This is a genomic window from Salmonella sp. FC25216, assembly GCF_057751355.1.
This window is the reverse complement of record NZ_JBDGON010000012.1, coordinates 1-57,671: the sequence shown is the minus strand read 5'-3', so window position 1 is coordinate 57,671 and position 57,671 is coordinate 1. Positions and strand designations below refer to the sequence as shown.

Sequence of the window (57,671 nt, the reverse complement as noted above, 5' to 3'; positions counted from 1 at the left end):
GCCGCTCAGAATGATTTCGCTGCGTGATTTACCCCCGTTCATGAAGTTGATGACCTCAACATCATCTTCACGGCCAAAACGTCTGGACAGATACCAGATTGTTCTTGCTGTATCATTTTGAGCCTTACCGTCAACGAGCGTAAAGCCTCTTCCCCAACAAAGAGGGTTGATGATCCATGAAAAGATAGTTTCTGTTTTACCGCCGCCTGTAGCGGCAAAAAACATGACGTGGCGGGTAAGATCGTCAATGTTCAGCCATAATTCTCTGCCGATATCCCGGATTCGCTGGTAGCCCACATAGAATATCCCGTTGGCCGGAAACTCTTTGATGGTTTCGTACTGGAACAGGGTTGGCCAGAACTCAAATAGACTTCGCTTGATCATCCTGTCCTGAGAGGGATCTGCGCACCTGAGCGTCATGGGCATACGAAGGGGACAGCGCCACCGTTGCAGGCTGAATATCAGAACAGTTATCAGCGTGAACAGCAGGCAGGCCGGTAATGCAAGCGGCCAGATAAAGCTGACTACCAGGCTTCCTGCAAGACACATTCCATATATGTTGAGGTTCTGAAGCGCGTTCCAGAGCGGGTTTCCCCATGCTGTGCGATGTATGAGGTCAGGATTAACGCGATGTTCACTCATGGCCAGACTCGCTGTCAGTGGTTTTCAGGAATAACTTTACAGTGCCGGACTCCTGAAGAAGTCCTGTCGGCAGGTGCCAGCCTGTATCGGACAGCACCCATGGTGTGCCGGCAAAGCCAAACTGGCGGAAAGCCAGATTGTTGACGTCGATGGCTGCCCTGGCGGCTTTCAGGCATGTTTCATCAGGGATTGCTTCGGTACTTCCCGGTAACATCATGCCGGCATCCGCCGAATACAGATGGTGCCATCCTTCTGCGCGCTTCTGCGGGTCCTTTTCACACAGCAACGGTGCCATGTGGGAGGCTGATTTATCGCCTCCTATGACAGATACCGGATAGACCACCACATTAAAGTCGGCAGAGAGTCGTTTCAGTGCCGGCTCCAGTGCCCGGCAGTTCGGACAGCGGGGATCGAGAAAGGCATACAGTGTCCTTTCATGACCTGACGATAAGTTGACAGTGAACATTCCCCGGTCGGCATTACGTTTCAGCACCGTAGCCAGATTTTGTCGGGCTTTCGTGGCCTCCGGCGTCTCTTTTTTTGTTGCCTCTGGCTGTAAAACCGTTTTTCCGGACTTGTTATTTACTCGTGGAATGCTCTCCAGAGTAACCGGCAGCGGCCTGCTTGACGCAGAAACAGACGCCTGAATATCATCATCCACGGGATTCTGTGCCGGTAGCACCTGGCTGGTTGCAGAAGCCGGCGGTTGATTAAACGGAACAGGGACTCTTGTCAGGAAAACACAGGACGCGATGAGGGCTCCAAGGGCCAGGCTGACAGCACAGTAAGCAATACCGCGTAGTTTTTTCTTACGACGTCTGGTGTCGTTTACAAGGCAGTCCGCGACAGCGCCGAGAATATCACTGACATTGTGGCCTGAACACGCGAACAGGGATGTCTCTGTATCCCGATACGAATATTCCGGAGATACCAGCAAAAGTTTTTCCTTGTCAGAAACCATACTGACGCCATCCTTAATTTGCAGGATGGCCAGAACTTCCTGACGTCCATCTTCATGATGCGCATATACGATGATATTTTTAGCTGTACGGGTTGCACTGTAACGGGGTGTCATAGTCAGTCTCCGGGGAATTAAAATTCGTTATCTGTTGCAGGTGTACGGGGCAGTATGTCGTCGGTGAGGGACCAGTTGGTCAGGATACGGCGTCTTCTGTCGCGGTCGGGCTGTGGCTCATCCCAGATAAGGCCGAGACCGAGCATGTCCCGTCGCAGACCTTCCACTGCCTCATCAACGCAGGGCTCAGGGCAGGGAAGACCAAAACGCATGGCTTCATTTTCTGAACGGGCAACCGCCACCACACCGGCACCCTCAATAAAACCTTTCGTGGTATTGGCGCGGTGTAATGCGTAAAACAACGTCCGATCCACACCTTTCAGCCACAGCCAGTTGGGCGGCGTAAGCCGCAGATCATGTGCGTAAAGCCAGACCAGACCGCTCCGGACGTAGCGATGTTGTTTCAGCCACTTTTGTGCGCCCTCGCTTTTGATCACTTTGCTGAATGCTGTTCTGGCCAGCGAATAAACGGGAGTACTGAATCTTCCGTTATCCCGTTTGCTTTTGAGACGGCAGGAGCGGTTGAGGGCATCCATGAGACTTAATGCCGCTTTGCGGTCATCCAGAAAATACTGAAGTCCAAATATGGCAAAGAGGGCTTTTTCGTGTGGTGCCATGTCCCTCCATGACGTCAGAGGGTGACCCAGTTGTGCCATGAAACATTGTCTTGTCGCCGCAACATTGAGCTGCATACTGGTGATTAAGCTATGTTGTTCGACAAAAGCTTCTGGTGTAAGCGCGACTCTCCGTTCAGGTCGCTTTCCACCGTGGAGGAGCTTTCGGGGATCACCATCAGTCATAACCGGAGTAATCGCCGGGGACAGGGGGGCAAAGATATGCGGTAATCTGGTGATATCGACAGGCCTGCGGGTGAAACGGCTTTGTCCCGGATGCTGATACCATTCCCACAGTGACCATGCTGTTAACGGAAGCAGAAAGATCCACAGAATACTGATGGTCTGATCCATAACATTAAGCCACTGACTGAAACTGATGTTGGTGGCGTTGTTACCTGTTATGGCCAAAAGGTTGTATCGGGGTGCTGCGTATTCGTGAAATGGTCCCCAGTCAATAAATCCCCATAAGGTGTGGAGTATCAGGCAGGTGGCGTATACCACCTCGGGTAAAAACAACCATACAACAACAAGGAAAAGGATAAACAGGGCTCCAACAGCCCCCCAGACTTGCAAGGGGTCTTCCCCTATGGGCTGACGAACGTAAGACACAGTAAAGCCTCCATTACTGGAATTTAAATCAAACGGGAAAGTTAAGATTTGTTTTTTGATCAGGCTGATAAAGCATCAGCAAAAACAGATGTTGAGTCTGTGTGACGATTCTGTGTTTTTTCTGGATGGTAAGGGATTCGCTTTGCGGGCTCCGGCTCCAGCAGGGAGACACAGTGCTTGTGGCAACGTTAGCCTACGAAGTTAAACGTTAACGGGCAACACGGCGGCAGGTTCTCTGCCGCCGATTTGTTGCGAAGGCTGACCTCATTGCGCCTTTTCTTCTTCTCTGAAGCCGATTAGCTCCAGCCGAATGCCTTTGTATTAGACGCCAACTAGTTTTGTACGGATGTAAATCTGATTTTTTGTATAGAATTTGTTACCTTCCGGAGGAACCATGCAAACTACAATCCGCAAACCTGTGCGTAATAAACAAATAAATATACGGGCTACTGATGAGGAGCGTGCTGCCAATGAAATCCATGATGTTGTTTGGGTAAATTCTGGTATATAACATCGTGCCTTTTATGAATAACTATTATATATCGAAGTTAAACAAGAAGGCATAATGCTGAAGCTCCGGCGTGTATTAGGAATGCTTGTCTCTGTTAATTCGGTTTTACCGAAAAGATAACTCGGTATAATTTTATTTAAACTGGAAATTTATCTTTTCCATAAAGAACACCATTAAGAATAATACCAATTTATTTAAAATATCTTGATCTCCCAATTGAAGGATGAATAATAACGAGCCCTGCCAGGGCAGGGCATAAATAACTAACGAGAAACAGGTAGGAACAATGAAAAAGACCGCTCCGGGTAAGATCATTTTTATCGTCGGCACCGCTTTGCTGCTTGGTGGCTGTAGTGGCATGGCTATGCCAACTTATGCCACCTACGGTACGCCGGTTGACATCATCGCGCCGGCGGGAAGCTATAGCGAGTGGCACACGGACAGCAGCAACCGCACCACAGGAGAAAGTCACAGCCTGTCACAGGGAAACTGTACCCAAAGTGAAGATAGCCAGCTCAGCAAAAATGGTCTCACACGGACACATCAAAGTAACTGTAACACCCGTAGTCAAACCCACAGCCGCAGTACCAGCAAAATCCGCTCCAGCAGCGTTGGTTTCAGCGTAGGGGGACCTGTTGGCGCCAGCCTGGGGTTGATCAAGCAGATGGAGTCGATGAACCGTGCGCCTGCCAACGATATGAATAGCAATGAGATGTTCAAAAAGTTCGGTTTCTAAGCACGTAACGTTATCTGGTACCGTTGTGGTGTCCAGCCCGCCGGCTTTCTGTAACAACCCGCAATTCGCGTAAAATTTAGCTCACAATAACTGCAAATGGATTTGCATTTATCCTGCCCGGCTCGCAAAAAAACTTTCTGGACTCACGCTAAGTGAAAACGAAATTTGTTCCAGTACACATGCTATCCATCTGAATTGGGTTTTCCTAAAACAGACAGGGTAATAAGACATTAGCGCCGTCTCATAAGGGGGTAAATCCGTTTGGCTGATGGCGACATTGCATTATTTAAACAGTAGGCGGCAGGTTAAATCTTTCTGTTAAACAAACAGCCGGTTCAGATAAACCGGCTGATGGGTGATTGTTCATGGAGGCTGATTGATTGTATCAAAATACTTCTGCAACGGGTATGCCAGCCACCTTCTCCCACTCTTTACGCTTTTCCTGAATCATCCGGGGGAAGTCTACCGGGTAATCATAACTTCTTTCGGCCATAGCATGCATAGTGTTCGCAGCGCTGCTGGGTGAAGTACACCATGACGTTACAGGTATCATAGGCATGTTCACATACTTTGTGTATATCTTCAGTTCCTTGTCTTCAGTGACTGTTCGGGTGAAGTTATGTATATCAAGGCCAATGACATCCATGATATTGTTTGGATAAATCCTGATATATAATATAGTGCCCTTTCTGATATCAATGCCGAAATATGTGCTATTGATTAATGAAAGCCCCTCAAAGCCTTTTTCCGGGGAAAAATAACCAGTATCTTTTATTTTTTGTACAACATAATGGATAGTGTTTTTTTTCCTTTTGGCTTTAGTGTATAGCCATAGACAAGGAGCAATTAACAGAAATAGACAAACGTAAGTGTAAATGTAATCTGCTTGCGTGACATATTTAGATGAAGTGATTGATAACATACCAAAGATAATAAAAAGTAACAAAAATGGTATGCCTAAACAAAAATATGCAATCCTGAGTAGGTAATATAATGGCCACCATCCCGGAAATCTGTCTTTTGTTTTTACCATTTGCATAATAAACCCTCCATAAACACCCATTAACAGTTTAATGTTTTTGAGTGTTTATGGCAAGGTTATTTTTGAATATTTATCCTTTTATTCCATCTTTGCTATTATCTCCCTGAGTGACATTTTTTAGCCTGTCCTCTTTAACTCCAGGGGTATGCCTAATATTCCTGTTGGAACCTGCAAAAATATCTTTCACGGATGATGTAAGGTTTCCAAGAGTATTTGCACCATCCCGCCCCCCCAGAAAATTGATTACATGGTCAGGAAGGTATGCCTGTAACGCAAATATAGCTGCAACAATTGTTGTGCAAATCCGTGCGTAAATTAGTAAAAAACCAGCAAGACTAAATACGCCCGTAAAGGAGTTTACTTGAACATTAACTAGGGCTGCGCCAAATAAGGCATTTAATATAGTCCCTGACGCAACAACTGCTACTGATGCAAAGAAAAACCCAAACACCATTAATGGTGGCCTTATCATGCTATCAATCAGGTAAATATAACCATAGGCAGCACGACTTCCTCTGTCTTGAGATGTGCCGAGGTGAGTAGCCCCCCAAAGAGGTCCTGCGGTACATCCGATTAATACGCTGATAATCCAGTTACCTATTCCGGTCATCCAGAAAATAAAAGGTATAAAGGGCAGATAGATTGATAACGAAAAACCCGCACAAAACAACAGGAACAACAGGAAATATACTGGAGGTGCTGAAGCATCCAGTAGGGCCACTAACCCTTTTGGTAACCCAGTGAAAAAATTAGCGGCTTTACCGAAAACTGAGTTATCCCCCATTGTTGCGAGAACTCTGACTGTTGTATATCCGGCCCAGAGAACCTCTGTTGTTCCTAGGGTATAATCACCGATATTCTTCATCTTAATTAATGGATTAACCTGGTCGCTGGTTGTTCCTGTTCCTGACCATTCAGTAGCAACTTGGTTCGTCCATTTTAATATAGTAGGCGCAATACTTTTCATTATTACGCTCTGAGGATCAATGCTATTGGCAGCATTACTTTCATTTTGAGTGGTTATAGTTCCTATTGTTGGAGTAAATGTGGAGTTTTGTAACTGTGCCCGGTACCCTCCCATCACTGCAGCAAAAAAATCAGTATCACCAACTTCACCAATCGATGACATTGAGGTTACTGCTGGCGCCCTGTCGGCCAGTTCGGCAAGGCGCTGATTGGCTGTCGCAAACGTCTGGTACCAGGCACCTAAAGCCACCCACCCGTAAGTGGTCAGATATGATTTCAGAGCCTCCTTCCTGGATTGTTCGTTGTTATCTGCAGGCAGGGCTTTTTGTACTGCCCGCTCGTAATCGTCAGCTGCCCGCTGTATGCGGGTTTCGATATCGGGCAACGTACCGTTTCCGGTGTTGCGTTTTTCCAGGAAAGTCGTCACAAACTCGTTAGCGGTACTGTCCATGTCACGAATCATGTTATCCATGGCTGTACGTTGAGCAGCGATAACGCTGTTATATTCGGTACTGCTGAAGGGGTTGAAAAACTTACTGATGGATGACTGATTAGTTGTACCGTTGCCTTCAACAGACAGGCTGGCAGTACCACAAATGCCACTGCCATTGGATACCGTAACGGTGTAATTTCCACCGACCGTTTTACTTGATTCGGTCATAAGCGAAGTGGAGGACCTGGCCGTTTGGTTAAAGTCATTCAGCCCGGAATTAATGGCATACTTACACAATTCCATTTCAAAGATGCCGCGTGCGGCGGTGCGTGTTGAGACCTGGACTGGTTGCACGGTCATAGAGTAACCGTTTGCAATATTATCTGCGGCCAGCTGCACCATGATATTGGCGGAACCAACACCCATAATTGATGCACCCCACAGCATGATAAGCTGGGCGAGACTCCAGCCATTTCCTGTAGGTACGATCATCAGAAATCCACTGACGACACTGAGAGTGCCAACGATGTCACGTCCTGTATCAAAGACCTGGCCCTGATGTCCGGATCTGACAACATGCCGTATGCCGATGAAAGCAAACCAGACTACGGCAAGTACGGAAATAATGCCGTTAAATACACCGAACATATTGCCGATCAGGGTAGGACTGCTGGTCGATAGGGGGTTCGTGACCACATCACCAAATATTGTGACCAGCGCCTGACGCGACAGATCGTCAGAGTTAGTGGCTGCGGACACAATATCCTGATAGGTCACTGAAGCCATTGCCGGGACTGCAGATACGGCGAGGCCTGCACTGAGTGCGCGAAGTATAATTTTCACAGTAACTCCGGAATAGGATAAGAAGCATGGGCAGCTCGACGCCCTGCATGGGATTTAATTCGAAGGGATACGGTGGCCAGCCAGAACCAGTCTGCTTGTCAGTATTTTTTACTGGTAATTGCCAGCCATGAAGCGTTGCACCATCCATTTCGATCATTCAGAAAGTCCAGGAAAGTCCCTTTTTCTGCCTCACTGACTTTACGCTCATGCAACTGCCACAGACGGTATGAGGTGATGAGTGCTTTTGAAGCGCAAAGCGCTGCGCCTGTAATTATCAGTACGATCGTTGTGATTAACCGTAGTAGTGTAATTAAGGGGAGCGTTGAAGCTGCAAACGCCATACCGCACAAGAAAACGGCAGGAATCAGTAATAACCAGAAAAGCGCCCGCCAGAATAATCTGCGCCGACGGAAACAGCGATTCAGTTCAGTAACTGGCAGACCGCTTGTCTGTACAGCTTCTTCCCAGCTCAGGTTACTGAAGGTCTCCTCGTGTGTTCTCCGGATTAATTCTTTAATCCGCCGTATTTGCTGACTCAACATGTGGCGACATGAGCGAGCAATCCAGCGGGTTTCAATTACCGGAACGAAAATATTAACCACGCCACGCGTAGCCAGGCGTGCTATAGACGGTGATTTTTTTACAGTTGCTTCTTGTTCTGTATCGCCGGGTAATTTACTCATTTCTGATGCCTTTCCGGGTTTTGAAGTGAAAGAAAATAAACTGTCCGAATCGCAGAATCAGGCAAAGCAGGGAAAGCACCATCCAGTTTCGTAATCCTGCCATATCGTGTAGGGTGAGTATCAATACAAACAGGAAGAGGCCGGCGATTGTAGCCGGCATCCTGATACCGATGATCCATAACTCATGCATGATGTGTTTTGCGTTCTGCAGGGACGTTGTGTGGTTTTTAATTTTTGCTGTCATCTGGCATTTCCCTGGTTAACGGACATTTCCAGACTACTCAGCCGCTGTTCATAATACTGGCGCGCCGTAAGTGCCAGTTGCTGACCGGCGATCACATTCCCCTGGCGAATCTGCTCTTTCAAATCGTTCAGCTGCCAGTTGATTTGAGATGTGGTTCGTACCAGTTCGCGTAACAGGTTATCCCCCTGCATTTCCTGCAGGTCAGTAAGGTACGCGGTATTTGCGTAGCGGCGACCAGCTTCAAAGGATTCAAACTCCCTGGTGCTCATATATCCCCGCGATTTTGCTTCCTTTGATGCTATCTGGTCGAAATAAGCTGCCGCAGAATCTGACTGAAGGGTTTCTGCCAGCGCTTTCCGGGTTGCCTCATTCGGTGCGCTGTCAGCAATCAGCGACAGTTGGGGGTTCGATGCCGCATCTATGATGCCGTTATATTCATTCTGGAGACCAACGTAAGTGCGGCCGCTTTGGGTATTTACTTCTCCTTTCCCCAACGCCCGGCCAGCTGACGGTCGGGCAGTATTTTTCATGTAAGCAGTGGCAGCGTCGATCTGCTTCTGATCCCATGTAAGGGCTGCCGGCGTGTCTGCCGTTCCTGCCCCGTAATAGACCGAGCGAACCTGGCTGTCGCCACCGGGGAGTTCGCCAACAGAAGGACAAACCGCAGTACCACCAAAACGGGCATATTCTGCTTCAGTGCAGTAACCGGCGTGTATGGATGCACCGTCATAAGCTTCGCGCGCAGGGGAGGCAGCAGCAACAGCCAGGCGCTCTCGAATGTTACGATTACTGATACCGCCGCCCTTACTTAGCTTTGACGCCGTGGACATGGAGGCGTTTTTACTCTCTGTTGCTATCCCGGATGCAGATTCACTGCAGATAGAGTCCGGTACGGAATAGCTTTGTCTGGCGTCCTCAAGACGCTGTGTTTCATTACCAAATATCATCTGTTGGCGGGTTGCCTGTCCATCCTGCGCTATAACCGTTGCGAGCTTTTCAGAGTTCTGATTTATGGCGGTTCCTGTGGCTGTCTGCATGGCCAGTATTTCCCCCAGAACTCCCTGAATAGCAGCCATTTCTGGCAAAATTTGTGTGGTTACCGGGCGACTTTCCACTACTGTGACCGTGTAGGCCTGTGCCTGAATTGTGGCGCCGCTTATGGCTGCGATAAGCGCGGCAAGTAAATGTTTTCTGTGCATCTTGTTTTCTCCTGTCCTGGATCGATAACAAAATCAGGAATGATGTCGTAGTTTCCTTCCGGAGGAAGGGGGGCGAGAGGGAAACACTGGAACCGTCGGGTGATGTAGCCCCTCCTGTTTCTGGTATCGATAACGCTGAATGAGCGACGTCTGACCCGTCTCAGGGTTGACGGATCGGTATCCATTACGGGCCAGTCTCCGGCGCTCAGAGCCGGGGCACCAGGTATGGCTGGCCATAGCCAGGTGTTATCAGACATCAGTGGGGCCAGTGGGGACGGTAGTATCCACTGAATGACATGCAGAGCGTCAAACTCGGGAATATCCGGGATAGTGACCTGCCAGATGGCCGTTGTGATCAGACGTTCTGTTTTCCCGGGCAGAACAAGGCGGATTCCGGATGCCTTTTCCTGCGCCTGCGCTCTTGCATCAGTGGCATACATCACCCTGGGACTGGGGGCTGGATTTAACCTGAAGTGCCGGGATGGCAGGGAGAATGAAAAGCTGTCACCATCCACTTTGAGCTTTTTCAGGAATATCTGTCCTCTTGCTGGTCGACGGCAGCGGGGCGTGATATGGATTGTACACATCAGAGGTTGTATCCCTGTTGTCTGATGAGCTCAGTGGCCAGTTCTTCAATGACGTTGTCACTGTTATGTTGTTCTGCCCTGTGCTCAATGTACGATGTTGCCGAGCCTTGTCGGAAGTTCTCAGCCAGTATTTTGCGTGCGCGAACAGAGCCTAACGTTTTGGTCAGTATTTTGCGTAATGCACTGTCTTTCAGTGAGGAATTCAGCGCCCATAACTCATGAGGACCGACGGTAAATTTCAGTATGCGCGCGAGCGTACCGCCTTTAACCCTGAATACTCCCAGTACAGGAACACCGCTGCCATCTGGCGCAGGCCCCTCCGGCATTTTCAGGAAGCGCCTGAGCATGAATTCAGGCACGTTGAAGTTATCCTTCAGAAACGGAATGTCCTCCGGCCGGTAACGCAATAGCCAGAGTGTGTTCGCTGATTTGAGAATACTTTCCGGGTAATCTTTAAGATATTGCGTACTTAATACAGTACGGATACCAAATTTACGTTGTTCACGTTCCTGTGTATCCAGACCATCCCAGATGAAGTCAATACCTCTCGCATTATGCAGTTCATCATAAACTTTAGTTTTAACTTCCTGATCAAGCTGGTTAATACGTTTAAGCGCGATGTCATGGTATGTTCGTGGGAGATTTTTCAGCACCTCATCTTTATATTGCGGTAGGGTAAAATCACCGCCGGCAATCTGTCCTGCAAGCAGATACATAATGCCGGTTTTCAGTCTGCCTGCCGGTGTCTTGTCACCTGCAACATTGTTCAGATCGACAGCGACAATCCTTGTTTCCGGATTCAGCATAAATCGGGTATGCCCGGACATCATGGGGTAGTCGTTATGCCCTTGATCAAGAGAACGTCGGATATAATCCAGAAGAGGTTCAGAGGAGCCATTACGCTGAACAGCCGCAAAAATATCTCTTATACCTGGATTGCCCAGCAAGGCGGACATTTCTGACAACTGGGGCATAGCCTGATAATGTGCCCTCTGGGCTGCTGCAATAAAACCGGCATTGTGCAGCATATCGCGGACTTCAAACCAGGTGGCAGTTGCCCACCATTCAGTATCATATTTTTCAGACAGACCAGAGTCCTGAAGTGCTGTGTCCACCAGTTCCTCGGTTGCGGCGCGATATAATCTGGGATTATTTTCACCATATTCCTTAAAGGCCAGATCAATTAACTGGCTGATGATCTGTCGGGTATCTCCGGGGTTACAGGGTTGTCCTGTGCTGGTATCGATGCAGAGGGCGCACAGAACAGAAGACATGAAGTTCTTTTCTGGTGTAATGGGCTTTTTAGCCCCGTACATTACATCAAACAGGTTTCTGGTGTATTCCGGATCGTTACTCAGGATGATACCAACGGCTTCGTCCTTTCTTTCCTCGGGCAGGCTGTCGCGAATAAGCTGAACGAGCCCCTGAGCGCTGTATCCCTTATCAATATACGCAATGAAGGGCAGGTTTTTCTGCGCGGACGATACCTGTATTTCTGACAAGGTATTGATGAGGACTGATTTACCCAGACCGGGATCACCCGGCGCCAGTTCTGTATGTTTGTTTTGTTGGGATGATGCCAGACCCACTTCAAACGCGGCACCATCTTCTGTATGCAGCATCAGGTTTCCTTTTCCACGCCAGACCGTACCTGCCCGGTTCAGGGGGAAAAGTGAGAGCGCATGTGATAAAGGAGGATACAGTGGAACGGAACCAGAACCTGCTGATGCACCAAGAATGGTATTTACCCAGGCACGCCGGGGATCGCCAAACGTAGTCGTGGTACCGCATACGCCCCAGCCCTCTATGGCTGATTTGAGGATAGCCTGGTTTCGTGCGCAGAGTTCACGTGTTTTGCCCCATGTGGAAGCAACGATGGTCATAATACAGACGGGGTCTTTTTCGTCTGTTGCGGACAGGGCCATCACGGAGTCGTACATCGGGCGAACGGCACTGATAAAACTACTGTAAGTCAGAATAGTTTTCTTCAGTCCAAGGGCTTTCATCCCTCCGGGCATCAGATCCATCCGGATACGCCAGGGGACGGCGCGGGGGACAGCATGGACCAGTTTGTTAAAAGTTTGCAGATTTTGCGGTGCAAGCGTGACAGCGACCATTCCGTGCCAGAGTCCGCCTGCGCGTACCAGGTTGCCCATTGTTTCAGGCTGGGTACTGAATAACTGCAGATGTAATGAAGGGGCGTGGAGTATGGAGTCATCATCTCCCCAGCGATATCCTGCTGGTTGTGCGTCTTCGGGCAGATGTGGTTGCCAGTTACGTGGTGTGCTGTCCCGCTCTGTTTCCCTACGTATTTCCTGTCCGACTTCGTGTATATCCATCAGCCTGAGAAGCAGGCCATCAGATGAATGTCTCAGAGCCTGCTCCACGTTATCCAGAAAGGCATCATGGCGGATTTTCAGGGCCGATAATGTCCATTGCCATGGTGACTGGGCAAATCTGGATTTCGGAACACGTTCTGCCAACTTCCTGATATGTTCATCATGGGCGGAGCGATCGCCGTTACTGACAAGGTCTGGTGCGCTCCAGATAGCCAGCCAACAACGTTCCCTGACAAGCCAGGGGGAAAGCGTTGCTATTTTCTCATCCAGTACATCCTGTAACTGAATACCGGTGTTGGCAAGTGAACGCTTCTGGGGGGCGATCATATCAACAATCTCGTCCTTTCCGCGTTCAGGATCACGCTCAAAAACAAAACTGATTTTATGACCACTGTTTTTATATGCCGTATTGAGGCTGTCACTCAGGTTGGCAATCAGCCATTCCAGTGTGCCACTTTCTGTCTGGCCAGGATCTTCATCCATTTCCCTGAAGGCGCCGCTGACTTCAAAGACGGAAAGATATTCACCACGCTTTGTAACAGCAATATAGGGAGCCTCAAGCCATGGGCGTCGTTCATGATCCTGTTTATCCAGACCGATTACGGTGCGTAAATCACAATAGTCCACAAAACTGGTCGCGACGGAAAAACGGGATAACGTGTTTATGCAGTCTTCTATCGTGAAGATGAGTCGGTTAATGTTCATGTGAGTGGGGGGCTCCAGAATTACGGGCGGAGAAAAAAGAGGGCAGAAGTCCGATTTTTTTTAATGCCACATCATGGCGATGTGGCATGAAGAAAAATCAATCAACAAAGGCTTTTTCCGGAAATGAATCCGGTGTCAGAATCAGCGCAATTCCGTTCATTTTTTCCCTGAGTGGGGAACGCCGGGAAGGGGGATAACGGCGAAGAGCATCTGCAAAGTCTGCTGGCCGGAAGCTACGAAATTTATCTTCAACAGCCAGCCTGTTTTGCATAAGTGCGGTCAGTATTTCACGGCCCTGCCGCACACGAGTTTTATCACCACTGAAAATTTCCTGTAATGCCCGGCGGTTCAGGGCAACGACAGTTGAAGGATGGAGATCTGGTAACCAGACTATTACTCCCTGTGCAGCGGCATAACCATTCAGAGCATGCCAGGCATGACAGAATGCACACAGTTCATAGGGGGCGCTGGTTTCATGCAACAGGTTCAGTTCATCTTCCGACAGTTTATCGGTATGGGTGATTTCAGCTTTGGGTACGTGACGAAGAGCAAGCCTTCTGGCAGAGAGTTGTGCCTGCTCCAGCGACCGTTCCGCTGCTATCAGTGCAGTCAGGTATTTCTCTTTTTCATCTTTTGTGACGGGTTCTCCGCGTTTCAGTAAACGCTCCAGATTTTCTGTTGTTTTGTGCAACCGGGCAGTCACATCGAGGATGTTGTCGGAAAGCTGTCTTAGAGGCCAGGATTCATCCAGCCGGAAGCGGTGTTTGACGGTCTGACGGCAGCAGGTACAGCGTCCTGGTGTTGTTAACTCCGGGGCCTGTAACAGTGGTTCCTGGGTATGTACCACGTCGGGGACCGGAAACGGGAATAACCATAAGTCCTTAATGTTTTGTGGCATGGGGTATCTCCGCGCTGCAGTAGCGCTTAACAGCCTCCATAATGACTGAAGCTATTTCACGGGAGTAACACTCTGCAAAGACAAACTCCTGATTGTCCCGATTGTCTCGGGCAATAACGTTACCGTTTTCAGTTCGCAATAATGTGAAATTATCCAGATTCTTGGTATGCATACGTTGCTCCGGGGGGAACTGGGATTCGGATGAAAAGGCACCAGTGGTTTACCGGTGCCTTTAGAAGATTAATTTATCGTGGTCGGAGATATACCCAACTGGCGCTGTGAACGGTTCATCACTTCAGGGACGACAGCAAGTATCGCTCCAATGATGACGGACACTATGCAGCCAGCGAGACCAAGTCCATTCTGCTTACCCACTTTTTTGAATCCAAGCAGGCCACCAATGAACATCACAACACCGATAAGCTGAGCAATGTTCAGGGTGGAACCTGTGGCGCCTTTTGCTCCATCCCCCACATTTCTGATCATGTCAACAAGATCACCATCAGCCATAACAGTACGGGGTAACAGCATTGCAGGAAGAAGCAGTAACAGACTGATAATTTTGTCGCGGCAGTTCATCAGAAAGATTTGTACGTAAATAAAAGCGGTGCAGACACGCGCCATCATGACACGAAGACGTGACATAGGTATCTCCTAGATAGATTGATTAAAAGGAATTAATAAAACTCAGAAGGCAAGGCCAATACTGGCCAGGAGGGCATCAAGAACACGATCAATAAAAACCAACAGAACACCGGCGATAAACTTAACGTTTCCTTTGCTGATGGTTTCGCTGGCGCTCAGTGATGTATGTCCGTCAAGTCCGGCTTTACGCCAGATTGAAATGCCACTCATTACGAATCCAACGCCAGCCAGCTTTGCCAGTGACAATACAGCGTTAGCCGCACCGGCAGCGGCACCAAATGACTGAGGTTGAACGTAAGCGATAGGGCCGAAAGAATCGGCATGAAACCCCATCTGAATCCCGCCAGCATTAATAATGGACGGGAGTGAGACCAGCATGGCGCAGGTAAAAAGCCCTCCAACAAATTTGCCAGGAGTCATCCGGGTAGGACCGTCAACCCGGGATCTGGCCAGATGTGCAATTAAACCAATAACCCCCAGAAACTCACCCCATGTGAACAAAAAATCCATTCCGGCACTGAAGATGCCATTGGCAAAGTGTTCTATCGCGGTCAGGGCATCTGTATTCATCAGCGTAATGTCCCGCCGGAGGTGATAATGGTTCGGGAGTCGGGGTCAATTCGTGTGATGATGATTTTCCCAAGTTTGTCACCTTCGCGTACAGCCCATGTACTTCCCTGCCAGCGAATCCATGCCATGCCGTTTTCCATGGACATAATTTTCATTCCCGCAACCGGAGAAGGTGCTTTTTTTACAGGGGAATGTGAAACGCTGGTCGTTTCTGCCGTGGTTTTCTGGTTTATCACGCCGTTCAGCCGGGTACGGATCTCATCCAGCTGATGCCGCGTTTCCTGCGCATAATCTTCGTCTTTTTTTATAGCCTCACTGAGTTTGTTTATACTGTCCCGGAGCATATTCAGCGTTCCCTGGATTTTTTCGTCACGATCATCCAGTTCCGTTTTCAGATCCCGGGCAAGCTGATTCATATCACTGGCAGAAGCCGATGGTTGCGGGAGGTCTGTTTCCATGACAGGGGAAGTGGAAGAAGCAGGGGACTGCCACGTCTGCATGTTGTTATTCATATCATTAAACGGCGGGTCTGACTGCTGACCGGTTGTCGGCGTATTCAGAAACAAATACCAGATAGCAGCCAGAAGAAGAATTGCACAGAACCCCCACATTGTCGGGCTTATTCCCCATATCGGACGTTTCCAGACGGGAAGCCGTACCTCATCTGTTTCGCCGAAGCTGCCTGTTTCATCATGCTCTGTTTCAGATCTCATTGTGGAATCTCCAGTGGTTCATCATAACGGCGCTGCATTTCTGCTCTTCTGCGTTCTATTGCTGCTTCCAGCCTGTGCCGGGTTTGTTGCTCTGCTTCCGCCAGTGTGGCAGGACGTGTGTCTGGCTGAAGGGAAGGAGTACCCGTTGCATCAGCCTGGATGCTGTTACTCATGACCGGATCAACAAACAAAACTGAAACCACTTCGTGTTGTGACACTGTCACCTGTTTATAAGGTTCACTTTCTGCCTGACGGGTCAGGATTTGACTTCCTTTCTCGGCCATACCACCGGCGATGACGCCGGTAACCGCTTTACCGTCCGGCATCCCAACACGGCCAGTGACACTGCCATAATTTCCCTGAATAACCTGTGTGTTGGCATCCTTGTAAAGTGTACCTACTCCCCCCAGTCCCCCCAGAATTGACGGCAAAACAATATGTTTAAACCAGCGATTGTTTACACTGGTGGCAACAGATGACATCAGGTTATCCTCCCGCTGTGCATACGCATTGATCTTCAGATTCATGCCATTCCAGCTCATTCGGTTGAAATGGATCTCAACACCATCTCCAGCCAGTTTTACGCCCGGACTGTACAGTACGGCGCCAGCCCACTGGCCGGACGGAATGGAGGCAATAACCTTGGATGACGGATTATCAGAATCCACGGCTGTGATGATATAGGCAGGTACGCGGGTTAACGCCGGTATCAGCTGTATGCCCTGGTCAGCAACAGACCTTGATCGGCTGGCATTCTGTAAGTCGAATCGTTGTCTGCCACTTTGTTCCGCCGTTTCTGCAGGTGGTCTGTTCCACATTGCCGCTGCTGTGGTAGGGGCATTACCGGCGGATTGCTGCGCATTTATTCTGGCAATCAGTTTCTGTAGTCGCTCAACACGTTTTTCTCCGGCAGCGCGATCTTCCGGTGCAGGTCTGTCTGGCGGTTGTTGTCTGTTTTTTTCAGGTTCGTGCGCAGGTGGCTGATGTTTTTCTGATGTGTCCGGTACATCAAGCCCCTGCGGAAGGCTGGCAATGAAAGTCTGATTATTACGGATTGCAGCTGCAGCGCCACGTTCATTATCAGCCTGTAATAATTCACGATAATGTGGTGTTTCTGTCACATGACGTCCACCGCCGTTCATTGTGCTGTTAATGTTCACGGCAGACTGCACGTCGCTGTCACTCTGCGTTAACCAGGACAGGGCAAAATAGCCACCGCCAAACAAAACGATGGCACCCAGTCCCGACAGGGCAAAGAGTTTCTTGCCGGATTTACCGGCATCCTGTTCAGCACTCATGATTACTCCAGATCTGGTGTCACGTGAACAGACTGGCCATTCACAGAGAAAGTCAGTAGTGGGGTGACGGGAAGCTTCCAGAGATGTGTACCGTCCGCAGAGGATAGTGTCTGCTCAAATTCATCCCGTAACATCGCACGGGAGCGAACCAGAAGATCATCACCATGTTGCCAGATTGTCGTATCCGGGACGTTGCCGGTGAATTTAAGCCTTCTTACTGACGGATCTCGGGGAGGTACACCATCCAGAAATGCCTGTAGTGTGGCATCATGCAGAGCTATTTTATCTGCCGGAACGTTTACTACCGGGCTGGTCGGCCCCTGTCGTGGTATACGCAGATCAAGACGGCTGTCCGTTTCCTGGCTGGCGACCTGTGTATCTGTCTCGCCACTGGTTACGTTCAGAATGACCGGGACCGACAGGCCTTTCAGATAGATTGATATGTTTCCTGATGCCCACGGGCGCAGTGGCGTGACTGTGACCATATTCCCGTTGTACTGCACATCAAAGAGTTTTGGCGCCGCATTATAGGGTGGGTCTGATTGCGGCCATGGAGAACCGTTAATGTCGGTAAATGTCACCACACTCAGGTTATTCATGGCTGTACGAACCAACGGAAGACTGGCTCCCGGCGACAGGTTAACCGTCAGCGAACTGATGCGGGGGACGATACTTGTCACTGGGGCGCTGATGGCTCTTTCATTGTCAGCCATCAGGCTGCGTAACTCCCGGATCTCATCCGCTGACAGTTCAGAGTCCAGCCTGGCTGCTTCCTGAACCAGTGAGCTGGTTTGTCCGGGAGCAGGAAGCTCTCCCCTGACCAGTGTGGCAGGAACACCGCCGGTATTCGCCACCGGTGGCGCATTTTCGCTGGCGGTGGTCTTATCCGGGGGGGGAGTACGGGCGTTCTGCCACCCGGCATTATCTGCAGATGCGGCAGTGCCGCACACAAGGAACAGTGCGCTAAGAATATGGCGTGATCGCATATTGTTTTTCTCAGTTCGAACCGGCGTTACGGGAGATCATCTGTCTGATTTCCATACCGGAAGGTTTCAGGCGGGGGTCAACTCGCTGGATAGTCATTTCAAAAATGAAGGACTGTTCCGGTTTACTGACAGTCTGGCCAACCAGGCGCATTTTTACAGGATACTGAAAAGTCCAGAACCAGACGCCGTTGTTCAGTTGTCCCTGGCGGATCAGTACACCGACGCCGATAGTGGCTGTCAGGTTCATTTTCTCTTTTTTGATCGTGTCAAGAATATTAGATGCCTGTAACGCATTCACGTATCCGGCAAATCCTCCATCTGAAAAACGAGGGGCCAACGCAGATATCTGTGAGCGGTAATGAACAAAGTCCAGATTAAAAGCCATGCTCAGGGTTTCGCTGCCAAAAGACATTACGTCATTCTGGCTCCATCCTGGCTGGCTTGTCGGTGCCAGACGCACCAGACGTCCGTTATCTGTTGCAAAGTATTCACGTTCCACGTTCGTGGAACGCAAGTACTGCACACCATTGCCGGCAAGGCTGATAAGCAGCGCTGTACCTGTACATAACAGCGCTTTCAGCAGCCCGGGTACCAGGTTGGCACGTTGCTCTGCCTGCTTCATGATTCTGATGGTATTCATCAGTGCAGCCTGATCAGGCTCTTGAGGTTGCGGGACCGGAGGAGATTGATTTTCTGCGCTCATGGTTTTCTCAGTTAAATGTTGTGATCTTTCCAGGGATCAATATTTCCTGGTAGTTTCTCGTTAACTTTGTCCACGACAGCATCACAGACCTGGTTTTCCAGTTGAGAAAGGATGTCGTCCAGGCTGGGGAACTGAGGAATATTCACACTGATTTTTTTGATTCTGGACAGACAGGACTGCAGGGATGAGGAAACATCGTTTTCACGTTGTGACCATGCATCCGCAGCTGCGCGTGCTCGCTCATATCCTGTATCACTTCCGGCTTGTGCCGCGTTTCCCGCACGACAGGTAGCAGCACCGGCTGAGGAGGAAATCAGAATAAGGCCGGATACCACGGCAACCAGAGATTTATGCATGTTCATATAGCTTCCTTACCGGCTCATCGACCGGGGCTGTGGGAGAGATCCTGATGCAGAGTTTTTTCCTGTCTGCCCTCCGGCTTTTGGCTGTCTGACCACTGTTGCCATGACTGCTCAAAACCCAGGTTACGGTACAGTTCGTTGGGTTGCTGATCCGGGTTATATACAGCCGCAAAAAGTGGTTCTTCCCGGGTTTTCAGATGAAACTGCATGAGTTCTGGTGCCGGCCTGGATGTGCTGTCGGCATCATGGTTTACTGCTTCACCATAGCCGGCAAACCGCAGGCCTTTGTCTGTCAGTGCGTTGATAACCAACTGATTGTTATCAGCAGAAGGCGTGGCCAATGCGGGATACAGCGTACCGTTAAGGCGGACCACTCCCTGCAGGTTATCTTCTGCGCTCTGTACCAGTAGCAGATTGAGCTGACGGGTTTCCTTATCTACAGATCCCAGTACCGGGATCAGTTTTTCAGGCGCATCACCATCTGTCACTGTTACCCTGTTTGAATCGAGTGAGGCAGATACAGGATGTCTGTCTGGACCAAGGAATAAATGTGATTCTGTATTTTCAGGCACCCGCAGCTCTTTCATTTCTTCTGGCCATCCCTGGCGCATCTGCTCAATAACACTCCTGAAGGTTTCTACCGGAAACGCCTGGATTTGCTGACCGCTCTCAGGATTATCATGGGAGACTGAAATACCATTATTGACTGACTCCATGCGCCAGTTATTACGAAGGCGTACTCTGGTTTCGCCAGGGAGCGTGAACTGTTCACGGTTCTGAAGCGTCAGGGTGACCACAGAACCTTTCTGATGTTGTTTAACCAGGTCTTCCAGTTGCTGTCCCCAGTAAATTTTGCTACCACTGCGATTTTTCAGTTCAACAAAGAAACTTTCACCTTTGCCCGGGGCGTATTCGGCACGACCAAAATTATTCAGAACGGCGGTGACACTTTCGCCAGGATTAAGTTTCCCCGGCGGTTCTTCGGCTGGCGCCTGAGTATCCGGCTGGTCCGGTTCTGCAGGAGGGGGCGTCAGAGATCCGGATGCAGGAGCTGGTTGTACTGCAGAAGTAGTCGGTTGTGGCTCTGCCGCAGTTTTCTGTATATTCTCCTGAGTCGGTTCTGGCATGGCCGGCTGTGCGGGGGTGTTCTGGTTAAGATCAGGAGTCGGTTGGTGAGTGACGATCGTATTATGACTGGTGCCCACCTCCTGACGTAATTTTTCCAGTTCAGCGCGCTGATCCGGTAATTTCATCCGTACATCGATATTGTTATCGATGATCAACTGCATCGCTTTTTTCTTAAAGGCGTCACTGCCGGTCAGTTCAATGACACCACCATAAAATTTTGTGGCCACTGCGAGTGCGGCCAGTACACATCGGTTGTTCTCGCTGGCACCATTGACCATTTCCAGCCTGTTGCCCCGGTCAATAAATGCAGGGGTATCATCCAGACGGTACAGAACTGTTTTGTCCGGTTGCGTTTCCCACTTCAGTTCTTTAAGGATTTCGTCCATGTCGAGCGATACAGGGGCATCAGGACGGCGGGGACCACAGACGATAGTGTCCGCTTCTTGTGTGGATGAATCGACATCAGATTCAGATGATATGTCTGACGTGTTGTTTTCATTCGCCTTAGCTTTCACCGTCCTGCGTGAGAAAAAACCGCGTGCTTTTCCCATGAATGAAGGAGCAATTCCGGAGGCCTGTGTTTCCGTTAGATTCGTTGGAGTGCTGGTTGGTTCGTGGCCTGGGCCATTTCGGTCTGAAGGTTTTTCTGTCTGTACTCCAGCTGTATCAGGAAGATCAGGTTGAGTGGCGAAATCTCCGGCTTCCTGCTGTTGCTCTGAAGATTCGCTGGTCATCATCATTTCCTGATATGCGCGGTAATCTTCATAGTTATCGGGTGCTTCAGACTCAGGAGGGTACGATTCAGGCTGAAACAGGACGTCTTCAGGAGAATGTGCCACAATCTCTTCCTGTGGGAAGATTGACACAGGTTCAGCCCCTGTTTTTTTATCTGGTTCAGTTGGCACTGAAGTGTCCTGTGAGGCTTTGTCCGTCGTTGATACCGAATCCTCTTTCTCATTCTGCCCTGCAGGTGAAGTTCCAGTGTCAGGGAGTGGGGAGGTTCCTGATGAGCGGACTGGTTCAGTAATGCCCGATTCCGGTAGTTCCTGGGTATGTTCAAACGTCTGGTTGTTTTCGGCGGTTGCGGTAGTCACGGCGGGGTCAGATGGTGCTTCTCCGGCTACATTGTCCGGTTTTGTGTTGTCAGACCCGGGAGTGGGCTGTATTTCCGGCTGCAGTTCTGGTGACTGTGGTACTGCCGTCGGCTCCGTTAATGCCGGTGCCGGTGTTTCAGGCTCTGTTATCGTCGGGTTATCCATGATTTGCTCCTCAGACTGGACGGGGGTGAACGTCAGTGGGCCGACAGTGAATGCCTCACGTACGTCGTACGTGTCCTGGAAATCTGTTCTGACGCCCAGTTCGCGCAACTGCACGTTGATTACCCGGCGGAATGTGTCACGCCCCCGGGCTGTGTCGAGATCGTTGAAATCAGTGAGTTTCTGTGCCTTCTCATCCTCAGTAAATGCCGGGATGATGACCTTTCCTCCACTCAGTTCAGCAGCCTTTATGGCGCTGAGAATGCCTTTGTTCTCCGGCTCTCCGGTCTGCGGGTTTTGCAGGTGATGGTCGTTATCGGCGCAGAAAATAAACGGACTGTCAGGCCAGACGGTACGGGCATTCTGGCCAACAGCAATCAGGTTGCCGGCATCGATACACATCAGTACCGGCAGGCCTGTGGATTCATGCAGTGACGCCGCGGTGGCATAGCCTTCGGCAAACAGCAGTGGCTGACCGTTTACGGGAGAACCCAGGGCGAACCAGTTACCGGTTTTTTCTGCGTCTTTCAGCAGCCGGGCATCTTTCCCGCCCGTTTCCGGAATGCGCTGGTAGGTGCGGATTTTCCCCTGTGCATTACTGAACGGGATCACCAGTTCACCCCCGGGATTGATACGTACGCCCGGCGCTGCTGTGACGCCCTTGCGTGTCAGATAGGGACTGGTGGTGGCCTGCGGCAGGCGTGAGACGTAGCGGGAAGCATATCCGGCCTGGCGGTTATACTGCTGTGCCTGTGCTCTCGCGCTGTCCTCCCGGTTCTGTTGCGCCTGCGCCTTCAGATGGAGGCGGGCCAGCGGATCTATCTTGTCACCGCCAGAAAACACCCAGCGGGTCACCTCCGTATCGCCGCTGCGGTAATCCCGGTACCAGCCGGCGGGCTGGCCATCAAGAAATGCTTTATAAACGCCGCTTTTCACACCCTTTTTATCGGCTTTTGTCGGTACCCGGTGCAGGGCACCGTCCATGACGGGAAGTCCTTTGATAATCAGACCGGCCTTCTCGAGTTCCTGGGCAAACTCGATGACAGGATCACTGTCATTCGTGGAAAAATTCTGAGGACGAGGGAGCCATTTATCCAGCAGGGAGAGTTCCACGCCGGGCTGGGCATACCACAGCTTATGTTCGTTGTTCCAGGCAACCGCTTTCTGTCCATTGACCGGCGGGTGGGCATTGCGGGCGAGCTCGCGCTCATCAGGAGGCACGGCAAGCCAGGTTCTGTAACGGGCTTTCATGTCAGTACTCCATGAAAAATGATCGTGAGCTGGCAGGCCGAAGGAACGGCAGGCTGTACACGATCAGGAGGTAAATGAGAGGGACTTACAGTGTGATTCCATCCGCTAAAAAGAGATGGCGTTTTACTTCTGAAATACGGTCAAGAATCAGGAAATCACGTCCGCTGAAACAGTGAGCGTCTATATTCGGCGCTGTATCTGTCAGAAACATGGTGATGTTCCGCAGAGTTCTTCTCCGGGGAGTAAGAAGTTCTTAACGTCAGAGTAATGCAATAAATACTCAGTTCACTGGCTGCCAGTTAGTTCCCCTGTCCCAGCGATCCTGCCAGTGCTCAAGATACTGTGCGGCAACGTCAGGCATGTTTTTAATAACAACGACGTTTTCAGAATTTTTGCGGGCCGCTGCCCGACTGAAATTATATGAACCGGTTTCAACCGTACTGCCGTCGACGATAATGACTTTGTCATGGTGTATGGGGAAAACATCCACTGTCCGGAGGGGGATCTTAAGCAGGTTGATATATTTCATAGCTTCCCGACTTGCCCGGTTGGTATTCCCCCTGTAATCAACAACAATTCTGACATCCACTCCGCGCTTTTTTGCCCGGGCAAGTGCATACATTACATCCGGATCAGTGAACGAATAAGCCATCATTCTGATGGAATTTTCAGCACTGTTAATGGTGTCCAGAACCAGTGCGGAAGCACTTCCTTCGGGGGAGAAACCGACCTGTACAGATGGTGTGTCGGTCATTGCGAACAAAGGAGACGTGAAAAATAGTGGGCACGCCAGCAGCGATACCTGAAGCAGAGTTATAAGCTTTTTTTTTCCTGACATAACGACTCCAGTGGTTATTTAAACCCGGTCCAGTCTCTCGGTGATTCTGTAAAATGCCGGTACCACCATGGACGACCGGAAGCTACAGCACCTCTCAGGATGCAGAACAGACGGGTGCAGAGAGTACGAACGGACCAGCCAGAACGATCAAGAATGATGAAAAATAAAATAATGCCGGTGCAAATCCAGAAGGTTGTTTTGGCTGGGAATGGGAAGATCAACAGATAAATCATGGTAAACGGCAGGGGAACCCCCTGTATGTTTATGGGCGGCGTGGCATACCGCCAGAAGCCTTCTCTTTTCACTGGCGCATTTCTCCTGGAGGAATGAAAATAACTGCCTCGCTGCGGTCAATTTCCCCTTTGATATACATTTCCAGTACATAATCCCGGATACGTCGTTTCTCGGTCCGGATGATCTCATCTATGTGATAACCCCACTCAGAATGCGGCATTCTGGTGAGCTTATTGCGTAGCTCATCGTCAATGACAATGTATTCCCGGACAGCGCGACGACCACCGTCATTTGTTCTGACCAGTACCTGAACCAGAATGAATTGCAGCAGCGACAGAACAGACCAGGCCATTGCGTCACGAATGATGGAAGGAAACAGACCGAGGAGGCGGGATAAAGTTTCCCCCGGCGATTTCGTATGCATGGTACTGAGGCATAAATGTCCTGTATTTCCGGCCTGTACCGCAGCATCTGCGGTTTCGTTGTCCCTGATCTCACCAACACCGATAATTTCAGGATTACGTCTCACGGCAGAACGAAGTCCTGCAGCAAAGCTGACAACGTCACGACCTATTTCAGCCTGGTGTGGTGGAAGCAGATCGCCTTCGCGGCCAAGGATGTATTCAACTGGATCTTCGTATGTCACGATTTTACGGTCGGGGAAGTTATCCATGATATAACGGTACAGCGCTGCGCACAGCGTGGATTTCCCGGAGCCGGTTTCGCCACAGACAAACCCCAGACCGTTCTTACTGACCATCGCTGCAAGGAGATCCGGTTCAATATTCATGGTCCGGATATCCGGTATTGCTGTCGGTATTACCCGCATTGTTATCGATATGGCCTTTTCTTCCGCCCCGGATGTTCCCTGGATGAGATGGGAGCGTAACCGGACGCGCTCACCACGTTTAAGGCCATAGCGACCGGAAGCATCTCCGTTTATCTGGATAGTTCGGTCGGCAGGATTACCTGATAATACCCGGGGGAGGACTTCACGACCAAACAGCTCATCAATGAGTGGCATCATCAGAGATGATGGCAATGTATGTAACGAGCAACGAGCCCTGCGTCCAAACCGACTGACAGAAACAGGGGAACCGCCGGTCAAATCGATGTCACTGACACGGTGGAAGGCGCACCAGGCATAGAAATGGCGGAACTCATCGGCGGAGAACCGCGAGAACGGGAAAGTCCCGAATTCATCAGGCATGTTCACTGGCACATCCCCTGCCCGTGAACAGATGTTGCACGGGGATATCTGTATTGGTGGAGCGTTCAGCGTGTCGTATCGGAACCCGGTTTGTTCGGATGAAATTTCCAGGTTCGGTGAGCCCGGGGACCATATGCAGGAGGGAAATGCTATGGTGTCTGCGCATTTTTATTTGTCCTTTCGGTTGTGATGAGGGGACGCCAGTGCGATTTCTGCAGGTTAAATTCGGCGTGATTTTTCAGACGGCGGACGCGATCACCCGTCACCAGTTTTTGTCCGTTACCGGTAATTGTCTGCAGTTGATCGGTCACATCTGGTCGGGTAATCATGCCCTGTCTCCAGAGCAGTGAGTACAGCATCATTCCCCTGAAGTCACGTGTAAGGCGTTTCTGGTTCGCCTCCAGTGTCAGGTCAGCATTCTGTCGTCCTTCCTGCCAGCCCTGCCGCAATGCCATTTCCCAGACTTTACGTTGGGTTCTGTCTTCCGGGACAACGCTGCCTTCTGTTCCGGGGGTGGCTGTTGTGGACAACCCTTTAAGTAGCCAGTCACGCCATCCCGGTGGGTTACTGACAAAGCGTTCAGGTCTAATAATTGTCCAGACATGAGACGATGTTCGAATTTGATCTGGTGTGATATGTGCGACATCCTGTGCTTCGTCGATGACGGGAGGAAGCCATCCTTCAGGGCTTATAAGGGGACGAAAATCGTATAAAGCATTGAGAGTGCTTTCACGGGAGTTCAGAGCCTGAATCAATTCCCATGAGCGTCGGGCTTTACCTCCCCTGAATCCCAGTGTTCTTCCTGCATCAGTCAACATTTTCCAGCGGGTTTCCGATATACCTTCGGGTTTTTCATTCATCGGATTCAGCCAGGCATTTATATCTGGCGGTGGAGCATTGACGTTCTGCGGGGATACCACAGTGTTTGCGACGCATCCGGTCAGTAAAATTGCCGACAGCATGAGAGGAATGAGCACTTTCATTTTTTTCGTGTCTCCGGCGGCATAAAACTGACCTGCAAAAGCCCCGGATACTGATGAATGTTTGCTCTCCAGGCTGTCTGGGCTTTTATCAGCCGCAGGGCATTTGAGAATGTCATATCCCTGACATGAAGGTTTACCGGCAACGGCAGGCGAACACCGCTATAGTTAAACTGCATGCCACGAATTCTGGCCAGCTCATTCAGCAGCTCAATAGCATCGCCCTCCCAGTCGAATGATAAACGGTCACTGTTGGCCGTGAGTAGTGTTGTCGGTGCTGAAGTTAACTGACCGGAGAATACTCCCTGATCCTGTAGACTGTATTGTTTATGGCGAGTAACAGCAACTTCAGAGGCAGCGCCATAATTACGGCTATGGGATGTGGCTTCGGGGAAGGTATTGCAGCCAGCCAGCAGAAGGGCGACAAGACACACCGCAGGTATAATACGGTTCATAAATTATTCCTGATTAGAGGCAGAAAAAACGAGGTGGTTGATACCGGATGGTTTTGTATATACAGGAAGAGATTCATATTCCCTGGAGAATATGAAATTGAATGCCAGAGCTTCAGTCAGGAAGCATGCCGAACCTGAGAGATATATTTGCCGGAGCTGGCCGTATGTCGGAGTCGATATTCAGATAGCGAGCACAAAATAAGTGAAATTCTGACGCTCCGCGCCGAATCGATCCATGACAGATGATTCGAATATTCAGGAGTCGAATACACTGGTACCTGCGCCTGAAACAGTGGTTGACCCTCGTTCAAACCAACAGTAATTCTGACAGACGCGTGTACAAGTACACTCTTGTTTCGCAGGGATTATATCAGATTTTTTTGAAATTCAAATAACCTCTGCGACCTTTTCAGTTTATATCTGTCAGGATACTGAATATACTCTCAGGGAAAAAAGTGACTTATGTTAAATTAGATATTTTATATTCCCCCGAGTTTTCGGGGGAATACCGTTTAAATCAGAATGTAAACTGTAGCTGAGCGATGGCCCCGTAATCATGATCGGTACCAATCAGTCCAGAGACATCTAAATGAACAACATCAAACGGAGAAATACCCACACCTGCAGTAAATGCGCTGCCACTGTCTGATGCCATATTCTGACGATAACCGGCACGTAGTTGCGCCCATTTCCAGGCATTAAACTCGGCGCCTACGCTGGCAAACTGGCGTTTATTGTCGGAGGTAAATCCACTGGCGGGAGTCAGATCCACGTCCAGTGCGGTAGTGAAAAGACTGTTGTGCCAGGACACACCAGTAGTGGCCTGCGGACGGATTTTAAAGGTTTCAGTCACACCATTCACCTCTTTGGAATCAATGCTGCGTGGCACGATGTTCTGGACAACCAGACCAACTGTCCAGTTTGAATTAAGGTCGGTATATGCGCCGATATCCGCGTTAAATCCGTTTTTGGTACTGTGGTACTGGTCACTGTCAAAGTCATTTTTATCGTAGTCCTGAACCGTGACATTGTAGTTAAATAGATCCACGCGCTGGTATTTGGGTGTGAGGCCAAGGGACCATTTCTGTCCTGCGGTTTCCAGCTCCTTAGCGAAGGAGATTCCGATATCAGAGATGACGGCAGCACGACCATATGCGCGGGAAGTCAGGGCGTTTTTATCAACATTCGTGATTGTGCCGTTGGCGACTTTTTCCAGATAGTCCAGATCGGCGTCGCTGACCTTTCCATCCACATTTGCAGAGCCATATGATTTGATCATGAGAGCGAACGGCAACGTGTCATTAGGCATGGCGGCTACAGCTGAAACACCTGCCTGGGCATCAGCGTGGATATTCCGAAACTCCTGCAGGCGACGCTTAAGATTCCCGGCAGCCTGCTTCACGCCGTAATTGCTGTCTACAGCACGATCAAAAGCGTCCCAGTCAGCTTTAATATCGTCCGCTTTGTTTGAAATATTATCTGGATCGGAAAGTTGTGCTCCGACGGATGGCAAAAGCAGGCTGAAATCATCGCTGCTGTCATGCTTTGTCAGAAGTGCCGGGTTTGTCAAAGGAGCCACACCATAATGGGATGATGCAACACCCGTTCCTCCCATTGCATCGTTTCGAGCTTCAAAATATGAAGTAGCAGCAGATGCATTAAAGGCAAATAATACAGCTGATGCAATCAGTGTGCGGGTAATTTGATTTTTCTTCATCATTTAATTTCCTGTTTTTTAGAATTTAGATAAAACAACTCCATGGCACAGAAGTGCCACCAAAACTTATTTACTGTGAGGCTTGAAAACTACCAGGGTAATAAAGGCGTATTAAAATAAACGGTAGGTAAGACTCTTCCTGCAATCAATGATTCCGCAAGCGCTGGTTTCAGAAGAGTGCGCCGAGGAGAAACGCTAATTTTGCACTCGTTGAAAATGGCTGAGAACCAGCCTTTCTTTTCATCTGATAGCAATACAGGTAACAAAGACAGAACCGGATAAATTGTTGCACCATTTATTACCCGTTTCTGGCGTAATATAACTCCACAAAATTCACGTTTATTATCTCCTGAAAATGGAAAACCATGCCAGAAAAGAATATCAGTATTTTTTTCTGTATTGACTAGCCTTGCAAATGGCGCCGGTTGTACGCTCAGGGTCGGAGGCGCTCCGCAGGCATGTTTTAAAGTATGGGCTGCATGTCGTTAGATAAAACAATGGATACCCATATAATAAGATGCGTATTGCGTACCGTTATATGCACGCCAGTTCATGTTGCCATTGGCATCCGGATTGTCAGTAGGAATCAGTTGTGTTAATGCCATTTCACGTCCATCAATCCGGTAAGTGTTGATGCACAACTTAAAACGCCCCAAATCTCTTGTTTGCCCGGGCCATACCTGAAATGTTCCACCGACACGCCAATATGTTTTACCTGAAAGTTGCCACGCACCGGATTGGCACGAAAGTATTCCACCAGTGCTGTCGTGACTTATCGCCCCGTTCTGTGGACACCATGCGCCTACAACGTTCACTTGGTCGAGCTTTAATATCCCCCCAGCAGAAAGGTCGCTGTCAGACCGGACTGAACCGCCCTTTAACTGGCCGCCGGTGTAAATACCTTTGTTATTAATACTGCGTACCCATGAGTCGTCTGACATATAAAAACCCCCTCCGTGGCTTTCATTTAACCAGCCTTTACCACTGCGTGTTATCAACCATCCACTATTACTCCTTATATCGCCACCGGCTGTTACATTGACATCAAAGTTTCCGCTGCTCCCTTTAACAACACCACTAAAATTACCATCTGCACCATTAACGGTGCCGCTGAAATTACCTGTCTGGGCATTTAATGAGCCAGCATTATTCAGATTATTTGAACCCATATCAATTGAGGTGTGCATTTTATTTAAGTCAGGGTGACCATTTACCTGAAATCGATATAGGCGATCTGTGTCTTCTGCAGCGCCGCTAAGTTCATCTGTTGTCAACAAAATTGCAATATGACCGTTACTGCTTTTTGCTCCATAATTGCTTAAAGCAATTTTCCAGGAGCGCAATGCGCCAGTCGCTGTATTCCCGTCCTCAATATATCCACCAAGACCAGTTGTAATATCTTTTGCTATCTGAATAATGGCTTTTGTTGGCAGAGCATTTCCACCGGCGGACACAACCAGCGCCTGCAGTAGCTCAGGATTTTGGGCGTTTCGAACGACGAAGGCCTGTAGCCGCTGCCCTTCACTGTTGGTTTCGGTAAAACCGCTGGCCAGAAAACCTGTGTTTTTCAGCATGGTTGTTGTAATGACAGCAGGTGTGGTCGTGGAACTGGTGGCCTGGAGGCTGGCATAGTTTTTTCCAATGTAGGAACGGGCTGCACTGGCCCAGTTGCTGGCCAGACGAGCCTCCGTTTGCCAGCTCTTCATTTCAATGTAATCTTTCCACATGCCTGCGCCCCAGGCGATTATTGACATGACAATTAGTAAAGCTGCGCCGGTTTCCAGGGAGGCCCAGCCCCGATCGTGTTTTTTCATCAGATTACCCATAGTGGTTGGTAGAGATTATCCAGTAGCAGGAGAACATGGCCGATACAGATCCAGGGTCCAAGAGGGCCTTCTATGTGTCTTTTAATGCGCCAGGTTGAATGCCATAACACGAATCCCCCAACGCCTAGCAAAACGCTCCAGATAGCGTTATACAGCCCTGACCATGCCGTAATACCTGCTATAAGCCACAAATCGCCTGTGCCAATATAAGGACGCCGACGATTGAGAATTATGTGAAAACAAAACAGTATAATTGCAGCGATAAGCGTTTCGGTTGTACGCGTCCACCATGTGTCGGTTGTAATATTAATAAGAACGCCGGCAATCAAAAACCTTCGGGTGAATGTAGCTGGTAATAAGCCACTTACAGCATCGGTGACTGCCATTTGCAGCATAAATGACAGAATAATAATGGCATGAATACGGCAGATCGGTGTCGATGACGATAAAACAATTACCCCTCCAGTGATACCATACAGCCAGATACCTGAAAGAACGGCAGGGTGAGTTTCCTGCCACACATAGTTTGTGTATGAAAAAAAATGACGGACCCTGAATAACAGGGTTCGCCCAACTATTGAAAATATGAGTATTAACGGTAACAGGTAAAACGGGGAAAAACTAATGCTTATGATTGTGTGCATTGTCTGCCTCCCTGTCCGGGCAGACATATCCCCTTCATATCACGATAGATGCGCCATATTTTATTCGCATATTGCTCCCTCGTTTCGTGCCTGTCCTTGCGGAATCCGGCATTATATGAACCCAGGCAATTCCAGCTGATACCGCATATCTGGAAATGCCTTGCTAATATCCAGCTACCTATCTGAATATTCAGGCATGGTCTGGTAATTAATTCCTCAGACTTTTTAATTACACCCATTTTAACAAGTTTTGGAATATGGGTTGAATTTATCTGCATCAACCCATAATCCGTACTTCTTGCTTTTCCTGTTTTTCTGTCTTTGTTTATGTTAATTGCGCCTGGCTGCAGTGATGACTCTCCGGCAGAAATAGCTTTTAACAATAACGGTTCAATCTGATAGCGTGCGCCAGCAGCTGCAAAACAATTGTCCCACTTGTTAGTCCAGATTTGTGAAGGAGCAACGTATGAAGCCCGCGCGGGGGACAGAAGAGTAATAAACAGGATGGATGAAATAAGTCTGAGGGGCTTTTTACCCCCGGACATTAAAACTCCTTAACCATTAATAGTGAAAATCAGTTTGTTGGTACCGGTGCTGCCGTTGTCAGCCGTACACTGCGCACTGGCCTGTTCAGTCGTGACTTTACCGTCATTATGGGCGGTACTGTTCAGCGTGATGCCGTTAGCCAGCCCGGAACGACTTATCTGAGTGGCTATCTGGATGCAGGCATCCTGCGGTACTTTTTCATACGTAACTGAAAAACCATTATTAAATCCGGAAGTTGACGCCGGAGCGACAGTCACATCACCACCCCAGGAATTATAAAGAGTTGCTGTTCCGGATGATGGCGTCCCTCGAACGGTCATACTTTTGGGAACCCCTCCCATTTGAATAAGAGCTCCTGTCATTTTTGCAGCGCTGGTAAAGGTATATCCATCGCTGCCTTTTAACAGTCCCTGGGTACTTGTAATGATGGTTTGTATATTTGCGCTTTCATTTGCAACGCTGGTTCTTGAACGAAGCATATATAAACCACCAAGAACAATCGCAATTACAACAATGACTATAAGTGCAATTGCGCCCTGTTCCATAATCCCCCATCCTTTTGCATGAGGTACGTTGTTGTTTCCGTTTTTTTTCATTGAATTACCATTCAAATTTTGAATAAACATAAATTTCCTCGTTAATTTCAGATATTGCCCATGCTACTGTCACCAATGGACTGAATATCCATTATGGCCAGAACCAGTAACAGGAGAGACATGACAAGAAATACCAGCATAATTAAACGGACAATAACTGCTCTTTTGTTTACACGCTCCAGTGTTTGTACAAGCCAGCGTTGCCCATAATTGCTGATAAGGTCTGTTGCGCCGTCACCCTGTAGCAACGACAGGAAGTTGGCCGCTTCCCTTGACGGGAACTGGTAACCGCATTGACGCAAAGCCAGTCCCAGGTGTTCACCCAAGCGTACACGGTAAATGATACTGTCAAGACGAACACTTAACCAAGGTGAAGCAAATTCCTGCAGGGTGGTCAATGAATTGAGAGTGGTCATTTTGGCTTGCAGGAGTGCTGCCATATTAAGCAGGAACGTTGCGCCCTGAATATCCTGATAAATACTCCATGGCATCAGGTTATCTGCAAAAGAACGAATACTATCCGGTCGACTCCAGTTAGCCAGTGACCATGATATAAGAACGATGAACACTATAAAAAGAATTGCACAGATCACGCCATAGTTATCGATAAAACCAGATAAACCATAAAGGAATCCAAGTGCTCCACTCCATGAATCCGGAGGGCTTATTTTGCTGAGCACGGGAATTAATTCTGTATTCAGAACATATAATGTGCCACTCATCATAATTAACAGTGCTGCCGGATAAATGGCCATTTGCCATATAGCCTTGTGGATTTGTTTCCTTGCATCTGTCAGTGTAGTGGCAAATTTGAGCGCATCAACAATGGAGCCACTCCTGATCCCCGCACTTATTACAGCGGCTTCTTCCTGTGGTACCCACAAACTGAGAGTATATTCCAGTGAATTCTGTTCTGTATTCTCCCGCAGGGATTCAATACAGTCCGTGGCGAGTTCAGCAAAAGGATGCCAGTGACGACCGAAATCGGTCCAGGCGTCCCGCATCTGCTCCAGTGCTGATTTTAATGGCTGTTTATTTTCAAGCAGAAAGCGCAGGGCTTCATAGAATTGTACCCGGTAGGGCGCAGTGAATGTTTTTCTGACGATGAAACGTCTCAGCCGTTGACCGAAATTCATTTCACGCATGGCGTTCTCCTGTTAAACATCGTCAATATTGAGACGTTCATCCTCATCGAGAGGAATAATCCTGTTGGCTTCCAGGGGGTCCACAAGACCTGCATTAATACTACGCAGCAGGTGATCAACACGACTGATCCCGTTCATACGTTCCAGCCAGTATTTACGGGCAGCAACCTTGCCGTGCGTTTTGAGAATATGAAACAAACGGTTATCAGGTTCTATCACCTCAGCGATTACCGTTCTGCCAGTCAGACCTTTACCAACTACACCGCGTTTTCTTCCGTTAATAATGACGTCGCGATTACAATCAGGACAGCCATCGTGATTACGAAACCAGATATTTTCTGTACTGCAGATCGATTCTTTGTTGCAATAGCGCTCAAGGTAAGTTCGGGTATTATCGCTAAGTTCAGGAATACGCTTTGCCCATGGAATACGGCAGGAAGGGCAAAGGGTTGGCACAAGGCGTTGGCTTATCATTCCAATCAGTAGTTGTGCATCACAAATCAGGTCAGCATTCATACCCATCGTAATCATGCGTTCGGGAATACCCAGCGCAGAGTTTGTATGCAACGTGCTCAGAACCAGATGGCCGGTTTGTGCGGCATAGGTTGTTGACATCATTGAGACGAGATCGCGCATTTCCCCTTCCATGATGGCATCCGGGTCAAGTCGCATTGCAGATGAGATTGCCCGGCTCCATGCCAGCTTAACGGCATCCTCGTCGGATTTGTCACAGATAATAGGGGTTTGTGTCGCGCCCAAAATTTGCCCTTCCAGGGGGTCTTCGATAGTCAGCAGATGCCGCCCCGGGTTCTCATCCAGATACACGCGGCAGGCACTGCGTAATGTTGTTGATTTACCAGAACCAGTCGGCCCTGACAGGATAATTTTTCCCTCCGGACGGCACAGCATGATGTTCAGCAACCTGATTTGTTCAGGGAGAAAACCCAGTTGAGTGAAAGTGGGAACCTTGTCGCCGTCATCAGGTATCAGGCGCATAACAGCAATCAGCCCGTCCCCTGTTGGCCTGTGGCTGTATCGCGCGCCAAATATTCCAATTTTTCGCATCAGTTGAGGTGACAGTCGTGCGTCCTGCTCTCGCTGTGGGAAGAAGCTGGTCTCGGTGACATCTGCTATTGAAAGAATGGCTGTCGCACAAAGTGAATACCCCAGGGTTGGCTGATCCTCATCAACTGTCTGGAGTTCACCGAATATACGCATTCTTACCTTGAAAAGTGATTCGGAGATTAAAAAGTGAATATCTGATGCACCGAGTTCTCTGGCCACTTCAAAGTAATTGAGAATCTTTTTTTCACTTTCGCTGACGTCTCCCAGATCACGCAAATGAATAACTCGTTCTCTGGGCATACTGTTTTTTTCATTCTGAACTGCTTCCTGCATTTCCGATAAGCTGACCAGTCTGGTTGTAGCTCCCGGATATTTCTGCATTAATGCCTGTACATTACTTTGTATATCTGGCCGTGTTCGCTGATTGTTTTCAATAAGAATTTCATAAGCATCCTCTTTAGTTATAAAAAGGAGTGCGTCCTTTATATTATATTCATGCATATCTGTTTTCTCAGAAGGTCAGCGTTGTACCGTCGCTCAGCGTCACGCCCGACAGAGAGATTGATTTAACCGTTACTTTTGTACCGGGGATCGAGCTTCCGGTTGTAACACGGGTCTGTCGTCCGTCGGCCAGTCGGAGAACGGCATGAAGTCGCTTGTCTTTGCCATTAATTTCCAGGATAACAGGTAATTCTGTTGGGGGTCTACGCTGAGCCGGGCCGGATACAGACGGCAGGGAGGATGTGAGCTGACCAGCATCCGGAGGTACTGTCATGGACGAATCAACATCAGATCCATCCAGTTGTTTCTGTAATTGTGCACCCTGTACTTTTGCCTGTAACAATATATTCTGGTTTTGCTGGGCTTCCAGCTCTCCAATGGTAACCAGTGGTTGGGTGGTTGCGGAGGATAATTCAGGAAGCAGAAGAAGTGAGGTAATTATAAGTAATTTACTTAGATGCATAAACGTGACCTTCTGTGGTATAGCTGAAAGTACCGCCATTTAATTTAAAATGAATGCTGCTGATCCGAACCCCTGTATCCTGGAAAACACGGAATAGTTCATCAGGATTTAACGGTGTCGATACGCTGAACTGATATTCTCTCCAATTCTGAACAGGTGCGGGTTCGCCGTCATTACCTGGTAGCGGTTCTGGTATTGCTGTTTCGTTAACAGACGGCGTTATCTGCCTTTCCTGAAACCATGTGAGCACACGCATCAGCTGTTCAGAAGGTGCCGGTACAGCTTCATCTCTGTGGAGTAAAGCAGGTAGTGGACGGGGGACAGAAGCCAGCCGGGCACCATCTTTGAGGTTAAATTCAGGAATAATGCCAAAAACCTCTTTGCTTCTGGTCAGAAAGCCCTGGACTGTTCCTCCGGGCTGCCGTTCGTAAACCAGAGTGAATGACTCCGGCGTGCAGAAGCCTTCTGTCAGCTTCCATCCGCCCAGTGCGACCGGCGACGGTTTTCTCAGGTCTGCACAGGCCTTTAGTAAATCGCTAATTAGGGGTTGTGTGGCCCATGGGTGTGGTAGCTCAGGTGGTATGGTCGGTTTACTGAACTGCAGTCTGGCCCGTGCTGCAATCTCTTCTGCGGTGGGGCCAGTATCAGGTTCTGGCTGTGTCAGCCAGAAAATCACACCGGCACAAGCCACAGCAGACAACAGAGCAACGGGTAGTATAAATCGCTGACGGGTATCAACTGTTAATTTACAGTGACGTATGTCCGCAGGTGACAATTTCTCGATAATGGTCTGCCAGTTATGTGGATTTTCCAAAGAAGAAATAACCTGCCATTTTTCAGTGGGCTCCTCGTTCATCACAAGGAAAAGGTTTATCTTCTTAGAGATGTCCTCCGGACTTCCTGACTGGTCAGCCATAACTGCAGGCTGTCCATCTACTGAGGCCAGAAATAAAAGTTTTTCATTGTCATATCTGAAAATACCGTAACCATTACGGACCAACGAACAAAAACCCAGTGCAAGAGAAAAATAGCGGTGACGTTCCGGCATGGTCAGTATTCCTGTTCCGGTTAGCCTGCTGGTTTTCCCTTTTGCGTTCCTGCAGCCGCTGGTTACCTTCAGGCAGGTTAACCGTCCTTTAGCCGTTCGGTGACGTTCTGGACTTTTTAACGAGGAGCGTTTGCGGCGGTCAGTTTTCTCCGGTGCCCATCTCATCCCTCCCACCCACATTCGGTTACTTACCTGTGGGTCAGCAAGAATCACAACCGGATTTATATCTTCATCAGCCATTACGGCCTCCTGACGGGAATGCTGGGGTGATAATAATGACCAGAGTGCTGCGTTCATTTTTCCCGTTCTGCGAACCACCAAACAGTGGATTAGACGGGGTGAATGTACCGGCTTTTCGTGTGGTCGTATTGTTCTGGTCAAAGCCCGTAACAACGAGAGACTGCCCTTCTTTCAGATTGACCTTCTGGCTTAACGATCGCAGCTTGGTATAGGGCATTTCGATATAGCTGTTGCCGTCTTTTGATGTAAAACTTCTGATTGTCGGAGGATCTGACAGGTTAAAATTCATCTGCAGCTGGAGATTGCCTGTTTTCTGAATTAACGGCAGAAGGGTCATATTGAACCCAGTGGTGATCATCCCGGGTGTTAATGTCGTCGTGGCGCCGACATCTGTTGTCGTTGTTGTGGCCGATTGTGCAACGTAGACAGTCTGATCTGCCATCTGGATGGGAACCGGTGTCAGATTGGTGACGGTACTTTCCTGAGACGTAACGACACTAACATCCCCCTGTTCACTTAATGCCTTGATCAGGAGGCTGGAACCACTAAACCTGGCTGCATTCCCTGTTGCGGTATCGAGAATTGATACGCCTGCAGAAGTGGCACCCGTAATATCACCACTGGCATTGTTGAGTGTTGCGCCTGCAGAGTGCAGTGATTTATAAACGAGATTCCAGTCAAGACCGAACTGCTCGTTTCTGGTATGGCTCACACTCAGAACCTGTACATTCAGCGAAACCTGCCGGTTCATAATGCTGTTTTGTTCATCAACATATCTGGCCACGGCTTCCTGAACAGCCGGAGTATCTGTTACGGTCAATGTTGAGCTGGATGCTGATAACCAGTAACGTCCCTTTTCAGGCGTTAGCATCGCTTCTATTGTCTTCCTGATGTCCTCGTACAGGTCATATTCCTGTCCAACGGTGGTACTCTGGGATGAAGTCGCATCGCCGGATGCCGAGTTATCCTGGCCGCCGGTAGCACCCATTGTGCTGGTTGAACCAGAGCTGACACTGGAGCTGCTACTGGTTTTGGTATTCAGCATATTAAGCGGGTATGTTCTGGTTTCGGTCAGGTAGAAGACAATACGGCCATTATCCATACGCCAGTACAGACCGCTCCGACTGGCCATCAGATCCAGAAGTCCGTTGATATCCCCCTGCCACATCAGATTGTTTAGCGTAAGTGGCTGGCTGGAAGCTGACAGGGAAGTATAGCCAGGGCTGTTCAGCGGGAGACGTCCATTTTCGTCCGGTGTCGGAAGAGTCCCTGTCATCTGACGGGTTACCCCACCTTCCAGGGTTGCAGATGTGGCATCAGGAGTAATGATGACAGGTAGCCCGCAGACGGCAGTAATACGCTGTCCCAGTTCCTGAAGTGTGATTTCACCTTTTCTGGCCTGGGTAATGTAACAGTCAGGTGCGATCGCTTTTTTCTCACGGGTTATACGGGAGAGTGGAACCGGATTAATCCACTGGCGATCAAGCCAGGTCATTGCCTGTGATTTGTGTTCTGAAAGCGCAGCCATCTTTTCTCTGGCGCTGGCTGAGTCTGTCTGGGCCTTTTTCTGCATTTTGTTTATTTCGCTGAAGGTACATCCAGACATTGTCAGTACGAGGGCGATCATGCAGGGTAACGCCGCCAGTTTCATGGAGCGCTGGTGCAATTTTTTCATGAATATATCCAGATTAGTTAACGTAGACGACGGAGTCTTCTGTAATGCCTGCCGGAGGTGTCAGGCCTGGAGCAGTTCCTGATAACCAGGTGAGTTGTCCGTGTTGAAAAATACCGATAAGTGCAGATCCCCGGCTTCTGGAACGAAGTGCATCAATAAGTCCGGGCAGTTCCGGCATCCAGATCCATAATCGACCCTGATGTAACTGATGCCTGATACGGGAATCAGGTGTGAAAGGGAGTGCCAGTTGATCCGGGGAAATTGTGCCGTTCTGCTGGCCTGATACATATCTGATATCATTAATTCTGTTGGCAATCATCAACATCTGGCTTGCCCATACAGAACCGCTTGCTTGTTGTTGGGCATTTGTTGTTGCCGCCAGTTGTTGATTCTGAAAGTCCCCGATGATAATCAGAATGGTCAGGCCGGCGACCATAACCAGCCAGCCCATTATTGCCCGTCCCTGGTGTCCGAAACGGTCACGATACATTGTATGCGGGAGCCCTGAGCATACAGGGGGGTCTGAGCCGTGCGATAGAGTTCAAACACCTCTCCAATGACAGATTCAAAAGAGCCTCTGAAAAAAAGAGGGGCATCCAGGCGATAATCTTTAACGGATGATGGCCATAACACCATCCAGTGGGAAGATGGAATGCTTTCACATTTTGTCTCCTCGGCCCATCTGGTAATGTTTTCTTTCAGAGTGGTCCCTGCTGCTGCACGCCATTCCTTGCCCTCAGCGACAGGGGTTACCGGTGTACCCGTAATTAACTGAGCAGGCTTATTTCCGGGGAGAACTGCGGTTTCGTCTGTATTTGTTTTAGTACTGCCGTGGAAAGGATTCCGAGGTTTTATCTGGTTGTCAGAGTGAATCCGGGAGGACTGGTTAATCTCAGGTGTTATCACAGTTACGGATGGAGGCGATATTTGCACGCCAGAACTGTCGACCGCAGGTACAGAAGATGATGTGGTTACAATCAGTGTTTTGTCTGCCCAGCTCAGATGTCCCCACAGATGTTGTTCCTCCAGTAAGCGATTCAGAGAACGTGTCCACTGGTCATTGGCGGACCATGAGGCCAACCGGGTATTAAGTTTTGGTGTTGCGGCATTTTCCTGTTTGAACTGCCAGTCAGAAGGCAATAACGTTTTGATCCACTGACTGACTGTACGATTACGAACTGTCGGCAAAAAAGTGACCGGTACAGCACCTGCCGTCCCTGTCATAATAAGTCTGGAGAAGTTCTGGCTGAACGATGGAGAGGGTAGCGGACGTGATTCACTGAATGATTCCATTGTTTTAATTGTGCCCGGTGAAGACACCGTTTGTGGTGTCGTAGCCACTGCTGGCGTTGACAGTCTTTGCTGGGTGTGAGCCAGTACGGCTGCACTGTCACTTATTTGTCCATCGACAAAAACCAGCGCCGGTGTGTCTGCATCAGTTATATTATTGCTGCCTGAAATACCTGTGCAGCCGGATAATAACGACGGCAGAATGAATGAAAGATAGCTTTTTTTCATGGATATGATTCCGGGAGTGCGGTTTAAAAAGAATCAGGCCTGAACTGGCATGTACAATTTAATGCTGATGAAGACGATATGAACGCAGCCGACGAGGTTTATGAATTTCTACCTGGCTCCACTGATTTGTGCTGCCCGGCACGCGCTCAAGTTTGAATAATGGTCGTTGTCGTTCAAATACACACACCATGCAGTTTTCTGGCATGCAAAAACTCTGCAGATAATCCATTAAATACTCATCTGATTTGTATTTATGAATTCGTTGTTCACAATTATTTGTGATGACAATAATTCTTAATGCTGAATAAGATGGAGCAGAAATACTCATCATATCACCTACCTGTTTAATTGTCGGTATACTTACGCGGTGATGCCCGTCCTGAAAAAATGAATAATAGTTTCACTTTGCTGATATAATTACTGTAGAACTTTCTGAAGGAAGTAAAGGTAATGACCAGTGAAGCAATAAATATATTAACGGAACTGACAATTTTTCATTTATAGTGGTTTTTCTCCGATAAACTTTAAAAGATGTAAAAACCCCGTGCGATTCCAGTTTGTTCTTTAACTTTTTAATTCTGGCTGGAGTCAATAAATGTGACTGCATTATGACGGTTTCATGATGAGTCATGGCATTGCTAATTAACTCGATCAATATACTCCAGTGCTTGCTTATCTCCTCATGTGTACGTGTGTCAGCATAAGGACTGAGATGGATAATATACTGGCCTTTTTTACCTGCTTTTTTTATAAAGAAACTGAAAGGATTATCAGATATTCGACGCATAATCTTCAGACCAGCTCTAAATGTAAGAGGGGCCAGACAGGTTCCTGCAACGATAAATATTACTGAAGAAAGATAAACAGATCCTGTGTACTCGCTATAAAAGTAGCTGTAACGTAGCACAGGATAGTAAAAGCATAGCCAAATAAGGCTCCAGATAATCCAAATGCAAAAGGGAATGTATTTTTTTTGCATTAGTATTAGTCCTCTTCCGGCAGGCCACAAAAAATATCAGTGAATAACAGAAGCCTTTTCTTCTGACATCCTGAAATCACTCATCAATGGGCTTTGGTGGAGAGCCCATAATTCTTCAGGCAGGGACGGTAGTCCAAGAAACAATGTTCTGACTAATATTTCTGTTCCGGCAATACCATACTGGTTTTCGCGTCCATGTACTACCTGAAACCTCTCGTTAGAAAATAGATCTTCAGCAGTCGTATTATCGTTATCCAGTGGGAAGATAAGTTGCAGAGTAACAGGCGCGGTCATTTTACCGGTGGATGAGAAGCACTCTTCGGTACGTGTCAACTGCAGCAGGCTTTCCCGTCCGGTACAGGCCTGGGTAATCGTCTCGCTAAAAACCTGTTCTGGCCATGGACAAACGCCACAGCGCCAGCCTTTGCGGGAAATTGCGCTCAGGGCCGCACGGAATCGAAACAGATCACAGTTATCAGCAGAAACCGAACTCATAAACAGGGCATTGAGCGTGCTGATTATGGAAACGTGTCTGTCTTCATCAAGGAGCCTTTTTAGTGTCATGATTTCTTCCGGGATACTCCGGAACTGATGGAGTTTCGCGGCCCCCTGTAACCATTCCCGGAGATATCGACGCAGTCGGGCTTCAGAATGAATGTGATGTTCTTCCTGTGCCGTGCGCAGGGCTGTCAGTGCACACCAGAGTAACTGGCGCACCGGGTGTTCATGAGTACTCATGTGGATGTACCTGTCAGTAAAAAAGACCGGTGCCGTTCTCTCCGCCACATTGTGGCACGGACCGGTCCTGGTTTTATGTTGGTCTGGTTATCGCTTCCATGCAAATAAGATCAATACTCCGGGGTGAAGCCTTCATTTCTTTCGCCATTAAGAAAAGTTACTGATATCCATCATCAGACGGAAAGGAGGTCTATGGTGGGGATGGTTGCCAGTACAGGCTTCACTCCGGAATATCATCTGTTGTCGAAAAAAAGCCCGGCCTGCAGGCCGGGAAAACTGGCTATGGGAGGCGCTCCATAAAACCGTGATTTGCCGCATTTGATACAAGTTCAAGAAGCAGGGATATCCTCGACTCAGGCAGGGGATTATTTTCCATTCTGAGGAGATACTTGTACTGTGCTTTTGTCAGCCAGATACTGGACGCAGCATCCAGCTCTTCCCTGGCTCCTGGATTTAAAACAGGGTCCGGATATATCTTCATTAACCCATCAACAATATCATTGTTGACAGGCTTAATTGTCCCGTCAAATTTTACGAAATCTATAAATGCACTGTGTTGCCGTAATCTGGATGCGGACTGTATATTGAAATCAGCACGCATAAAGAAATATCCAGGGAATATGGCATGTACACGTTGGCGGTAACATGAGGGTGAGTCAGCCCGTCTGACTTTTCTTTTAATTAATGGAGTCCATGGCACAACATGTTGGCTGCTTAGCCATGAAAATAAGGACTCCCTGTTTTTACCGGTAGTAATATATTGTGCAAGATACCAGTGCCGGTTTATCAGGCTTTCAATATTCATGAATTTCAACGCTCCGCGCAGAATCGATCCATCCGGGATGACTCTGCGTTTATCTGGCAAACAAGCTAAATCATATGTCTGAAGCGGCGGCCAGCCCTCGTCTGACCATACCGCAATTCTGACAGGCATATGAATAACCCACTCCGGATGTGTATTTTCAGTAGACTGGCGGTTCCACTGATTTATACACGTTAAGTCTCAAATATCCACAATGTGTGGCACACATTGTTATAGATAATGAAAACAACTCCTGCTAAATACAATAGATGTATTTATGTATGATCGCGGAAATCATCCCACGATCATGAATGAACACACCTTATAGAGCGGTACAGTATTAAATGATGGTAGTTATGTTTACCAGTTTATGTCTGCCTGTAAAGAGCAAAATACTCTTTTCCGAAAAGTGTCCCCTTTTAAGGGGACACTTTGTAATAATTAATTAACGTTCATTTATCGTTTACTAATTATGAGAAAGAAAGCCCGCATCAGAACAGCGGATCGTAAAGCATCATAACCTTCCAGGTTTAATTTCCTGATGCTTCGTTTTAAGTAGGTGCGTGCCGTTTCAGTAGAAATATGACAGTTTTGCGCAATCGCATCGTAAGAAGCGCCCATTGCGTAAAGAATACATACCTTCAGCTGATTGCCAGAGAGTTCGGGGAACATATCTTCGAGCAGGCTGATTGATGCCATTTTTTGAAATAACTGAGGCGACATAGCGGGTCTCCGATGACAACATTAAAATGCTATCGACTGAGTTCCTACACTCGTGGCGATAGCCCAGACGGGGGTAGGAATACCGGCGTCATCGGAAACCGGCCAGGCGAAAAGCCTGCCCCGCCTGAGCTACCATTGAAGATAACAGGGATATGAATATTCCTGTTTAAGATCTTAAAGGGTACATATGACATGAAGCATATTAATAGCTTCTGATGTCGACGATGACTACACGGGTTCCTACGCCCGATCGCATTTTTAATGCGATGAGTGAAGGTTACTGGCTATAGCAAGCTGAGTCAACCTGGCGCTAAAAAATCAAACAAATCCCGAATTTTCTTTAACGCTCCGCGCCGAGGCGATCCATGTCCGGTTCCTCTGCTATTCACGGGGCGAACATGCTAATCCATATCCCTGAAGCAGTGTCTGGCCCTCGTCCAGACCGGCTGCAGTTCTGACAGACATATGAGTCAGTATGCTCTTTTTTGACCAGTTGTTACGTTATTGGCGGATTACTTAACAAAAGGTTTAATTGACTACTAAATATTATATTTTCGATCTAATGATCTATGAAATCATTTTTTATGAGATTTTTCGCTCATTAAGAATGATATAAATAGTATATTATTCTGTTTGTAAACGTTGGCATAACATAATCGATCGTTAGTGTGTGGTTTGTCGATCTTTTCAACCAAAAGACAGATCTATTTCAGAAACATCTGCTTTACAGGTTAATTGTTGTTTTTTTGATGCGTATCAAAAATATTCAAGGTGAACAGAAAATGTACCCCTGTCTGATGCCTGCGCGATTGTTGTTGTGCTTTTCAAATTAATGTAAAACAGGTATATTCCTGCCTGTTACAAAGCTTTTCGGCAGTAGCAATGCTGGAGAGCGAAGCGGCATAAGCCGGACGGCAGAATGCGCCATAAGGCATTCAGAATAGATGGCAGGAACTGACGGTGTTAAGCCGGGGTCGGAAGACTGAAAGGTTCCGGGAGCCAGAAAAAGGAAAACCCCCACAACCTTTCTACGGACTTGGCGGAACGAACGAAAGATAGTGGGGGCCTCACAGAATACGGAATAAGTATACATGAGACCGTTCCTGAATATCAACCCTGTGCAGTGTATAAACGCACGGCATAATCGCCCCGCCATAAGCGACAGCTTGTGGCAGGTCTGAAGAATAAAAATCATACCGTAATACACTGGAGCCAGTTGTCTCCCGAAGACCAGATGAAATTCTGGGCTGAATATGAAGCGGGGAGGACGACGTCTTTCCTGGTCGAGCCGGAAGGAAAGCGTACCCGGCGTTGCCGGGGGGAGCACTCCACCAAACCTAAATGCGAAAATCCATCCTGGTTCCGCCCTGCGCACTATAAAAAGCTCGGGGGCCAGCTGGGCTATGCCTACAACCGTCTGGTGAAAAAAGACCCGGTCACGGGAGAATGCAGCCTGCGCATGCATATGTCCCTGCACCCCCTGTACGTGAAGGAGCGTAAACGGGCGGGACGGCAGTATGCTTTCCGGCCGGAGAAGCGTCAGTTGCTCGATGCCATCTGGCCGGTGCTGGTCTCCTTCTGTGATGCCGGCATGCACACGGTCGGCATGTCCGTGTCGCGCCTGGCAAAAGAAATCAGCCCCAAAGACAGTAAAGGTAACGTCATTCCGGAACTGGCAGTCACGGTCTCCCGTCTGTCGCGCCTGCTGGCCGAACAGGTGCGTTTCGGTACGCTGGGCCTGTCAGAAGAAACCCTGTGGGACCGGGAAAACCGCCAGCGCCTGCCGCGCTACGTCTGGATAACCCCGGCCGGCTGGCAGATGCTGGGCGTCGACATGATGAAACTGAAGGCGCAGCAGGAAGAACGGCTGCGTGAAAGTGAGATTCGTCGGCAACTCATCAGCGAGGGCGTTCTGGGCGAGGACGAAGATATTTCAGTGCATTCTGCGAGAAAACGCTGGTACCTGCAGCGCAGCCAGGAGGCACTGAAATATCGTCGTAAGAAAGCGGCCGCCCGTAAACGGGCCAACCGGCTGGCAGAACTGCCGCGCGACAGACAGATACATGAAATGTCACAGCATATCCTGAAGTGTATGCCCCCGGATGAGGCGTACTGGTGCACGCCTGATCGTCTCGAGCAGCTGGCTATCCGCGAACTGTACCAGATGGAACTGGTGCTGGCCACGCCGCCTCCGCATTAGCGCCATTTTTCTGAAATGCCATAAACAGATATCACCGCCAGCCCCTCCGGGGCTTCCGGCGCTGGCTCCGCCTGCCAGCATATGCGCATAAACTCACCGTTTTTCCGTATGCCTCCCGTTTCCGGCCATAAAACCGCACCTGAATGACACTACCGTACCCCCATCGTCTCAGTTATCCACAAAAACCCGCAAACGAATAACTTCAGGAATCCGCAAACCGATATCAGGAAATCCGCAATATATTCCAAACCCCTTAAGTAATGAGTCACCCTTACAGGGAGATCCTTTGTCTTTGAAACCACTGTGCATAAATAAATAAGGCCTTCGCTTGCAGCGGCCTCCGCCGCGCCGCTCAGAATCAAAAGTACCTCCCACCGCCAAAGACGGCGGGCCCCAACCGGACACCAACTAAACACCCTGCCACACCCACCACTGAAAAGCCGCGCCGCCCCGGGCCACAGGCCCGGAACAGAGTGGCTTTTAATGATGGATGCTGTAACTAAACTACTGAGTGGCGTTATGTCCCGTCTGGCTTTGCAGGGCGATGGCCCACTGCGTGAACCATCACCCCGCCAGCAGGGTATTTTATGTGCAGTTGTCAACCACTGAATCGGAACCCCAAAGGGGCCCCCACGATTCAGCAGTTGACAATTCCACCCTCCGAGCCAATACAACAGTTAAGTTTTTCTTTTTTATGTCTGTTGTAATGGAATTATGCTAATATTTCATAGCGTTATGCTTATTTTCTCGAGGTGGTTATGACGGCAGGTAAACAAAAAAATACACCGGTCATTGTGATGAAGAAAAAACGCCACATTATTTCTCCTCCACCAACGGAGGAACATGTAATCACTCCTCCGCCTCCGGAGCTTCCTTCCGGGACTGTGGAAAACGAAATGCCGGCACATCAGGCGAAAAAAAATAAAAAATGGACGCCGGAATTCATCAACACCAGTCTCGAAAAGGTTAAAGCACTCTTTCCCCTGTTGCGGGCTGAAGAAGGCGGTTTCCGTCCGCTGAAAATTGGCATCACCAGGGATGTTACCGACTTTATTGCACAGAACCCCGACGCCGGTTTAACCCTCCCGGAATGGCAGTGTGCTGCCCGGATTATCACCCGCAGGTGGAAATACCTTGAGCGAATTTCTGTTCCCGGTGCTTTACGGTATGGCATCGATGGATTGCCTGCCGGTGTCGTTTCTGAGCATGAAGCTCAGCATGCCCGCGCCTTTCTGGCATCAAAGCTGGCCAGCAAAAACAAAAATAATGGGTCGAACGACAAATCAGCAACATAAAAAAGACTCTGCATTCTGTCCGGCAGTGCGCCAGGCATAATGCCGCCACTGGCTGCCTTTTTAACGGCTTCCGTTTACTTCCGCCCCGGTCGTACATCGTGTTCTGTTCATTTACCCACAGAGTTGTGCACCATTTCTGTGGATAAACCTCTCCCGGAGCGGAACTGTCTGCAGATTCTGGCTTCGGCGGGCCTCGCTGCGAGTTACCGGCAGCGCAACACCAGTACGTTTTTATGCCGCAATGTCACATCTCAGGCCAGTACGGGCTTTCGTTCTGAATAACATTCGCTGTATATTTTGAATAACTTCTGAGCTGAAAGGGAGTTCGTTCTTTATGCCGATGAAACTGGTCCGCAAAAAAAATCCCAGGGGAGGCCTGTTCCGCTGGCTTACGCGTGATGAAGAATTAGCAGTAAAAAATATTTCCGGACTCAGGGACTTTACCGATCGGACACAATATACGCTGAACAATAAAGTCCTCCGGGAAATGCGTCAGCTTGGTGCCTGGTTACAGTGCGACTGTATTCCGGGGGATTCACCGGCAATGAACAGTGCCAATCTGTACAGGGATACCGGAACCCTTTTTCTGTCCGGATTTAACCATGAGCATGCTGCTGACTGTCCTATGTACCGCCCGTTCAGTGGTGATGCCGGAGCCACCTCTTCCGGAACACGAAAACATGCCAGTAGCCGCCGGATTAACTACAGAAATTTTCTGCCCCCGGATGATACTGAAGCAACAACCAGGAAACCTGGACATCCGGAACCCCGGGGAGACGATCGAACCCGACGAACACGCCGATCGAGGATTGCCCGTCTTCTGCTCTCTCTTATTGAAGATGCCGGCCTTAACCAGCTGGACACACTCTCTCCTATTCCTTCCAGGAGTGTCAGGGACTCCCTGAATGCCATGCAACTTGTAACACAAAATCAGGAGTTTATTCGCGGACGTCAGTTGTCAGAAATTGTTCGTTTTCAGCCCGGCATGAGTGCCCGGGGGCGCGAAAAACTGATGAAAGAACTGGAGCACCCGGACATGCACTGGCCCGCCGGACGAACCCGGATATTCTTCCAGATTTTTATGTCCGCACATGTCAGCCGTGATGAAGCTGAGTTTCGCTGGCCGGGCGGGGCTGTGGTGTTCCGGCCAGAACGCGGAATCAGCATCAATGGAGAGTCGCTGGAGGGAAGGCGTCCACCCTACTGGGTTATTCTGTCGTTTCGCCGGGGAACTGACGGAGATATTATCTGTAGCGAAGGATATGCTCATGCACTCTTCCGTATGGGGTGTCCGGTACCAGTGGACAGCGAACTTGAGCGTGGTACGCTGGCTGGTCTGTCTGTTGTTTCAGAATGGCTTAAAAATAAAACGGAAGCACCGGCACTGAGTCTGGAAAAACCGTTATTTGATATTGAGGTCTCTACCGAGGGTGAAAAAGGGTATGTACTGCCTGATTTTATCATCACGGCCAGAATGAATGACGGCAATGAATATAAAGTGGTTATTGAAACGATGGGATACGCTGACGATGACTATTGCGAGAGAAAAGCCGAACAGCATAAGGGAATGAGACAGATTGGTATTCTCCAGACCGATCCCCCCAGGTGGCCACAGGAAATTGAGACTCCTTTCGAAAAGCATATCTTTGGCGTTTTTCTTCACCTCAATAAGTTTTTTAAAAATAATAGCAACACATAATACACATGAATTTTTTGTACTTAGGTAAAACAAGCGCTCTTCGGGGCGCTTGTTTGCTTATGGAGAAGAGCTACAGAGACCGGGGTTATAACAGGTCAGCACTTGAACAGGCGAACCCACTCTATTATCTCATCGAGCTGATTGTTGTCTAATTCGGCGCAGTTTGCATAAATCACCGCTGCTACCTGACCCTGTTTTCTCTCAGTGGTGGACCCTGTTCCAGGCTTCCCACCCATACCTTGCTGGCCATCGTCGGTCAGAACTCTACGGCCACTACGTGTTACGAATTGATCTGCGGTAATTTTCATTCATTTTTCCTCAGTTTTAAAACCGTACTCCCCGCCATAAAATCTTACGGCGCTCCATTCGTCAGAGAGCTCCTTCTTGTCGAGCGTGTAATGGTGAGCTACATAACCATCGGCGTCGTTTTCATAAACCAGGCTCACGTAGCCGATACGTGTTAATTTACCTGGTTCCTGTACGGAATAAATATCACGGAGATATACAGGATACTCCACGACGATATATGGAGAATTAGCCCCCATCGTATCAGCGCAGTGCTGGTACAGCTTTTCGTTCATATCAGTCAGCGAATCGCAGTCGTACACTTCCAGATAATTGCCCCAGTCACGGTTGTACTGAATTCTGGCCATTTGCAGTATTTCCTTTTTTCACGGATGTGTTTAATCAAAATTTCCCGTAGCGCTGCTCAAATTCTTCATCTCCCATCAGCGGCCAGCGTATGCGGTGCCACCGTAGCTCCTGTGCCTGGGCGGCGCTGAATCCGGCGTGTGCCAGCAGGGCGTCCAGCGCGTCGCCTGCGTCTGTCTCATGCCGGGAGGCCGTGAGCGGAAACGCCTCCGCACTTTCCCGCAGTATATGGAGCAACCGTGCCGGTGCCGGCAGTGACCGGAGCGTCTCCCCGGGAACCACAACAGCCTGCCGATCTGTTTCTGTCAGGCCGGTGATCCCCAGTATCTGAAGTTCAGCGTCCAGCTGCCGGAACCAGGCCTCCGTCTGATCGACCGGTGCCGTGCCGGAGATGCAGCCCTCTTCCGGCGCGTGGCTTTCGTTTATCTGCAGGCGGACCTCAATACCTGCATCATGGCAGGCCTGCAGCCACACCGCCACCTGCACGGCATCGCCTTCGGGGCGCGTCACCTGTCCGGCCGTATTCCACAGCTGCAGGCAGGTGGTTCCGTCGGCGCGGATGACATAATCGCCCCGGCATGCCATGTACCAGATGTTGTCCAGCCGGACCGGCCGATCGCCTGCCCGGGCGTCACCGGTATCCACCGGCCTGATCGGGACCAGGGGCAGAACCCTGATCTCCGTCGCGCGCCGTTCCGCCAGCTCGCGCTCCTGCTCGGCAGCCAGGAGCGGAGCGGCCAGCTCACGGCCGGCGTCTGTCAGTTCGACAGCCAGTTGCAGGTTAGGTGCCCGGAGGGTATGCAGCCAGCCTGCCGCTTCCATACGCCGGCAGGAGGCACGCAGGTTGGGGCCGTACACCGGGACATCCCCGCCCCGCTCCAGTACCCGCTCAATATCCCGCGTCGCCACCGGTCCCGGACGTTTCGCATCGAGAGCTGCCAGCACAATCAGCACCCGTCGCTGCAGCGGCGACGGACGGCGGACGATCACCTTTGTCACGATGTCAGTCCTCTCTTTTAAAGACGAGGGCGTGCAGGCGCAGCCGATCGGCATCAACATGTTCATCCATTGTTGAGCCCGGATAACCCTGCAAAGCCAGACCATACCAGAAATTCAGAATGGCGGAGGCTTTCGCCAGCGCCTCGATGTAACCTATTCCGTCCTGGTCAAGATTGATATTCCTGATTTCTTCTTCAGCTTTTTGCGTCAACAACTCATAGCTAAGTGAAAACGTCACTTCGTTATCCATCCTGTACGCTCCGTCTGATAATATCCTGTCATGTAAAAAATCATACCTGATGTGGTTTTGTATTTTATAATATACATCATATTAGATATTAATTACTTATTTATGGTAAATATCATATTAAGTATGATTTTATGCATAATGTCTAATTATCATATCTTCTGCGGGGTTTCCGTCACACAGATCCGGAAACTCCAGAAGCCGGAGCCCAACCTCTCCAAGTATTTGATAAGCCAGCTCTTGTATATCTTGACCTTTATTATCTTTTTTGTTCTCAAAAGTTATAATGCGTGTTAAATCAACAATGTTGGAAGATCAACATGAGAAGACCATCCCGAACGGAAGCACTGATGCCAGTACTGAGTGCTAACAATGCTCAGGAAGAACAGATTAACACCACCTATGAACCTCTGACTCCCTCAGTCATTGAAGATGAAAAAGCACAAAGCTATATCGAAGCTCTGAATTTTGCCTGTTCTCGCCGGGATATCAGAAATATTGCTGTAACAGGCCCGTACGGGGCCGGTAAAAGTTCGGTATTACTGACATGGGAAAGGGCAGAGGATAATGACTTTCGGGTGATGACCGTATCACTGGCCGACTTTGAAATGCAGCGGGCATACTCCGGAGATTCCCAGGCAGTTGAGGGTAAACCCGGCTACGATGATAACGATAAAAAAGCGGGAAAAGCCGAAGAGAAAACAATCGAGTACAGCATCCTGCAACAGCTGCTCTACAAAGAAAAAAAAAGTGTGTTGCCCTATTCCCGTCTGGAGCGCATTTCTGACGTAAGTGCGTGTCAGATAGCCATGATGACCGCCAGTCTGTTATTCATACTGGCTTCGACGGCAACTGGCCTGCTTTTTCTTTTCCCTGATTACATCTGTGCTAAGCTCTCCCTGCCGCCAGAACTAAGTCAGTTTCTGCTGGGGTGGCCTGTACTCGCCAGGTTTGGTAGCGCCGGGATATTTCTTTTTACTGCCTTATTCTTTGCACTGAAGAAACTGCACCGTACAGGGATGTTTGATCGGCGTGTAAGTATTGATAAAATTGACATACTGAAAGGGGCCATTTCAACACGCCCTGCGGCCCCTTCTCTTCTCAATGTGTACATTGATGAAATCGTCTATTTTTTCGAACAGACACAATACAATGTGGTCATATTTGAGGATCTTGACCGTCATAATGACGGAGCCATTTTTATCAAACTCCGTGAAATAAATCAGCTTATCAATAACTGCCTCCCCACAGACAATCCTGTCAGGTTTATCTACGCTGTCAGGGATAATCTTTTCATCACACCAGAATCACGGACAAAATTTTTCGATTTCGTCATACCGGTGATCCCGGTGATGGACAGTGAGAATGCTTCTGAACATTTTTTGAGTAAATTTACACCTGACGAACTCAAGCAGGAAGGATTCAAAGACTGCCTTGCCAGACTGGCTCTTTTTATTCCTGATATGCGGGTTATGCATAACATTGCGAACGAATTTCGTCTTTACCGGAATATTGTGAATAATGGAGAGGATTTAAAGCGACTTATTTCACTGATCACCTATAAAAATCTTTGTGCTGAGGACTATCACAGGATAGATCAGAAAAAAGGGATGCTTTATAGCATTGTGTCCGAATATATATCAGGTAAATTAAGAGAAGAGTTTTGCAAAAATCTAAAAAACAAAATTGAAACGTCCCTAACTGAACTATCTCAACTACAAAATGAAAAAGTGGCCACTGAACATGGGTTGAGGAGTGAAATTCTGCGCTCATATATCAGTGAGATAACATCATCAATGTTGCATTTTAAAACTCACACGGGCACTCATTATGATTTGAAAGATGTTATAGAAAATGAAACCTCATTTCTTTCTTTGCTGAATAACCATCCGATTAGGATTCAGGTAAAGGGATATAGCACAACCATTGCTACAATAAATAGAAGTACAGTTGAGGTTATGTCGGAACAATATCAGGAAAGAAAAGTTATTATTCAAAAAAAGTCAGATGGTGACATTTCCCGCTTAGAGGAAATTATTAAAAGAAGCAGATCTGAAATTCAGAATGCATCCTCGTATGATCTTGCTTTTTTCATCAATAAGATGGGCAGATCCGGTTTCGAAAGATGTATTGCAGGCTATTCAACGCCTGAACAACACGACGAAGAAACCTTTACTGATAATGCCGGAAATATTGATTTTATTTATTTCCTTTTATCTCATGGTTATCTTTCCACTGACTATATGGCCTACCGCTCAGTATTTATGCCAGGTAGTCTGAGCACGGAAGACAATAACTTTATCAGGGCTGTGACGTCAGGAGTAATACCTGATGAAACGGCAAAAATGCCCCTCAGCAATATTGCTAACACCGTGGAAAAATTGCATGGACTGGGCATGCTGATGCATGACAATGCATGGCATCCTCAGATTCTCTGGTACCTCATGCACAATGATACGAATTCCCTGAAGACTATCATGAGGATGCAGTCAGAAGCCGGAGCCGAACAGCGGATGGTAAGACTGGCCAATGAGATCTTCCCCTGCTGGGAATCCACTGCGCAGCGGGACTATATCAGGTTAATGGTTGACGGGGATGGTCATCTGTCCACTATGATCCACCAGATTGGGAGCCTGAATGATACCGTAGCTGAACAAAATCTGCTCCCGTTATTACTGTCCTTACCGGTGCTGTCCTGGGGAGCCGTCTCTCAGATAACTCGGGATGAACTACAGAGACTCATCGATTCGCAATTTAATCTCGTAACGTCCTTACCAGATAATTGTGCGCAGTTTTTCTGTGAAAACCTGCGGAATTCAGGTTGTCGCCTGACTAACATTCCTTTGGCCCGGAGTGACTCCGGGCAGGAAACACTGCATTCGGTGGTACAGGAAAAATTGTGGACCTATTCCACATTGAACCTGCAAAACATTTGTTTCTCACTTTCTCATGTGTCAGAGAATAACAGTGATACCTTCCGTAAAAAGCCTGTTGCATTAATAAAATCGCTTCGCATTCCGAACCTTGAAACATATGTTTATGAAAACATATCATCATTCATTCGTGATGTTTTTATACACTCTGAAGAAAATGAACTCATTCCTGATCTTCTTAATTCGAAATTCGTTGACTGGGATGATGCAAGGTACCTGACAGAAAGTATGATCTTCTTACTGGAGGACATATCAGTTATCCTGAACAAAGAGAATACCGAAACCACAGGAATTTCTTATGATCAAAACCTGTATTCACTTCTGGCTCATCATAATCATATTACCACTTGCTGGGATAATGTTATTTCTCTACTGAGTGAAGATGCGTCACTTGCTGATTATACTTTTTGTGATTGGCTTAATTTTAATTATTGTTTATTGCCAAATGACACGTTGCCTTTGACGGATGATCAGTTCTCGCAATTACTTATTAAGGCTGTTACATCACCGTATATCAATAGAGAAGCGCTTGTCGTGTTAACCAGGACATTCAGGATAACGCTTATTTATGTGCCAGATAACTTACCACTGAATAATGCGGCGGTACTGATCGAGGAAAAATGGCTGGCCCCAACCATCAGTGTCTTTGAACAACTTTATCAGGTATTGAACGAAATGGGCGAACGGTTGACACCACTTCTTTATGATCTTATTTGTATCCGCCCCGCGTTGCTGAATAGGAATTACGAGCTTGTTTTGTTTGCTGATGACCAGTTTAACCGGGGGATTACCCGTTTAATTCTGAATGGCGATAAGATTTCAGACGAAGTCTGTATCAGTATCCTGAACTGGCTCTGGGAAAAAGATGAAGCCCTGCTCTCTGAGGCACCACTTCTCAGCCAGCAAGCCCTGATCAGGTTCTCCACCAAAATAACCGATGACCGGCAGAAGCAGGCACTGCTGATGCAATGTCTTAAAAATGACGGTTGGCCACACAAGTTCATCAGACAGGTGCTCATGACGTTCGGGCATCAGGATTATGCGGCTTTCCTCACAGAGAGGAATTATCGTAGCATTCCCCGAAGTGATGCCATGTGGCAACTGGCTGTCCGGCTGGGAAAAAGTGGATTTATCAGGCCGCCGAAGCTCACTCACGGTGATACACGTATCCGCATAGAGCCCTTTTTTAACGCTGAAAATGAATACGACTGACATCGCAAAATAGTGGTAAGGCCGTCGGGGGGGCGGCCTTTCTTATTTATCTCGCCCAGTCTTGCAGTACCAGACCCGGTACCCGCTCAAATTCCCGCGTATTATTCGTCACCAGCACGGCACCGGCGGCGATGGCATGCCCGGCAATCGCCGTGTCGTTCGGGCCGATCGGCGTGCCGGCCATGCGAAGCGCCACCTTAATCTCCGTGGTCGCATCCACCGCGGCACGGTCCCAGGGCAGGACGGCATCGAGGCGGGCGCAGAACGCGTCAACCAGCTGCACGTGGCGCGGCGAGGCCTTCGGGCCGGTGGCACCGAAGCGCATCTCGGAGTAAGTGATGGCCGAGACCACGATACGGTGGCCGCGCAGCACCGCCTGCTCCAGGCGCTTCAGCACCGCTTCGGGCTGCTCGCGCATGATGAACGAGCAGATGTTCGTGTCGAGCATATACATTTTCTTCACAGGTTAAATCGTCCTTCATCGGTGACAACGTCTTCGCGCTCCGCCATAAAGTCCGGATCTGCCTTTTCGAGCTCCAGGAATGAGCCCCAGGTCGGCCGGACGGGGCGCAGAATAATGCTGTCCCCTTCCCGGACGATCTCCAGCTTGCTCACCCCCTCAAAATCCATGTCACGGGGCAGGCGGATGGCGCGGTTGTTGCCGTTTTTAAAAATGGATACGGTTCTCATGATTCTCTCCCGGGTAAGTGCGGATATGTGATGCATATCCGGAATGATGTTCATTGCACCGGGTGTGTGCATATGTTTAGTATAGGCAGATGTTTTACATATGTATAGATGCAGCATATGCAGATGATGAAGATATGCGTATGCCATACATATGCAGATGCTAGACATATGTATATGTATAACCTATCCCTGTTTCTTTCTTTTTCACGGAAGATCCGAAAAATACCAGTTTCGGATCCTCCGGAATCGCCCCGGTGCTGCACACCCCATCAACACAAGATGTAGCGTCATAATCTACTAATCTGGCTACCAGATATTGTGTTATGTACCTTTCCTGTGACCCGGCGCGCAGGGGCAGAAAAGACCGCTTCGCTTATTCCCTGACCGTGGTACACTTCCGGAAAGTCTTGAATATGCAAAAAATCGGATCACCCGGAAAAGCTGATACGGTAATTTCGTTGCGTTTTTATAAGCTGGATTGTAATTGCATATAGTTAAAGTTACATAATGAAAAAGATGAGTGGGTTACTAATTGCGTGATAACAGTATGCGTTTTAAGGATTGAAAACATGCATCAGTAAAATGCACGAGAAAATACATATAATAGATATGTGGATAACAGCGGCGAACAGTTAACTCAGTCACTATAAGCTGGTTAACAGTATTCACAATGCGTGGCAGATTTTTGCTTCAGCGGAATGTATACTTAACTGCATACCTGAAGTATGTAAAAAAGAGGTGAATCATGAAGCAGCGAATTACAGTGACAGTGGACAGCGACAGCTATCAGCTGCTCAAGGCATACGACGTGAATATCTCCGGTCTGGTCAGTACGACCATGCAGAACGAAGCCCGCCGTCTGCGAGCCGAACGCTGGCAGGAAGAAAACCGGGAAGGTATGGCTGAGGTGGCCAGCTTTATAGAGGCTAACGGATCGTTTGCTGACGAAAACAGGAACTGGTGATATGCAGTTTAAGGTTTACACCTATAAAAGGGAGAGTCGCTACACCCTGTTCGTGGATGTCCAGAGTGACATTATCGACACCCCCGGACGGCGGATGGTGATCCCGCTGGCCAGCGCCCGTCTGCTGTCGGATAAGGTCTCCCGCGAACTTTATCCTGTGGTACATATCGGGGATGAGAGCTGGCGTCTGATGACCACAGATATGGCCAGTGTGCCGGCCTCAGTCATCGGGGAAGAGGTAGCCGATCTCAGTCACCGGGAGAACGATATCAAAAACGCCATTAACCTGATGTTCTGGGGGATTTGATATGCGTGTCAGCGAACAGGTGCTGCTCAGTAGTCTACGTCAGGGCGGCTGTGTGCGGAGTTTCTGGCGCCGCTCCGCCAGACTGACGGGTACGCCCTCTCCGATCGTTCCGGACGGGCTTGTGCTGGAAACCCCCGGTGAACGCGGGGATACCCCACTCTGTCATGTGGATTTTGCGGTGGTACAGAAGTGGCTGGTCTGTGATGAAACCTGGACACAGACCGTCGGGGGAACAGAGTTCGGCGGGGCGGTCTGGCGACTGCGTACTGACAGGGAAAACACCACCTCATGACACGGTCACGCGTCTGTCCGGATACTGAATCCACCGGTCTCAGTCCGGCATCGGATGCCCTGCCGGTCAGGGAGACGGCAGAACAGTTTGCACAGGTCTTTTTCGGAAAATCCGTGTCCCTGCTGACGTCGGAAGAGCGGTTCACGACGGTGTACACCGGCTCCCGGGACAGACCTGCGGATCTGCATCCGGCGAGCTGGTTTCCGGCCGGCACCTGGTTTTGTCACGAACTCCACGCCTGTGGTGACCGGTGCGGACGTCGTCAGGGCTGGCCACTGTATCACGCTTCAGAAGCGGAACGGCTGCGCGCACTCTGTCCGCCACGGCTCGCCACGCCCGCGACCGGTCCGGGAGAACAGTTGCTGACCCGTACGGTGCTGCTGAAAGCGGGTTACTCACGTCGGCCATGACACCACCGGTGGCCGGACGGCAGAACCGTCACAGCGGCGACTGGGATCCTTTATACAGGGTTCAGACTGAAACCAGAGATGACTCCGGGAAAAAACATGATGTCCCGGAAGATTTTATTTAACGGAGAGAGGACATGAGTCAGCCACCGTTACCTGCTGTCTTTACGCAGACCCCGTCCGCCCTGCTGCCGGTGGCCATTGATTACCCGGCTGCCCTCGCACTGCGCCAGATGGCAATGCAGCATGACGACTACCCGAAATATCTGCTGGCACCGGAGGTGAGTGCCCTGCTCCACTACGTCCCGGATCTGCACCGCAGGATGCTGCTGGCCACTCTCTGGAATACCGGCGCACGGATTAACGAAGCGCTGGCCCTGACACGGGGAGACTTTTCGCTGGCGCCACCGTATCCGTTTGTGCAGCTGGCCACCCTGAAACAGCGGGCGGAAAAGGCGGCCAGAACGGCAGGACGAATGCCGTCCGGCAGCCAGCCCCACCGTCTGGTGCCGCTGTCAGATAACCAGTATGTCAGTGAGCTGCAGATGATGGTGGCCACGCTGAAAATCCCGCTGGAGCGTCGTAACCGACGTACCGGCAGAACGGAAAAGGCACGCCTCTGGGAGATCACCGACCGGACGGTCCGTACCTGGATTGGGGAGGCGGTTGAGGCCGCAGCAGCTGACGGCGTGACGTTCTCAGTGCCGGTGACACCCCATACGTTCCGCCACAGTTACGCGATGCACATGCTGTACGCCGGCATCCCGCTGAAGGTGCTGCAGGCGCTGATG

57 protein-coding genes and 4 pseudogenes (1 of these 61 running past the window's edge) are annotated in these 57,671 nt (G+C 49.1%); 12 read left to right on the top strand and 49 right to left on the bottom strand.

The features are described from left to right. The 3 genes in view from trbC to trbA are tightly spaced (at most 17 nt apart) and all read right to left on the bottom strand, a layout consistent with a single transcriptional unit that may run on beyond the window. Positions 1-642, bottom strand: partial view of an F-type conjugative transfer protein TrbC gene (gene trbC / locus AC3G3F_RS20085; RefSeq protein WP_077945904.1) — the beginning only. 1,650 nt of this gene lie to the left of the window's left edge; the window shows 642 of its 2,292 coding nt (coding positions 1-642); its start codon is at positions 640-642; its stop codon lies beyond the left edge, outside the window. Continuing rightward, positions 635-1,717, bottom strand: coding sequence for a DsbC family protein (locus AC3G3F_RS20080; RefSeq protein ID WP_023180528.1), 1,083 nt, complete (start codon positions 1,715-1,717; stop codon positions 635-637). Before AC3G3F_RS20080 ends, trbC begins: the two co-directional genes overlap by 8 nt. 17 nt (positions 1,718-1,734) lie before the next feature. Then, a complete protein-coding gene (trbA, locus tag AC3G3F_RS20075) occupies positions 1,735-2,943 on the bottom strand; it encodes an IncI1-type conjugal transfer protein TrbA (RefSeq protein ID WP_060629096.1) in 1,209 nt (402 codons plus the stop codon). 95 nt (positions 2,944-3,038) lie between these two features. Here trbA and AC3G3F_RS20070 point away from each other — a divergent pair. Further along, positions 3,039-3,155: pseudogene (locus AC3G3F_RS20070) on the top strand (Hok/Gef family protein); the annotation flags it as partial. A gap of 585 nt (positions 3,156-3,740) precedes the next feature. Beyond that, positions 3,741-4,190: a hypothetical protein gene (locus AC3G3F_RS20065; protein WP_023180530.1), complete on the top strand. Its 450-nt coding sequence runs from the start codon at positions 3,741-3,743 to the stop codon at positions 4,188-4,190. 385 nt (positions 4,191-4,575) lie between these two features. On the opposite strand, the gene excA is transcribed toward AC3G3F_RS20065, so the two are convergent. The 40 genes and pseudogenes from excA to AC3G3F_RS19865 form a co-directional block, all read right to left on the bottom strand. Then, complete coding sequence (excA, locus tag AC3G3F_RS20060; RefSeq protein WP_042774173.1) at positions 4,576-5,223, bottom strand: plasmid IncI1-type surface exclusion protein ExcA; 648 nt, start codon at positions 5,221-5,223, stop codon at positions 4,576-4,578. Positions 5,224-5,302: 79 nt separating this feature from the next. Beyond that, a complete protein-coding gene (locus AC3G3F_RS20055) occupies positions 5,303-7,474 on the bottom strand; it encodes a DotA/TraY family protein (protein ID WP_023180532.1) in 2,172 nt (723 codons plus the stop codon). 98 nt (positions 7,475-7,572) lie between these two features. Further along, on the bottom strand, positions 7,573-8,157 hold the full coding sequence (traX, locus tag AC3G3F_RS20050) for a conjugal transfer protein TraX (RefSeq protein WP_023180533.1): 585 nt from the start codon (positions 8,155-8,157) through the stop codon (positions 7,573-7,575). Beyond that, positions 8,150-8,401, bottom strand: a complete 252-nt coding sequence (locus tag AC3G3F_RS20045; protein ID WP_023180534.1) for a hypothetical protein — start codon at positions 8,399-8,401, stop codon at positions 8,150-8,152. The genes traX and AC3G3F_RS20045 overlap by 8 nt, the downstream gene beginning before the upstream one ends. Then, positions 8,398-9,600 (bottom strand): conjugal transfer protein TraW, encoded by a 1,203-nt coding sequence (gene traW / locus AC3G3F_RS20040; RefSeq protein ID WP_023180535.1) that lies wholly within the window; start codon positions 9,598-9,600, stop codon positions 8,398-8,400. Before traW ends, AC3G3F_RS20045 begins: the two co-directional genes overlap by 4 nt. After that, positions 9,558-10,040 carry a conjugal transfer protein TraV gene (locus AC3G3F_RS20035; protein WP_272944326.1) on the bottom strand — a complete coding sequence of 161 codons (483 nt, stop codon included), beginning with the start codon at positions 10,038-10,040 and terminating at the stop codon, positions 9,558-9,560. Before AC3G3F_RS20035 ends, traW begins: the two co-directional genes overlap by 43 nt. Positions 10,041-10,186: 146 nt before the next feature. After that, positions 10,187-13,231 carry a conjugal transfer protein gene (locus tag AC3G3F_RS20030; protein ID WP_060629097.1) on the bottom strand — a complete coding sequence of 1,015 codons (3,045 nt, stop codon included), beginning with the start codon at positions 13,229-13,231 and terminating at the stop codon, positions 10,187-10,189. Positions 13,232-13,328: 97 nt separating this feature from the next. Beyond that, positions 13,329-14,129, bottom strand: coding sequence for a hypothetical protein (locus AC3G3F_RS20025; protein WP_023180538.1), 801 nt, complete (start codon positions 14,127-14,129; stop codon positions 13,329-13,331). 240 nt (positions 14,130-14,369) lie between these two features. Next, positions 14,370-14,774 carry a DUF6750 family protein gene (locus AC3G3F_RS20020; RefSeq protein WP_000088876.1) on the bottom strand — a complete coding sequence of 135 codons (405 nt, stop codon included), beginning with the start codon at positions 14,772-14,774 and terminating at the stop codon, positions 14,370-14,372. A gap of 42 nt (positions 14,775-14,816) precedes the next feature. Beyond that, a complete protein-coding gene (traQ, locus tag AC3G3F_RS20015; protein WP_001090609.1) occupies positions 14,817-15,344 on the bottom strand; it encodes a conjugal transfer protein TraQ in 528 nt (175 codons plus the stop codon). After that, a complete protein-coding gene (gene traP / locus AC3G3F_RS20010) occupies positions 15,344-16,057 on the bottom strand; it encodes a conjugal transfer protein TraP (RefSeq protein ID WP_023180539.1) in 714 nt (237 codons plus the stop codon). The genes traQ and traP overlap by 1 nt, the downstream gene beginning before the upstream one ends. Beyond that, positions 16,054-17,355, bottom strand: coding sequence for a conjugal transfer protein TraO (gene traO / locus AC3G3F_RS20005; RefSeq protein WP_001272006.1), 1,302 nt, complete (start codon positions 17,353-17,355; stop codon positions 16,054-16,056). The genes traP and traO overlap by 4 nt, the downstream gene beginning before the upstream one ends. Positions 17,356-17,357: 2 nt before the next feature. Then, positions 17,358-18,341, bottom strand: a complete 984-nt coding sequence (locus AC3G3F_RS20000) for a DotH/IcmK family type IV secretion protein (protein ID WP_023180540.1) — start codon at positions 18,339-18,341, stop codon at positions 17,358-17,360. Between the two features lie 10 nt (positions 18,342-18,351). Then, the gene (locus AC3G3F_RS19995; protein ID WP_095471832.1) at positions 18,352-18,981 is read right to left on the bottom strand and encodes a DotI/IcmL family type IV secretion protein; all 630 of its coding nucleotides are present in this window, start codon (positions 18,979-18,981) and stop codon (positions 18,352-18,354) included. 74 nt (positions 18,982-19,055) lie between these two features. Continuing rightward, complete coding sequence (locus tag AC3G3F_RS19990; protein WP_001055902.1) at positions 19,056-19,406, bottom strand: hypothetical protein; 351 nt, start codon at positions 19,404-19,406, stop codon at positions 19,056-19,058. A 17-nt stretch (positions 19,407-19,423) separates the two neighbouring features. Continuing rightward, entirely contained in the window at positions 19,424-23,041 is a 3,618-nt protein-coding gene (locus AC3G3F_RS19985) for an LPD7 domain-containing protein (RefSeq protein ID WP_023180542.1), read from the bottom strand. A 280-nt stretch (positions 23,042-23,321) separates the two neighbouring features. Next, positions 23,322-23,879, bottom strand: a complete 558-nt coding sequence (locus AC3G3F_RS19980; RefSeq protein ID WP_060629098.1) for a phospholipase D family nuclease — start codon at positions 23,877-23,879, stop codon at positions 23,322-23,324. 14 nt (positions 23,880-23,893) lie between these two features. Further along, positions 23,894-24,184, bottom strand: a complete 291-nt coding sequence (locus AC3G3F_RS19975; RefSeq protein WP_001838506.1) for a hypothetical protein — start codon at positions 24,182-24,184, stop codon at positions 23,894-23,896. Further along, positions 24,181-25,329: a plasmid transfer ATPase TraJ gene (gene traJ, locus AC3G3F_RS19970; protein WP_023180543.1), complete on the bottom strand. Its 1,149-nt coding sequence runs from the start codon at positions 25,327-25,329 to the stop codon at positions 24,181-24,183. The genes AC3G3F_RS19975 and traJ overlap by 4 nt, the downstream gene beginning before the upstream one ends. Positions 25,330-25,472: 143 nt before the next feature. After that, on the bottom strand, positions 25,473-26,306 hold the full coding sequence (locus AC3G3F_RS19965; RefSeq protein ID WP_023180544.1) for a type IV secretory system conjugative DNA transfer family protein: 834 nt from the start codon (positions 26,304-26,306) through the stop codon (positions 25,473-25,475). Then, on the bottom strand, positions 26,303-26,758 hold the full coding sequence (locus AC3G3F_RS19960; protein ID WP_001079810.1) for a DotD/TraH family lipoprotein: 456 nt from the start codon (positions 26,756-26,758) through the stop codon (positions 26,303-26,305). The genes AC3G3F_RS19965 and AC3G3F_RS19960 overlap by 4 nt, the downstream gene beginning before the upstream one ends. A 517-nt stretch (positions 26,759-27,275) precedes the next feature. Further along, on the bottom strand, positions 27,276-28,478 hold the full coding sequence (locus AC3G3F_RS19955; RefSeq protein WP_369564344.1) for a conjugal transfer protein TraF: 1,203 nt from the start codon (positions 28,476-28,478) through the stop codon (positions 27,276-27,278). 86 nt (positions 28,479-28,564) lie between these two features. After that, positions 28,565-28,891: pseudogene (locus AC3G3F_RS19950) on the bottom strand (conjugal transfer protein TraE); the annotation flags it as partial. Between the two features lie 69 nt (positions 28,892-28,960). Continuing rightward, positions 28,961-30,289, bottom strand: coding sequence for a shufflon system plasmid conjugative transfer pilus tip adhesin PilV (pilV, locus tag AC3G3F_RS19945; RefSeq protein WP_058112071.1), 1,329 nt, complete (start codon positions 30,287-30,289; stop codon positions 28,961-28,963). Further along, positions 30,289-30,945 carry a prepilin peptidase gene (locus AC3G3F_RS19940; protein ID WP_060629099.1) on the bottom strand — a complete coding sequence of 219 codons (657 nt, stop codon included), beginning with the start codon at positions 30,943-30,945 and terminating at the stop codon, positions 30,289-30,291. The genes pilV and AC3G3F_RS19940 overlap by 1 nt, the downstream gene beginning before the upstream one ends. Continuing rightward, positions 30,930-31,490, bottom strand: a complete 561-nt coding sequence (locus AC3G3F_RS19935) for a lytic transglycosylase domain-containing protein (protein ID WP_023180548.1) — start codon at positions 31,488-31,490, stop codon at positions 30,930-30,932. Before AC3G3F_RS19935 ends, AC3G3F_RS19940 begins: the two co-directional genes overlap by 16 nt. A 9-nt stretch (positions 31,491-31,499) precedes the next feature. Next, entirely contained in the window at positions 31,500-32,117 is a 618-nt protein-coding gene (locus AC3G3F_RS19930) for a type 4 pilus major pilin (protein WP_023180549.1), read from the bottom strand. A gap of 17 nt (positions 32,118-32,134) precedes the next feature. Continuing rightward, positions 32,135-33,232: a type II secretion system F family protein gene (locus AC3G3F_RS19925; RefSeq protein ID WP_060629100.1), complete on the bottom strand. Its 1,098-nt coding sequence runs from the start codon at positions 33,230-33,232 to the stop codon at positions 32,135-32,137. Between the two features lie 12 nt (positions 33,233-33,244). Further along, on the bottom strand, positions 33,245-34,798 hold the full coding sequence (locus AC3G3F_RS19920; RefSeq protein ID WP_000545265.1) for a GspE/PulE family protein: 1,554 nt from the start codon (positions 34,796-34,798) through the stop codon (positions 33,245-33,247). A gap of 10 nt (positions 34,799-34,808) precedes the next feature. Further along, positions 34,809-35,261 (bottom strand): type IV pilus biogenesis protein PilP, encoded by a 453-nt coding sequence (gene pilP, locus AC3G3F_RS19915; protein ID WP_060629101.1) that lies wholly within the window; start codon positions 35,259-35,261, stop codon positions 34,809-34,811. Next, positions 35,248-36,549: a type 4b pilus protein PilO2 gene (gene pilO2, locus AC3G3F_RS19910; protein WP_060629102.1), complete on the bottom strand. Its 1,302-nt coding sequence runs from the start codon at positions 36,547-36,549 to the stop codon at positions 35,248-35,250. Before pilO2 ends, pilP begins: the two co-directional genes overlap by 14 nt. Continuing rightward, complete coding sequence (gene pilN / locus AC3G3F_RS19905) at positions 36,542-38,224, bottom strand: PilN family type IVB pilus formation outer membrane protein (protein ID WP_000733116.1); 1,683 nt, start codon at positions 38,222-38,224, stop codon at positions 36,542-36,544. The genes pilO2 and pilN overlap by 8 nt, the downstream gene beginning before the upstream one ends. A gap of 13 nt (positions 38,225-38,237) precedes the next feature. Then, positions 38,238-38,675, bottom strand: coding sequence for a type IV pilus biogenesis protein PilM (pilM, locus tag AC3G3F_RS19900; RefSeq protein ID WP_000539812.1), 438 nt, complete (start codon positions 38,673-38,675; stop codon positions 38,238-38,240). After that, positions 38,675-39,742, bottom strand: a complete 1,068-nt coding sequence (locus AC3G3F_RS19895; protein WP_060629103.1) for a TcpQ domain-containing protein — start codon at positions 39,740-39,742, stop codon at positions 38,675-38,677. Before AC3G3F_RS19895 ends, pilM begins: the two co-directional genes overlap by 1 nt. Before the next feature lie 58 nt (positions 39,743-39,800). Then, positions 39,801-40,073: a type IV pilus biogenesis protein PilI gene (locus AC3G3F_RS19890; protein ID WP_071777806.1), complete on the bottom strand. Its 273-nt coding sequence runs from the start codon at positions 40,071-40,073 to the stop codon at positions 39,801-39,803. Between the two features lie 69 nt (positions 40,074-40,142). Further along, positions 40,143-40,721, bottom strand: coding sequence for a hypothetical protein (locus tag AC3G3F_RS19885; protein WP_024136773.1), 579 nt, complete (start codon positions 40,719-40,721; stop codon positions 40,143-40,145). 36 nt (positions 40,722-40,757) lie between these two features. Continuing rightward, complete coding sequence (locus AC3G3F_RS19880; protein ID WP_000103586.1) at positions 40,758-41,459, bottom strand: DUF2913 family protein; 702 nt, start codon at positions 41,457-41,459, stop codon at positions 40,758-40,760. 280 nt (positions 41,460-41,739) lie between these two features. Beyond that, the gene (locus AC3G3F_RS19875; protein ID WP_024134923.1) at positions 41,740-42,264 is read right to left on the bottom strand and encodes a transcription termination/antitermination NusG family protein; all 525 of its coding nucleotides are present in this window, start codon (positions 42,262-42,264) and stop codon (positions 41,740-41,742) included. 453 nt (positions 42,265-42,717) lie between these two features. Next, a complete protein-coding gene (locus AC3G3F_RS19870) occupies positions 42,718-42,984 on the bottom strand; it encodes a helix-turn-helix transcriptional regulator (RefSeq protein ID WP_000074848.1) in 267 nt (88 codons plus the stop codon). Positions 42,985-43,006: 22 nt separating this feature from the next. After that, positions 43,007-43,123: pseudogene (locus AC3G3F_RS19865) on the bottom strand (ash family protein); the annotation flags it as partial. A 1,029-nt stretch (positions 43,124-44,152) separates the two neighbouring features. Here AC3G3F_RS19865 and repA point away from each other — a divergent pair. From repA to AC3G3F_RS19845, 4 genes are all read left to right on the top strand, one after another. Then, on the top strand, positions 44,153-45,184 hold the full coding sequence (gene repA / locus AC3G3F_RS19860) for a plasmid replication initiator RepA (RefSeq protein ID WP_072201870.1): 1,032 nt from the start codon (positions 44,153-44,155) through the stop codon (positions 45,182-45,184). 311 nt (positions 45,185-45,495) lie between these two features. After that, positions 45,496-45,687, top strand: coding sequence for a hypothetical protein (locus AC3G3F_RS19855; protein ID WP_488395652.1), 192 nt, complete (start codon positions 45,496-45,498; stop codon positions 45,685-45,687). A 255-nt stretch (positions 45,688-45,942) separates the two neighbouring features. Continuing rightward, positions 45,943-46,479 (top strand): ProQ/FINO family protein, encoded by a 537-nt coding sequence (locus AC3G3F_RS19850; RefSeq protein WP_000123884.1) that lies wholly within the window; start codon positions 45,943-45,945, stop codon positions 46,477-46,479. A 334-nt stretch (positions 46,480-46,813) separates the two neighbouring features. Then, a complete protein-coding gene (locus AC3G3F_RS19845; RefSeq protein WP_001838499.1) occupies positions 46,814-48,178 on the top strand; it encodes a hypothetical protein in 1,365 nt (454 codons plus the stop codon). A gap of 95 nt (positions 48,179-48,273) precedes the next feature. Here AC3G3F_RS19845 and AC3G3F_RS19840 read toward each other — a convergent pair whose 3' ends face one another. The 4 genes from AC3G3F_RS19840 to AC3G3F_RS19825 are packed head-to-tail and all read right to left on the bottom strand — an operon-like array spanning position 48,274 to position 50,078. After that, the gene (locus AC3G3F_RS19840) at positions 48,274-48,486 is read right to left on the bottom strand and encodes a hypothetical protein (RefSeq protein WP_000704436.1); all 213 of its coding nucleotides are present in this window, start codon (positions 48,484-48,486) and stop codon (positions 48,274-48,276) included. Further along, positions 48,487-48,831: a hypothetical protein gene (locus AC3G3F_RS19835; RefSeq protein WP_000101248.1), complete on the bottom strand. Its 345-nt coding sequence runs from the start codon at positions 48,829-48,831 to the stop codon at positions 48,487-48,489. A gap of 34 nt (positions 48,832-48,865) precedes the next feature. After that, positions 48,866-49,828 (bottom strand): hypothetical protein, encoded by a 963-nt coding sequence (locus tag AC3G3F_RS19830; RefSeq protein ID WP_000169857.1) that lies wholly within the window; start codon positions 49,826-49,828, stop codon positions 48,866-48,868. Positions 49,829-49,832: 4 nt separating this feature from the next. Continuing rightward, positions 49,833-50,078: a hypothetical protein gene (locus tag AC3G3F_RS19825; protein WP_000368360.1), complete on the bottom strand. Its 246-nt coding sequence runs from the start codon at positions 50,076-50,078 to the stop codon at positions 49,833-49,835. Positions 50,079-50,395: 317 nt separating this feature from the next. Between AC3G3F_RS19825 and AC3G3F_RS19820 the strand changes: the two genes are divergently transcribed. After that, positions 50,396-54,220, top strand: coding sequence for a YobI family P-loop NTPase (locus AC3G3F_RS19820; protein ID WP_060629105.1), 3,825 nt, complete (start codon positions 50,396-50,398; stop codon positions 54,218-54,220). Between the two features lie 46 nt (positions 54,221-54,266). Here AC3G3F_RS19820 and AC3G3F_RS19815 read toward each other — a convergent pair whose 3' ends face one another. Continuing rightward, the gene (locus AC3G3F_RS19815; RefSeq protein ID WP_000739001.1) at positions 54,267-54,683 is read right to left on the bottom strand and encodes a type II toxin-antitoxin system VapC family toxin; all 417 of its coding nucleotides are present in this window, start codon (positions 54,681-54,683) and stop codon (positions 54,267-54,269) included. Continuing rightward, positions 54,680-54,910, bottom strand: coding sequence for a type II toxin-antitoxin system VapB family antitoxin (vapB, locus tag AC3G3F_RS19810; protein WP_060629106.1), 231 nt, complete (start codon positions 54,908-54,910; stop codon positions 54,680-54,682). The genes AC3G3F_RS19815 and vapB overlap by 4 nt, the downstream gene beginning before the upstream one ends. A 745-nt stretch (positions 54,911-55,655) precedes the next feature. On the opposite strand from vapB, the gene ccdA reads away from it, so the two are divergent. The 5 genes and pseudogenes from ccdA to AC3G3F_RS19785 form a co-directional block, all read left to right on the top strand. Continuing rightward, positions 55,656-55,874 carry a type II toxin-antitoxin system antitoxin CcdA gene (gene ccdA, locus AC3G3F_RS19805; protein WP_000813642.1) on the top strand — a complete coding sequence of 73 codons (219 nt, stop codon included), beginning with the start codon at positions 55,656-55,658 and terminating at the stop codon, positions 55,872-55,874. 1 nt (position 55,875) lies between these two features. Next, the gene (gene ccdB, locus AC3G3F_RS19800; protein ID WP_001159874.1) at positions 55,876-56,181 is read left to right on the top strand and encodes a type II toxin-antitoxin system toxin CcdB; all 306 of its coding nucleotides are present in this window, start codon (positions 55,876-55,878) and stop codon (positions 56,179-56,181) included. A gap of 1 nt (position 56,182) precedes the next feature. Then, complete coding sequence (locus AC3G3F_RS19795; RefSeq protein ID WP_001266178.1) at positions 56,183-56,473, top strand: hypothetical protein; 291 nt, start codon at positions 56,183-56,185, stop codon at positions 56,471-56,473. Next, positions 56,470-57,005, top strand: a pseudogene (locus AC3G3F_RS19790) (cytoplasmic protein). The gene AC3G3F_RS19795 and the pseudogene AC3G3F_RS19790 overlap by 4 nt, the downstream one beginning before the upstream one ends. Before the next feature lie 12 nt (positions 57,006-57,017). Further along, the coding region (locus tag AC3G3F_RS19785) for a tyrosine-type recombinase/integrase (RefSeq protein WP_109147510.1) at positions 57,018-57,671 on the top strand (654 nt) is incomplete at its 3' end.

Excerpts from the sequence above, each read along its gene's own strand:
- AC3G3F_RS20080 (WP_023180528.1), bottom strand. The coding sequence starts at position 1,717 with ATGACACCCCGTTACAGTGCAACCCGTACAGCTAAAAATATCATCGTA.
- AC3G3F_RS20065 (WP_023180530.1), top strand. The coding sequence starts at position 3,741 with ATGAAAAAGACCGCTCCGGGTAAGATCATTTTTATCGTCGGCACCGCT.
- excA (WP_042774173.1), bottom strand. The coding sequence starts at position 5,223 with ATGGTAAAAACAAAAGACAGATTTCCGGGATGGTGGCCATTATATTAC.
- traX (WP_023180533.1), bottom strand. The coding sequence starts at position 8,157 with ATGAGTAAATTACCCGGCGATACAGAACAAGAAGCAACTGTAAAAAAA.
- AC3G3F_RS20045 (WP_023180534.1), bottom strand. The coding sequence starts at position 8,401 with ATGACAGCAAAAATTAAAAACCACACAACGTCCCTGCAGAACGCAAAA.
- traW (WP_023180535.1), bottom strand. The coding sequence starts at position 9,600 with ATGCACAGAAAACATTTACTTGCCGCGCTTATCGCAGCCATAAGCGGC.
- AC3G3F_RS20035 (WP_272944326.1), bottom strand. The coding sequence starts at position 10,040 with ATGTATGCCACTGATGCAAGAGCGCAGGCGCAGGAAAAGGCATCCGGA.
- AC3G3F_RS20030 (WP_060629097.1), bottom strand. The coding sequence starts at position 13,231 with ATGAACATTAACCGACTCATCTTCACGATAGAAGACTGCATAAACACG.
- AC3G3F_RS20025 (WP_023180538.1), bottom strand. The coding sequence starts at position 14,129 with ATGCCACAAAACATTAAGGACTTATGGTTATTCCCGTTTCCGGTCCCC.
- AC3G3F_RS20020 (WP_000088876.1), bottom strand. The coding sequence starts at position 14,774 with ATGTCACGTCTTCGTGTCATGATGGCGCGTGTCTGCACCGCTTTTATT.
- traQ (WP_001090609.1), bottom strand. The coding sequence starts at position 15,344 with ATGAATACAGATGCCCTGACCGCGATAGAACACTTTGCCAATGGCATC.
- traP (WP_023180539.1), bottom strand. The coding sequence starts at position 16,057 with ATGAGATCTGAAACAGAGCATGATGAAACAGGCAGCTTCGGCGAAACA.
- traO (WP_001272006.1), bottom strand. The coding sequence starts at position 17,355 with ATGAGTGCTGAACAGGATGCCGGTAAATCCGGCAAGAAACTCTTTGCC.
- AC3G3F_RS20000 (WP_023180540.1), bottom strand. The coding sequence starts at position 18,341 with ATGCGATCACGCCATATTCTTAGCGCACTGTTCCTTGTGTGCGGCACT.
- AC3G3F_RS19995 (WP_095471832.1), bottom strand. The coding sequence starts at position 18,981 with ATGAATACCATCAGAATCATGAAGCAGGCAGAGCAACGTGCCAACCTG.
- AC3G3F_RS19990 (WP_001055902.1), bottom strand. The coding sequence starts at position 19,406 with ATGAACATGCATAAATCTCTGGTTGCCGTGGTATCCGGCCTTATTCTG.
- AC3G3F_RS19985 (WP_023180542.1), bottom strand. The coding sequence starts at position 23,041 with ATGAAAGCCCGTTACAGAACCTGGCTTGCCGTGCCTCCTGATGAGCGC.
- AC3G3F_RS19980 (WP_060629098.1), bottom strand. The coding sequence starts at position 23,879 with ATGTCAGGAAAAAAAAAGCTTATAACTCTGCTTCAGGTATCGCTGCTG.
- AC3G3F_RS19965 (WP_023180544.1), bottom strand. The coding sequence starts at position 26,306 with ATGAAAGTGCTCATTCCTCTCATGCTGTCGGCAATTTTACTGACCGGA.
- AC3G3F_RS19960 (WP_001079810.1), bottom strand. The coding sequence starts at position 26,758 with ATGAACCGTATTATACCTGCGGTGTGTCTTGTCGCCCTTCTGCTGGCT.
- AC3G3F_RS19955 (WP_369564344.1), bottom strand. The coding sequence starts at position 28,478 with ATGATGAAGAAAAATCAAATTACCCGCACACTGATTGCATCAGCTGTA.
- pilV (WP_058112071.1), bottom strand. The coding sequence starts at position 30,289 with ATGAAAAAACACGATCGGGGCTGGGCCTCCCTGGAAACCGGCGCAGCT.
- AC3G3F_RS19940 (WP_060629099.1), bottom strand. The coding sequence starts at position 30,945 with ATGCACACAATCATAAGCATTAGTTTTTCCCCGTTTTACCTGTTACCG.
- AC3G3F_RS19935 (WP_023180548.1), bottom strand. The coding sequence starts at position 31,490 with ATGTCCGGGGGTAAAAAGCCCCTCAGACTTATTTCATCCATCCTGTTT.
- AC3G3F_RS19930 (WP_023180549.1), bottom strand. The coding sequence starts at position 32,117 with ATGTTTATTCAAAATTTGAATGGTAATTCAATGAAAAAAAACGGAAAC.
- AC3G3F_RS19925 (WP_060629100.1), bottom strand. The coding sequence starts at position 33,232 with ATGCGTGAAATGAATTTCGGTCAACGGCTGAGACGTTTCATCGTCAGA.
- AC3G3F_RS19920 (WP_000545265.1), bottom strand. The coding sequence starts at position 34,798 with ATGCATGAATATAATATAAAGGACGCACTCCTTTTTATAACTAAAGAG.
- pilP (WP_060629101.1), bottom strand. The coding sequence starts at position 35,261 with ATGCATCTAAGTAAATTACTTATAATTACCTCACTTCTTCTGCTTCCT.
- pilO2 (WP_060629102.1), bottom strand. The coding sequence starts at position 36,549 with ATGGCTGATGAAGATATAAATCCGGTTGTGATTCTTGCTGACCCACAG.
- pilN (WP_000733116.1), bottom strand. The coding sequence starts at position 38,224 with ATGAAAAAATTGCACCAGCGCTCCATGAAACTGGCGGCGTTACCCTGC.
- pilM (WP_000539812.1), bottom strand. The coding sequence starts at position 38,675 with ATGGGCTGGCTGGTTATGGTCGCCGGCCTGACCATTCTGATTATCATC.
- AC3G3F_RS19895 (WP_060629103.1), bottom strand. The coding sequence starts at position 39,742 with ATGAAAAAAAGCTATCTTTCATTCATTCTGCCGTCGTTATTATCCGGC.
- AC3G3F_RS19890 (WP_071777806.1), bottom strand. The coding sequence starts at position 40,073 with ATGATGAGTATTTCTGCTCCATCTTATTCAGCATTAAGAATTATTGTC.
- AC3G3F_RS19885 (WP_024136773.1), bottom strand. The coding sequence starts at position 40,721 with ATGCAAAAAAAATACATTCCCTTTTGCATTTGGATTATCTGGAGCCTT.
- AC3G3F_RS19880 (WP_000103586.1), bottom strand. The coding sequence starts at position 41,459 with ATGAGTACTCATGAACACCCGGTGCGCCAGTTACTCTGGTGTGCACTG.
- AC3G3F_RS19875 (WP_024134923.1), bottom strand. The coding sequence starts at position 42,264 with ATGAATATTGAAAGCCTGATAAACCGGCACTGGTATCTTGCACAATAT.
- AC3G3F_RS19870 (WP_000074848.1), bottom strand. The coding sequence starts at position 42,984 with ATGTCGCCTCAGTTATTTCAAAAAATGGCATCAATCAGCCTGCTCGAA.
- AC3G3F_RS19850 (WP_000123884.1), top strand. The coding sequence starts at position 45,943 with ATGACGGCAGGTAAACAAAAAAATACACCGGTCATTGTGATGAAGAAA.
- AC3G3F_RS19845 (WP_001838499.1), top strand. The coding sequence starts at position 46,814 with ATGCCGATGAAACTGGTCCGCAAAAAAAATCCCAGGGGAGGCCTGTTC.
- AC3G3F_RS19840 (WP_000704436.1), bottom strand. The coding sequence starts at position 48,486 with ATGAAAATTACCGCAGATCAATTCGTAACACGTAGTGGCCGTAGAGTT.
- AC3G3F_RS19835 (WP_000101248.1), bottom strand. The coding sequence starts at position 48,831 with ATGGCCAGAATTCAGTACAACCGTGACTGGGGCAATTATCTGGAAGTG.
- AC3G3F_RS19825 (WP_000368360.1), bottom strand. The coding sequence starts at position 50,078 with ATGGATAACGAAGTGACGTTTTCACTTAGCTATGAGTTGTTGACGCAA.
- AC3G3F_RS19820 (WP_060629105.1), top strand. The coding sequence starts at position 50,396 with ATGAGAAGACCATCCCGAACGGAAGCACTGATGCCAGTACTGAGTGCT.
- vapB (WP_060629106.1), bottom strand. The coding sequence starts at position 54,910 with ATGAGAACCGTATCCATTTTTAAAAACGGCAACAACCGCGCCATCCGC.
- ccdA (WP_000813642.1), top strand. The coding sequence starts at position 55,656 with ATGAAGCAGCGAATTACAGTGACAGTGGACAGCGACAGCTATCAGCTG.
- ccdB (WP_001159874.1), top strand. The coding sequence starts at position 55,876 with ATGCAGTTTAAGGTTTACACCTATAAAAGGGAGAGTCGCTACACCCTG.
- AC3G3F_RS19795 (WP_001266178.1), top strand. The coding sequence starts at position 56,183 with ATGCGTGTCAGCGAACAGGTGCTGCTCAGTAGTCTACGTCAGGGCGGC.